This window comes from Spirosoma arcticum, from assembly GCF_054779955.1.
In genome coordinates, this window is sequence record NZ_BAAGXG010000003.1 from 57,672 (window position 1) to 115,342 (window position 57,671).

Sequence of the window (57,671 nt, forward strand, 5' to 3'; positions counted from 1 at the left end):
AACGGAAAGCTACCGTCTGGTAGGGCTGAGTACTGAATCTGATAGCGGGTCGGATTGGCAATTGCCGTACCACCGGCAATTGGTCGTTGAGTGGCGTTGCTGATGAACGCATCAACGCTGGCAAACTGGAACTGACCATTGTAGTTCGGCGCAAACCCATTTTTGAACGAATAGAATTCGTTGTACGTCCCGATGGTGAATGTGTTCTTACCGGCGAAAATGGTAAAGTTGTCCGAAATCTGGAATACGTTCGAATTTAGAATGTTGTTAGCTGTGAACGGCTCAAAGCCGAAAGCCGTCAACTGCTGACCTGATCCATTACCAATATCCACCAGAGGGAACGTTTGTGGCAAGTAAGGTGTCTCGCGTTCATCCCGGAAAGCCGAATAACCAACCTGAAGCGTGTTAGCAAATCGGCTACCAAACGTACTGTTCAATTCGCCGATAACCGACTGTAGGTTGTTGTTGATCCGATAGAACGAAGCTAAATAAGGTAGTGCTGTAGCGTTTGGCCCACGTCCCTGCGGTAAAGCGCCCGATGTTGACGGCACAATATCAGCGTAAGAGGTCAGAAAGTTATACTTAACGTTCAGCTTATGATTTTGGGAAATGTTCCAGTCGAGCCGGGCTGTTCCCTTGTCACTATTTGATGGTAGCGTGTATCCCTCGTATGGCCCCGGATCGAAGCCGTACTGCTGCTGGATGAACGTCGATAAACGATCAAGATCAGCGGCTGAAGCTCTCGACACGTTCGTTCCGGTCAGGCCGGGCCGCGCAGCAAGAAAGTTGCCTGGTACACCATCATTCCGGCGTTCACGCTCGTAGTTGACAAACAAGAACAGTTTGTTTTTGATAATCGGACCACCCAGCCGGAAACCAACGTTGTTCAGGTTGAAGGCATTAAGCGGTTGCTCAACCCCGTCTATCTTCTTACCCACGAAGGTTTGATCACGTACATAGTAGTAGACAGACCCTTGAACTTTGTTGGATCCACTACGGGTCACTGCGTTGATACCCGCGCCAGTAAAAGCACCTTGGCGAACATCGTAGGGAGCAATCGTCACCTGTATTTGGTCAATAGCATCAATCGAGATGGGCTGCGCGCCAGCCTGACCACCAACCGTTGATGACAGACCAAATGCATTGTTGAATAAGGCACCGTCTACCGTAAAGTTATTATACCCGCTATTTCGACCGGCAAAGCTCAAGCCATTAGCGCGAGCATCAAGGCGTGTGAAGTCAGCGAATGAGCGGTTCAACGTTGGCAGTGTTGTAATCTGCGTGTTACTGATACCAGTTGCAGCTCCTGTGCGGTTCGTGTTGATAACCGAACTCCGCGATGCCGTTATAAGAACCTCTTCTAATTGCTTGCCCGCTTCAGCCAGCCGGACATTGGCGTTGGCCGAAGTGCCGAGGTTAGCAAACAAATTCTCAACCTTTTGCTCCGTGTAACCAACGTAACTGATAGTCAATGTGTAGGGACCACCAATACGAACGGCGGGAAAATTGTACTGTCCCTCTACATTAGTGGTTGTTCCGTACTGCGTTCCCGACGGTGTGTGAATAGCCACAACCGTAGCACCGGGTAATCCTTGGTTTTTATCGTCGGCAACAACTCCGCTTATCGATGAAGTAGTTACCCCCTGCGCCATTGCCCCGCTCCCCATGAGCACGACCAATAGCAAACTGCCGAACAGCATTAGAGCCACCCGTACTTGCAGTAATTTTTTAGACATAGAAGTGTTTGATTTGGTTAGTATTCGTGATACGCGCATTCGGTTAAGCAAGCTTTCGATTCGGCCGCAAAGATGGGATAATTTTCTGGTGGTGACAACGGTGCTGATCTTTAAAAAGTACTACCATAGATTAGCTTATCGTCATTTTTCGCGGAATAGGTCAAATTCAGGCCCTTTCTGTTCTATTCCTCAATGTTATGTTTTTGTTAAGCCCGCAAAGAGGTTTGGGCACTGCTCAATCACCAGTCGAACCATTAACTGGGTTCGTGCGTAATTCTGCCAACGGTCTGCGCCAACCAATGACGTTAGCGCCTTAGTTTTGCCCCAATATGACAACCGAAACAACTGCCATCAAGCTTACGCAATACAGCCACGGAGCGGGTTGCGGCTGCAAAATCTCGCCCAAAATCTTAGATAAAATTCTGCATACGAATGCAACGGCGTTCCAGCCGCGCTACGAAAGCCTGCTCGTTGGCAACGACTCGCGCGACGATGCAGCCGTGATGGACCTTGGCAATGGTGAGGCCATTATCAGCACCACCGATTTTTTTATGCCCATCGTCGACGATGCCTTCGACTTTGGACGCATCGCGTCGGCCAATGCCATCAGCGACGTGTATGCGATGGGGGGCGAGCCCATTATGGCCATCGCCATTCTGGGCTGGCCATTGGATAAACTCTCCCCCGAAGTAGCCGGGCAGGTGCTCGAAGGGTCCCGCGCCATCTGCCGCGAAGCCGGAATCCCGCTCGCCGGGGGCCACAGTATTGACTCCCCTGAACCAATTTTTGGCTTAGCCGTGACGGGGCGCGTTCGGCTCGATCACCTGAAGCAGAACAACACCGCTACGGAAGGTTGTCGCCTATATCTGACCAAGCCGCTGGGTGTTGGCATTCTGACAACGGCCCAGAAAAAAGGGATCCTGAAACCCGAACACGCCGACATTGCTCCGGCGCAAATGGCACAACTGAACCGCTTTGGGACCGTTCTGGGCAAGTTGCCTTACGTCAAAGCGTTAACCGACGTAACGGGCTTCGGGCTGCTGGGTCACCTCACCGAAATGGCGGAGGGGTCGGGTCTGAGCGCCGTGATCTACTACGACGACGTGCCCAAACTATCCGTTGTCGATGAGTACTTAGCGCAGAAGAGTTTCCCCGGCGGCACGGTGCGCAACTGGGACAGCTACGGGCACAAAATCAGCGACCTGACCGAAACCCAGCGCTACGTGCTGGCCGATCCGCAAACGTCCGGCGGGCTGCTCATCGCCGTGGAGCCGCACGGCACCGCCGAATTTGAGCGGGTGGCTGGGGAAAATGGCTTCGCATTACAATCATTCGGCGAACTGGTTGAGCAGCGGCAAAAAGTAGTGTACGTAAATTAATGAGTGAAAGAGCGAATGAGTGCTACGTGATGCGTCAGCCGGGATGTCGGACCACACTCTTTCGCTCTTCCACCCTTCCACTCTATGAAATTATTCTTCCGCCAAACGGGCGATACCGGTCCCGCCATTATCATTCTACACGGTGTCTTCGGCTCCTCCGATAACTGGCTGACGACCAGCAAGACCATCGCGGCACGAGGTTACCGCGTTTTTGCGCTCGACCAGCGCAACCACGGGCAGTCGCCCCGCGCCGACGATCAGAGTTACACGAGCATGGCCGCTGACCTGCGCGAGTTTCTCGTTGACCAGCAGTTGGACAGCCCAATTCTGATTGGGCACTCGATGGGTGGCAAAACGGTCATGCAGTATGCGATTGACTACGCAAACACCTTTAGCAAACTCGTCGTGGTTGATATTGCCCCCCGATTTTACCCGGTTCATCATCGCGATATTATTCGGGGCCTGAACGCCATCGACCTGATGAACCTGGGCAGCCGCAACGAAGCCGATGCGGTTCTGAGCGGCTATGAACCGTTGGTAGCGGTCCGGCAGTTTCTGCTCAAAAACCTGTATCGTAATGAGCAGGGGCGGTTCGACTGGCGGCTCAACTTACCCGTGATCGAGCGTGAACTACACGGCATTGGCGATGAACTAACCAACTCCCGCATTGTTACCGAACCAACGCTGTTCATACGGGGCAGCGAATCGCCCTACATCACGGACGAGGACATTCCAACAATCAAACGCATCTTTCCAAACGCTCACATCGAGACCATTCAGGGCGCAGGTCACTGGGTGCAGGCCGAAAAGCCGGTGGAGTTTGTGGAAACGTTAATGAAGTTTTTAAATGTATAGTTTGTGGTTGGCTGACGCGAACTGTTCACGCGTCAGCCAACCACAAACTCAAAAACAACTCATGCCTACCCTTTACCTCATCCCCACCCTTCTCGCCGATGATACGGCCGCGCAGGTGCTGCCCCCCCACATTCGGGACGTTATCGAGAAAACCGACGCTTATTTTGTGGAGAATGTCCGCTCGGCCCGGCGGTTTATCAGCGGGCTGAAAACGGCCCGCGTCATCGACGAAACCACGTTTTTCGACCTCGACAAAGACACGCCCCCCGCCGACACGCGCCGACAGATTCAGGAACTTACGGAGCGCAAACGCAACGCGGGCGTGTTATCAGAAGCAGGTTGCCCCGGCGTGGCCGATCCCGGCGCAGTCATTGTCGGCATGGCCCACACGCTGGGCTGGCGGGTGGAGCCGCTGGTGGGACCGTCGTCTATTTTGCTGGCGCTGATGGCGTCGGGCCTGAATGGGCAGTCGTTTGTGTTTCACGGCTACCTGCCCATCGAGAAAGCCGAACGTGCCCGCGCCGTCCGGTTTTTGGAAAAAGAAGCGCAGGGACGACTACAGACGCAGATTTTCATGGAAACCCCTTACCGCAACGATGCGTTGTTTGCCGACGTGCTGGCCAATTGCGAACCCAACACGCGCCTGTGCGTCGCCTGCAACCTGACCGCCCCCGACGCCTTTGTGCGGACGCTGACGATCCGGGAATGGAAAAGCCAAACGCCCGACCTGCGCAAAAAACCAACGGTGTTTCTACTTTTGTAGCAATGATTCAAACCTTCGAGTTCTCACCCTTTCAGGAAAACACGTACGTCGTTACCGATGAAGCCACCCGTGAGGCTGTTATCATTGACCCCGGTTGTTACGAACAGGAGGAGAAAGAAGCGCTGGGTAAATTCATCGACGACCATAAGCTTACCGTCAAATACCTGTTGCTGACCCACGCTCACCTCGACCACGTTTTTGGGGTTGCCTACGTGAAGCGTAAATTTGGTGTCAAGGCTTACCTGCATCAGCAGGATGTGGTCATCTACGACGATGTGCCAACCCGTTGCTTGGTCTATGGCCTGCGGGGGTACGAACACAGCGAAATTGACGTATTCCTGAAAGAAGGCGACCGCTTCCGGTTTGGTAATACCGCGTTAGACGTCATATTTGTGCCCGGCCACGCACCGGGGCATATGGCGTTTGTTAATCATGCCGATCACTACGTTGTTGGGGGCGACGTACTGTTTCGGGGGAGCGTGGGCCGAACGGACTTTCCGTATTGCAACCACGCCGACCTGCTCAACAGCATCCAAACGCAGTTTTTCACCCTGCCCGACGATTACCTTGTTTACCCCGGCCACATGGAGCCAACGACCATCGGTCAGGAGAAGCGGACAAATCCTTTTGTTAAGATGTAGGAACGGACCTCCGGGTCCGTTCGGCCGTCAGGCCAGCTATATGCAGCTCACTCACTCATAAACTGGCCTTGCGGCCAAACGGACCCGGAGGTCCGTTTCTACATGAATCTACTCAAACACCTGCCTAACGCCATGACCTGCGGCAACCTGCTTTGCGGGTGTATTGGTTTAGTAATGGCCCTGCGTGGTCATCTGGAACTGGCCTCCTGGCTGATTGGGCTGGCGGCTGTGCTCGATTTCGGTGATGGCTTCGTGGCCCGAATGGTCAACGCGTCGGGACCGTTCGGTAAAGAGCTGGATTCGCTGGCCGACGTTGTCACGTTTGGCGTCCTGCCCGCTGCTATTGTGTTTCAGCTCTGCTGGTTTCAGGAGTTGGGGAACGTCTCCTACGGGGCCTTTCTGATTGCCATACTGTCGGCCCTTCGGTTAGCCAATTTTAACATCGACACCCGCCAGTCGGAGTCGTTCATTGGTTTACCCGTGCCAGCCAATGCCATGCTGATTGCTGCTTTCCCGCTCATGGGGCGCTATCAGCCGCAGTTCAACGGGCTGTGGGAGAATGACATTGCCCTCGGTATGATGGTCGCTTTTTCGTTCATGCTCGTCGCTGACGTACCGCTGTTTGCGCTCAAATTCAAATCGTTCGGCTGGGCTGCCAACCAGACAAAGTACCTATTTCTGATCGCATCGGCGCTGCTCCTCGTATTTTTGCACTACGCAGCCATCCCGTTTATTATTCTGCTGTATATTATTGTTTCACTAATATTTAATGAGCGAATAGCGAATGAGTGAATGAGCGAATAAATCCGCTACCAAACATTCACTCATTCACTCATTCACTCATTCGCCATTAAAAATGAAATACATCGCCGAAATTACGATCATGACCCGCCCCGAGATTCTGGATCCGCAGGGCAAAGCCGTTAAACTTGGGTTGCATAACCTCCAGATGGACACCATCGACAACGTTCGTATTGGTAAGCATATCCGGCTCGAAGTCGATGCCGATACGGAGGCCAACGCCCGCGAAACGGTCGATGCCGCCTGCCGACAGTTACTGGCCAACCTGATTATGGAGGAGTACTCGTTTGAATTGCAGCCAGCCACGTCAAACCTGTAAGTTTTTGAAACCGGAACGCGTAGTTCGGAACGCGTAGTTCTTGCAGGTTTAGTACCTTTGGCGACTATTTATGATCCGCCCGGACGGGTGAACTGATTACGGTCAACAACAAATGGCTCCGACATACTCAAAAATCTCAGGATTAGGCTTTTACGTACCCGAAACCATCGTAGCCAACGATGATTTGACCCAGTACATGGATACCAGCGACGCCTGGATTCAGGAACGCACAGGTATTAAACAGCGACGCTGGTTTACGTACGGCAAAGACACTAACGCGAGCATGGCTACGGCGGCTTCGCGCATGGCGCTCGAACGGGCGGGCGTTGACGCCAAATCCGTTGACTTAATCGTTTACGCGACGATCACGCCCGATTATTATTTTCCAGGCTCCGCTTTCCTGATGCAGCGCGAACTGGGTCTGGAAGGCATTGCCGTCATCGACATCCGGCAGCAGTGTTCGGGCTTTGTCTACGCGCTTTCTATTGCCGACCAGTTTATTAAGAGTGGGATGTACAAAACTGCCTTAGTCGTGGGGTCAGAGATTCAATCGTCACTGCTCAATAAAACGACCGAAGGCCGGGGTGTAGCCGTCATCTTCGGCGATGGCGCGGGCGCAGCCGTTGTACAGACGACCACCGACCCCGACCACCGGATTCTTTCCACGCACCTGCACGCCGACGGGCGCTTTGCCGAAGATCTCTACGTGAAAGACCCCGGCAGCAGCCGCGACGGCCGCTGGATTACCGAAGCCACCGTTGCCGAAGGAAACTACAACGTGACCATGAACGGCAGCGCCGTTTTTAAACACGCCGTCGTGCGGTTTGCCGAAGTCATCAATGAAAGCCTGACTGCCAACGGTTTCCAGCCCGATGACCTCTCGTTGCTGGTGCCCCATCAGGCCAACATCCGCATCTCCAACTACGTGCAGCAACAAATGAACCTGCCCGACGAGAAAATAGTCAACAACATTCAACAGTACGGCAACACCACGGCAGCCTCCATCCCCATTGCGCTGACAGAAGCCTTCGATCAAGAACGCATCAAACCAGGCGATCTGGTTTGCTTAGCTGCGTTCGGTAGCGGCTTCACCTGGGCCTCAGCACTGATCCGCTGGTAGATTATCCTTCATTTATCATGTCTACTAAATTTCTGATTGTTGGTCTCGGCAACATCGGGCCTGAGTACGCGCTCACGCGCCACAATGCGGGTTTTATGGTGCTCGACCGTCTGGCCGCGCAGTATGGTTTCGATTTTTCGATGACCCGGCTGGCTTACACCGCCCAATGGCAGCACAAAGGCAAGCAACTGTTCTTTGTGAAGCCCACGACGTTTATGAACCTCAGCGGCCGGGCGGTGCTGTATTATATGAAGCAGGAGGCCATTCCGATTGAGAACCTGCTGATCATCACTGACGATAAGGATCTGCCCTTCGGCAAGCTGCGGCTGAAGCCCAAAGGCTCGCCCGGTGGGCATAATGGCCTGCGCAGTATTGATGAGGTGCTGAATACACAGGAGTACGCCCGGCTACGAATTGGAATTGGCAGTGCCTTTTCGAGAGGTCGTCAGGTTGATTTTGTACTGGGGCAGTTTCCGGAGGATGAATTGATTCAATTGCCAGACTATCTGGACCGGGCTGGCGAAGCAGTGAAGGCGTTTTGTGTTTCGGGCATACAATTAGCTATGAATAATTACAATCAGTAATATAATTTTTAAAAGAATTTTTCTTTTAAACTGACAGTTACAAATGATAGATAAACAAACGTAATATAAAAATATTATTCTGATAATCACATCTAAATACCATATTAATCACTCTTTTCAGTTATAATCAACATTATATTCGGAATAATATTTCGACAAGGACCTATATACATTGTGATTTTACAGAACTTCCAGGAGCACCGGGGGGTTATGTATATGAAAACAAAATATAATAAAACAATGAAAACGCGTGTTATCTTTGCATCGTTGGTTCTTGGATTAGGGTTAACGATTTCTCAGGCAAACGCGGCTACCACCACCAACCATGATGATAGCCCGGCCGCCAAAAAGCCGGCAAGTGCGATGCTTGTCAACGGTTCCCAAATGCAGTTTGCTACGTACATGGGGTACAACCTTGCCAAGTTTTCGCAGACTACCAATTGGAAAAATTTTATGAGCGTTGTCTCGTTGTATAACCAAAGCCCGGCCGCTGTGCTGACCATCAGCCCCGCCGACCGCGCCCAGTTCAACGAAGCTGTTGCTCAGGTAAATACACAACTGGCTAAGCAGAAAAACGCCGAAGCCAGCCGTTGGATGAATCAGGCCGATTTGACGGCCCGGATGATCAACTTCCTCTGGAATGCGAATCAGCCCATCAGCGAAACACCTGACGTTCAGTAGTTTAAAATAAATACTGAATTGCCTGGAGTTTTGGAACAGAAAAGAGTAAAAGTTAGTTTTTCATGTAGAAAAGGTTAAGGGTTTAGGAATAGTCAGTATAGGGTTCTCCGCTCAGATCGGGGAACCTTATCTTTTTTTAGGGGTATTTTTGTTCCATGACTATCCAGAACCTCCATGACCGCAACCTAATCCTGTTTGAGTGCATTAGCGGTAGCCGCGCCTACGGTACTGACCTGCCCACGTCCGACACCGATATTCGGGGTGTTTTCGTACTGCCGCAAGCCGACCTGTACGGGCTGAATTACATAGAGCAGGTTAATGACGCCAAAAACGACGTGATCTTCTACGAACTACGTCGGTTTGTTGAACTGCTTGCCAAGAATAATCCGAACATTCTCGAATTGCTATGCGCTCCAGCCGACTGCATCCTTTATAAACACCCTCTATTCGATCAACTTCAACCCGCTGATTTTCTATCGACACTTTGCCGCGATACGTTTGCGGGCTATGCAGTCAGTCAGATCAAAAAGGCGCGGGGCCTCAACAAGAAAATACTGAACCCACTGCCGAAGGAGCGAAAATTGTTGCTCAATTTCTGCTACGTATTAACCGGGGCAGGCAGTTTACCAGTGACTGATTGGCTCGCTGCCAAACGGTGGGAACAAATTAAGTGTGGCTTGGTGAGCATTCCCCACGCCCGCGACGTGTACGCCCTTTTCTACGATGAGACGGCTACGCTGAATCTCCAGGGTATCACCAATAATGCCGATTCGGCGGAAGTTTCGCTCAGCAGCGTACCGAAAGAAATGCAACCGGTGGCGCACCTCTACGTCAACCACGACGGGTATTCGAGCTACTGCAAAGACTACCGCGAGTATTGGGAATGGGTCGAAAAGCGCAACGATGCCCGCTATCAGAATACGCTCGACCACGGCAAGAACTACGACGCCAAAAATATGATGCACACGTTCCGGCTGCTCGACATGGCGGCTGAGATTCTGACGACCGGACGCGTCATTGTCCGCCGACCGAATCGCGACGAACTGCTGAAAATCCGGGCGGGCGCGTTCGAGTATGACGAGTTGATTACCCAAGCCGAACAAAAAGTGGCGTTAGTCGATGCCGCTGCGGCCAACAGTTTGCTTCCGGCCCGTCCGAATCAGATCCAGATTGAGCAGCTTTTGGTAGAAATGCGGACTGCGTGGTATGAAAACCAATGACAGCAGTAGTCAGAGCCAGACTACTGCTGTCATTGGTTTTCACCGTGCTTATTTCACTTCCGGCATATCTGAAGGATCAATCAGCAGGTAGCCAGGGTTGATGCGGGCACCGTGCCAACGAGCGCCCAGGTGCATGTGCGGACCAGTAGTGCGGCCCGTTTCGCCGACAGCCCCAATTTTCTGTCCTTTAGTAACGGTTTGGTTCGGCTTCACGTCTAAGCTTTTCAGGTGAAAATACTCGCTGATTAGCCCACTACCGTGGTCGACGTAGACCGAGTTTCCACTAAAAAAATGATTGGCCGCCATCAGCACGCGTCCATTGCCAATGCTCAGGGCTGGTTCGCCACCCGTAACGGGGTAATCCTGACCGGTGTGGCGGTCGCGGGCCTTTCCGTTGAAGGTGCGGCACGTGCCGAAGTTGCCTTCTCCTTTAGGCAATGGACTGGCGGGTTTGCCCACTGGAAGGTCGAACACGGGCGGGCGTTCGGTGCTTTTATACCGCAGCAGGGGCAGCACGGAGGCCATTTCTTTGCGGTGACGCGCTAAATTCTGCGCCGACACGTCGATGTATTCTGTCTTGGCAAACTCGGTGATGTCCTCTGGAACGCAATGTTTTTCGACGACCCTGAGTTTAGCGCTTTCGAGCCGACCACCGGTTGTCCGGCGCGAAATGGTGTAGGTAGCCGCTTTCATTTCCATATCTACGGGATAGTAGCAGGTTCCGTTGACGGCGGCCCAGGCTTTATTGCCAAAGCTGCATCGAAGGCAATTGCCAGCCCAGCGTGCCACGGCTCCCTGAGCAGCACTAACTGATTTTGGTGCCGTAACTGCTGCATTCTGCCCATAACCGGGCGCAGTGAGGCAGCTAATCAGACTTAAGAGCAGGAATAGTGAGTTCGTTTTCATTTCTATCGTATAGTGAGATTTGTTCAATGGACTAACCCAATCAACTGGCAAATGTTCGGGCACAAAAAAGCCATTCCTCAAGATGGGAATGGCTTTTCAACTTTTCTTAACCTAAACTAAGTCCACTGAATGAATAATGCAGGATGGATAACATAAAATGATGGAAACGAAGCGGATTGCGTATTATCCATTCTACATTATTCATTCCTTAATTATTTCCGCCAACCCGGCGCTGTTCGGCGGAGGTGGCTGAGTTGCGCTGGCGTTCGCCTTTTACGTTCTGATTACCGAAGCGGTAGGTGAACGTGAGGTTTACCCGGCGGCTCTCCCACCGCGACCCAACGTAGAAATTTATATCCTGCACGACGGCCCGGCCCCGGAATTGATTCAGCCAGAACGGATCGTTGACGTTCAATTTCACGTTGCCTTTGCCATCCATGACCTTCTTCTGCACACCGAGCGAAAACCCGCCCTGCGGCCGTGACTGGTAGAAGCCATACTGCGACGCCGAGTTATACCACCCCGACAGCTCGGCCGAAAGCGTTTTGCTGAACGTGAAGTTGTTAGACGTGTACAGATTGTAGGCCACCAGTTTCACTTCGTAAGGCGCTCCCGAGTAAACCGTCTGGTAATGCTGATAGTAGGTGCTGACGTTGTTCTGCATCCGCCACCACTTGGCCACCGTCACCGGGAAGCTGACCGTTAGGTTCACGTTGTCCAGATGGCCGAGGTTCTCAGGTGTTACATACGTAGTATTGCGCTCCGGAATCTGCCGGGGTGTTTCGCGGTTAATAAAATCCGTTGTGCGGCTAAAACCGAGCGTTGTCGAAACGGCACTTTTGAACACGTGCGTCAGCTCAACCGAGTTTGTGTACTGAGGCCGTAAAAACGGGTTGCCCTGCTGGTAGGTATACGGGTCCAAGAAGTACACGAATGGATTAAGGTTTTGGTAATCAGGACGGTCGATCCGGCGACTGTATGATAGATTCAGCACGTTGTTGGTATCCAGTTGCCGCGACAGAAATAGCGTCGGGAATAGATTCAGGTAATTGCGGTCAACGCGTTGATTGAGCGTGACCGACGTACCCACCGAGTGCGTGTGTTCAACCCGCAGCCCCGCCTGTACTTTCAGCTTTTTGCTCCGCGTGGATTTGCCAAGCGTACCGGCAAAGTTCACGTAGCCCGCGTTGATGTTCTCCTCGTATTTGAACTGGTTAGACCGGCTATCATCGAACAGCCACTGCTTCGTTTCCTGTTGCAGTGTATCGAAAATTGAGTTGTTGTCGGCGTTGACAAAACTGCTTTTCAGACCCACTTCCAGTTTAGCACCCTTTTTTAACGGATGCACGTAATCCGTTTTGAACGCCAGAATACCAATCGTCGATGGCATACCATTGCGCACGTCTTGCTGGGGGCGAATCAGGCCACCGGCAGGGCCGTAGAAAACCGTGCTGAGGTTGTTGCTATTCTGACCCATGTATCGAACGTAGTCAGCATCGGCGGTCCACTCGCGCCCATTCGCGTCAAATTCATACTTGTAGTTCAGGTTTGCCGTCACGTTTTGCAGCCGATTACCCATGTTAGTTTGGGTTACCGGGTTGCTGGTGAGCTGGCGGCTTTCGTTACTGATGAGCGTGCTGTTCGTACCAGCCGACCGCCAGTCGTTCGAGAAACCGTTGACGACAACGCCAACCGTGCTTTTTTGGTTGATGAAATAATCCAGCCCGCCTTTGTACGAATGCCCAACGAACTGATTCGGACGGAACGACACCTGATCGAAGTAAGTCGTGCGGCCATTGAACGGAATGGTGCGGTTGAGAACATTGCTTTGCGCACTTTCGCGGTTTACGTAGCTGTAGTTGCCGAACAAATTCACCTTACTGCTCCGATTATTCAGGTTCAGCGACGTGTTGAACTTAGGCAGGTCGTCGCGTTGGCCACGCAGGTTGTTAAACCAGCCATAACCCGTACCAATAATGAATGTACCATTCGTGCCGAGGTTCTGGTTCTTTTTCATTTTGATATTGATAATCCCCGAATTACCGGCCGCGTCGTATTTGGAGCCGGGGTTGGTGATAATCTCGATGGTGGCGATATTATCCGAGGGTGTGTTTTTGAGCAGGTTCGCCACCTCCTGCTGCGACAGATATGTCTGTTTACCGTCGATATAGATGATTACGCCCGATTTTCCTTTCAACTGAATCTGGTCGTTCTGGCGGTCAATGGTGACGCCGGGGGCTTTTTCGAGCACTTCCAGAGCCGTGTTGCCACTGGCCACGATGCTGTTTTCGACGTTAACAACCGTTCGGTCAACCTGCTGCTCAATGAACGGCTTTTTGGCAATCACGGCTACCTCCGTCAAGTTTTTCGACTCATCGACCAATGTCAGCGCGGGCAATGCGATGGCGGGATGAGCCTCATCAACCGCGAACGGTGCACTATACGTTTTGCGAAAACCCATCTGTTGCGCCATGACCAAATAGCGCCCCGCTCCCACATTATCAAATACATACTTTCCGGCCTCATCGCTAATGGCTCCTTTTACGAGCGTCGAGTCAGTTGCTTTGAGCAACATCATGGTTGTAAATTCCAGCGGTTTTCCGACCGCGCTACCTACCTGCCCGCTTACGGCCCCTCGTGTAATCACCTGCCCAAAACTCGTTGTCGAGGTGATCAGAATACCAATCAGAAAGTGTAGAGTCGTTTTCATTATCGTGACTTTTTCAGAAGGTTGTGGCGTACTGTGTGCCTTTAGTACATGGCAAAAGTAGGTAGTGGGCATCACAAAGTACCTTATCTTACACAAGCGGTCTGAACGGCGGTATAAGCGGATTTGAGTGGATGATTAGTGCATTTGATACCTATGGTAACAGAAAGATGCAGACGGCGTAATCAACGTTGCATTGCCTGAATAATAATTGCGTTGCCATTTGTCAGGCCCGCTTCACACAGCCACCCAGTCGGGCCTCAGCACAAACACCCACAGCCATAACCAGGCCGGATCGGAAGATGACTGTAGCAACGCGGGTAGCCGGGGTTGCGTTGTACTACTTGCTGTACTGGCTAACCGCTCGTCCATGAACCCGTTCCGGCTTACAGTTGAAGAATCAGTTAGCAGTATTTTATTGGAGCCATTCCCCGTAATGGTCGTTTGGGGGAGCAAAACGGCTGAGGTAGTAATCAGCGCTTTGGCCAGGAGCTGGTTAAGCGCTTTCATGGCTGGTACTCGTTCAGCGTGTAGACGGTCACGTTGGGCATCGTCCGCAGGATGTCGACCATTATCTTCCGGTGATTGGCCCCGACCCCGACAACCACTCGGTTAGCACCCGCCAACCGGGCACGGCTCACGAGGTTGCGGCACATGCCTTCGTTGCGCAACTGCCAGAAATGGAGCATGGCCGACAACTCTTTTTCGGGGAAGTTAGCTGCTCCGAACAGACGCTCGGCACCGTAGAAATTAGCTATATTGAGAAACGCATCGCCCTCTGGTCCGTTCATGAACTGAGTCTGAGTTCCGTCTTTTTCAGCCTGTTTTTCCTGCTTCGTTAATTCGTTCATCCGGTTCATCAGGGTAGCGTACCGCCGGGCATCGACCGAATTGGTATCGGCTTCAAAGCCCGTTTCCCACCGGCGATAGAGGGAGTCTGCACTATTCCAGGCCGCCTGCCACTGTAAATCATACTGCTGACAGTCCATGGGTAGAATCCGGTCCTGATTCAGCTTATCCATCAGCGGGAAGAAGATGTTGTGGTACTCGCTGGACCGGGAGCGGTACAGTGAATCAGGTTCGCCAAGGATGGTTCGGTAAGCCGCGCGTTCTTCAGAACCAAAGGCGGGTTGGACCTGATTGAGCCGGTAAAGCTGGTAGCGGTCGTTGCCAAAATCATGCTGCAGAAAGAGCGCACGGGCCAGCTTCATGCGGTCCTGATGCTGGTTTGGGTGCTCCCGCAGAAGCTGGTAGGTCTGCTGAATAAACTTATCTGGATTTTTGGGCGCTGGATACGCGTGACGCTTAATGTAAGCAATTCGTTTTTCCACGGCCTTTTTGTTCCAGTAGTCGGCCAGAGCGTCGTAGTCTTCGGGCGAGAGATCTTCGCTGAACACCGCGTCGGGCCGGAATGCGAGGGCTTTACCGAGCGGGTAATCGAACTGCTCAACGGGCGCTTTGCCGTAGTCGTGCGATGCGCCGATCAGTAGTATGTCGAGTGGCTGACCGGTGGTTTTGGTCTGAGCAGGACTGGTGAACGGGATGGTTAACAGCAGTAGGGAAGCGAGGAGCGTTTTCATGATTGCAGGGGTTTTTGCGTGATTGATGGGTCAAAAGTGTCCCTCGCTCCTGCCCTCGCCAACCCTATTCGACCAACCCGCCCAACACCTCGGCTAACCCGATTTCAGGCCGACCAACGCCGATGCCTGACCACCGACCCGTTCGTCGGCTGAAACGGGGCGTTGGTCGAACCGATTTGCCATCCGGCTCATCAACTTTGTTTCTTTGATCCATGAAAAATCGCACCCGTACTCTGCTGTACCTCGGCGGCCTGCTGCTATACCTAACCCTCGACGTAGCCCGCCACCGGGACTCGGGCCAGATCTATTGGCAGTTTGGCCTGCTGAACATCATCTACCAGTGGCTGACAATCTACCTGACGCACGTTATTGTGCTAAACCCGTTGTTCGCCCGGAAAAAATACGGCTGGGCCATTCTGGGCGGGCTGGGTTGCGTGGCTTTCTACATCGGCCTCCGCTACTTAGTTGACGAAATATTGATGCTCCACTTCTTCGGTATTCACAATTACTTCGACGGAACACCATTTTCCTTCTTTGTGAAGGATAACCTCTACTTTGCCATTCCACTCGTGCTGATTGGACTAATTTTCAAAATCATTGAAGACTGGTTCGTACATCAGCAGGAACGCATGGCCCTCGTTAGCGAACGCAACACGGCCGAACTGGCCTTTCTGAAGTCGCAGGTGAATCCCCATTTCCTGTTCAACACACTCAACAACATCTACGCGCTGGCCTACACTAAGTCCGACGCGGCACCGGGGGCCATTCTGAAACTGTCGGAACTGATGCGCTACATGCTCTACGATAGTAACAGCACCGAGCAGTCCGGCGCTGCGGGTAGCCCAGCCCGTGTGCCGCTCTCGAAGGAGGTGACGTACTTGGAAAATTTTGTCGAGTTAGAAAAGCTGCGGGTAGTCAATGCCCACGTTCAATTCAGCGTCGAGGGCAATACCGATTTGTTTCGCATTGAACCCCTGCTACTCGTATCCTTCGTGGAAAACGCCTTCAAACACGGCGACCTGACCGATGCCAGCCAGCCATTAGTGATTGACCTGAGCGTGCGGAATGGCAGCCTGCGTTTCGATACGCTGAACAAGAAAACGAGCCGCCACACCGACGCTGTTGGTGGTATTGGGTTAGCCAACGTTCGTCGTCGGCTGGCGTTGCTTTATCCAAACCGGCACACCCTGCGAATTACCGATGAGCCGGACAGCTACGCCTGTTCGCTGGAATTGAGTTTGTAACCCACCACTCTCCTACGTCCATGCGCTGCCTGATTGTTGACGATGAACCTCTGGCCCACGCCATCCTGAGCGATTACATTCGCAAGGTGCCGTTTCTCGAACTCGTCGGTGCCACCACCAGCCCCATCGACGCCCTCACGCGGGTGCAGCGGGGCGAGGTAGATCTGGTATTTCTGGATATTCAAATGCCCGAACTGACCGGCATGCAATTCATGAGTTTAGCCCGGCGGGGTGTGGGCGGTTCTCAATGCCGGGTTATTCTGACAACGGCGTATTCCGAATACGCGCTGGAGGGCTATGAACACGATGTGGTCGACTATCTGCTCAAACCCGTCTCGTTCGAGCGGTTTTACAAAGCGGTGCAAAAGTTATTTCCCCTCAGCCAGGCCGGTGACCCGCCACCGGCACCGACTACAGAACCGACAGTTGGCCTTTCGGCAATGCCGCCCCCCGACGCACCGAAGGATTTTATTTTTGTCAAGACCGAGTATCGCCTGCAACGCGTTGGCTTGACCGATTTTCTATACTGCGAAGGCCTGAAGGATTACGTATCCATTTATACACCGACGGACCGGATCCTGGCCCTGCAAACGATGAAAACGATGGAGGAGAAGCTACCGGCTAACCAGTTTGTGCGGGTTCATAAGTCGTACATCGTGGCACTGAGCCGCATCGAATCCATCGAGCGTAACCGAATTTACATCGGCAAAGCCGTTATCCCCATCGGTGATACCCACCGGGAATCCTTTTACCGGCTTATCGAAGGCTGAACCAGTGAGAGGCCGCAATCGATAAGCCGGTTTTTTCAAAACAAGACTTACAGTTTCAGTCCCACGGCCCACACACTGGCGTCCGGCCCCTGCCCCGCCCGAAAAGGACTGCCCGGTTCATAGCGGCCAAACAGCTTGGCACTGCCCCGGAAGCCAAGTTCGGTGGTCAGGCCCCAGCGAATTGGGCTCAGGTTATATGATCCGTGCGTCCGAACGGCCCGGCCCCCTTCGGGTTTCTCTTTTGTGTAGCTGTCTAACCGCATTCCGGCGTAGGCTCCCACGCCCAGTGTCAAACCCGATTTGAACGCCACGTTCAGGATCACCGGCAGGTTGAATTGGGTTGTCACCAATTTGGATTTGCGCAGATCGACGTCAGCCGCTTCAACAACGAGCTGATTATTCTGCTCGGTTAATTTGTTCCGGTCCGTAAACATGAAATTATTCCAGGCAATCTCGGGACCAGTTGTCAACCGCAATTTGGTGGCTCCGCTCACGGACAGCGGAATGCGTTTCTGCCAGGCCAGCGCCACAAACCGGGAGCCGATGGGCCGGAAGTCGTAGCTGCTGGGCAAAGACCCACCGAAATTGGTGAACCCAACGTAGATACTAAAGTCGCTGACAACACGCTCGATGGCTTTACTGGGTTGAACAGTGCGGGTCGTGGAATCCTGCGTGATGGTGATGGTCGTTTGAGCAAACGAAACGGCCGACGCAACGATCAGGGCCGAGGTAAGAAGGTGTTGTATAGCTTTCATGACGGTTGTCAAATTTATGATGTGTGAAATTTGAAGGTGTCGATCAGCGCTAATCGTTTCCCTGCGTTGTTTGACAGGAAGATGTCAGAACGCCCGGCGGAGGTTGCACGGGTTACCAGAATTTTTCGGCAACAATTTTTCGAGCACAAAAAACCGCGTTTGGGCGGGCACTTGTTGAGTCAAGAGATTTAAGTTGAAACCGTAAATGAGAGTCGTGGAAGTCTCGTTTGCACGCTTATACCTCCACTGGTTAAATTTTACAGCTGCTATCGTATTAGTGGGAAAGAGTCATAAATGAAGTTATAGTTTCTGGCAATGGTAACTATTTTTAGTCCTATTAGGGGAAATTTTTAAACCATTTCTACGCGACGAAATAATACACAACAAGCGCTACACTGGCTACCGACCACAAGCCGTAAAATAGCTTTATGTTCCAAAAGGATATAAGACCAATTACGGCGTAAGGAAAGATCAATAACCCTTTGTTTGGGAGGTCCTTACCCAATGGGTTGATAATATATAACCCTACCAAAATCACATAAAGCAGAATTTTGAGAAGCACCGGGATCGACTTCCTGTAATTATGCATAATTGATAGAGCTGATTTGCTATATAAATACACTTGCATTAAACCGACAACCGTATGACACGGTCCTTGCCCATACCTACTTCACCTACGCATCAGGGCCGTTCGGCGGGAGTCGAGTTTGAGGAAAATAAACAGCAGGATCGAAAAGGACCAGAGCGACGAGCCGCCGTAGGAGAAAAAGGGCAGCGGAATCCCGATCACGGGCATCAGGCCAATGGTCATGCCGATGTTGACCATAACGTGGAAAAAGATGATTCCGGCCACGCAGTAGCCATATATTCTGGCAAACTTGCTGCGCTGCTTTTCGGCCAGAATCACAATGCGCGACAACAGACCGATGAACAGCCCAATAACGACAAAGCTGCCGATGAAGCCGTGCTCCTCGCCAATGGTGCAGAAAATGAAGTCGGTGCTTTGCTCCGGCACGAAGTCGAACTTCGTTTGGGTGCCTTCCAGAAAACCCTTTCCCTGGAGCCGCCCCGACCCAATGGCGATTTTGGCCTGGGTTACGTTCCAGCCCACGCCCAGCGGGTCGATGGTGGGATCGACGAGGACTTTGATGCGGTTGCGCTGGTGCTTTTGGAGGACGTTGTTTACGAAAAAATCGACCCCCGCCACAATTACCATCATGCCCACCCCAATCAGACCCATCGACACAAGGTTGCTGGTAGTGCGGTTGTAGCGCGGCATCAGCAGTACGACAATGCCGAATAGCATAACAACCCCCGCAAAGATGTACAAGATAGGAAAAACCAGCGCCAGAATGAGTAATGCCGCCATGGTGATGCCCACCGCCGGAATCCAGCCGGGCAGTCCTTCGCGGTAAAGCATGATTACGAACGAAGCAAACACCAGCGTTGAACCGGTTTCGTTGGAGGCCAGAATAAGAATACAGGGCAGCAGAATGATACCCCCAATGCGGAGCAGGTCTTTTTGTTTGATGAGGTTCATGCCCGGCACATCCAGATATTTGGCTAAGGCCAGCGCCGTGGCAACTTTGGCAAACTCGGCGGGCTGAATGGATAGTCCACCGAACTTAAACCAGGATCGCGACCCATTGATGTTGGTACCCAAAAACAACACTAAAATCAGCATCAGGATCATGAACGCGTAAATGAGGTAGGCGAACGAATCGAAAAACTTATGGTTGATGACTAAGATACAGATAACTAAGATCACGGTTGTGCCAATCCACATCATCTGCTTCCCGGCATTGGTGGTCATGTCGAACAGGCTGGTGTGGTCTTCGGGGCTGTAGACGGCGGCATACACGTTGAGCCAGCCCATGGTAATACAGCCAAAATAGAGCACCAGCGTGAGCCAGTCAATGTCTTGAGAAAAGGGGTCGTTACGGGACATCAAACGTAGTTTGTGGTTCGTGGTTTGTAGTTTGTAGTTGGCTGACGCCTGAAGGCTTACGCGTCAGCCAATTACAAACTACAAACCACGAACTGGTTATCAGTTTCCGCTCACGCCGGGCACCACAATGGGCTTCGGCTTAGTGGCGGTCATGAGTGGCTTAAGAACGGAGTCTTTTTTGGGAGACTCTTTTCGGGGCTGAACGCGGGACTTTAGCCGGGCCTGCATACCCACCGGCGGCAAGTAGTTGGCCGCTTTTATTTTTGCATCTAAGCGGGCAGCTTCGGTTTTCCGCTTCAGGTAGCGCTCAACCACCAGTGCAGCCACTGATGCAGCCGCGTTGCCACCCCAGCCCGCGTTTTCTACGAACACGGCAATGGCAATTTTGGGGTTGTTCATCGGCGCGAACCCAACGAAAATCGAGTGATCGAACTTGTGGCCCCGCTTGGCGTTCTGCGAGGTTCCCGTTTTGCCACAAAGTTCCGTTCCCGCAATATTGGCCAAGGGCGTCACCGTACCGTGCACAACGGCCCCGCGCATTCCGTCGATCACCGGCAGGTAATACTGCCGGTCAATGCCGGTTTCGTGCCGCTGAAGGTACTGAGCCGGGACGCCTGCGCCCGGTTTGCCAAATCCCCGGATGTAGTGGGGCGTGATGTAGTACCCCCGGTTGGCAATCGTAGCGGCTAAGTTGACTAACTTCAGCGGACTAATGAGCAGTTCGCCCTCGCCAATGCTCAACGAATAAACATTTGAAAACTTCCAGCGATACTGCCCCCGGTACATTCTGTCGTAATCATCGACAGTGGGCAAATTACCCTTCAGTTCGCTGGGCAAATCGACACCGAGCCGCTGTCCAATGCCAAACTTCTCGACCATTTCGTGCCACCGGCGCATCCCAATCGCCGATGCTTTGAACGTGTTGGGTTCGCCATTGTAGTAGATAAACCGGCGGAACACGCTGTAGAAATACGGGTTGCAGGAGTACTGCACCGCGCCCCGCAGATTTTGTCCGCCGTGGCAGTGGCACCGCACGGGCGTTCCACCGTGCCCGTACACCATGCCCGGATGCAGGGAACCTTCCTGCTGCGCAATCAATGCCTGAATCAGTTTAAACGTGGAGCCGGGGCGATAGCTGGCCATAATGGGCCGGTTGATGAGCGGCTTGTAGGGATTCTTAATCAGCGCCCGGTAGTTCTTGGAGAAAAATCGGCTCGACAGCAGGTTCGGGTCATAGGTTGGAGCCGAAACCGACACCAGTATCTCACCCGTTTCCGGCTCTACCGCCACCACCGAGCCAACCTTGTTGATCATCAGGCTGTCGGCGTACTGCTGTATCTCCACGTCGATACCCGTAATGAGGTTTTGACCCGCCACGGCCAGCGTATCGAAGGCGCCGTTTTTCCACGAGCCTTTGTTCACGCCCCGCACGTTCTGCATCATGAACTTCACCCCGCGCTTGCCGCGCAGTTGATCCTCGTACTGCTCCTCCAGTCCATTATGACCCACGTAGTCGCCCTGCCGGTAATAGGGAAGATCCTGATTTTCGAGTTGCTTTTTGCTGATTTCGCTGACGTAACCCAGGGCGTTGGCCATGGTGTGGGCCGGGTAGGTGCGCATGGCACTAATTACCGGTTCAAAGCCCCGGTAGTCGACCAGCGCATCCTGAATCCGGGCGAAATCTTCTTTGGACAACTGCCGCAGAAACAGCGAGGGCTTAAGGGCTGAATAATTTTTGGCCAGCCCCATGATGCTGTCAAACTCCGATTGAGTGATGTTCATCATTCGGCAAAAAGCCGTCGTATCGGGAATTTTGACTTGTTTCGGCGTTACGTACAGATCGTAGACGGGCGTATTGTAAACGAGGAGTTTGTTGTTCCGGTCGTAAATCTGCCCCCGGTACGGTATCTCCACGACCCGCTTGATTGAATTCTTCGACGCACCCAGTGAGTACGTATCGTCGAGCACCTGCAAATAAAACAACCGGGTCAGGTATGCTACTCCGACGAGGCAAAAAACACCAATGATAACCCACTTCCGATTCTCTAACATGATGAGAATAACCCCCTAAACCAAGCTCCGATTAGTAAATCAACCCAAAGATAAGCAAAGGGAATGATGAATTATGAATGATAAATGCCGCTCAGTTATGGTCCATTTATCATTCATAATTCATCATTAAATATCACCACCCCCGTGCCGTTGTCTTCACCCGGCAGAGGTACATATCGGCCGTGATGTAGAGCGTGGAGCCATCGTCGCCCCAAGCGCAATTGGCTGTAGCGACGCCGGTTTTCAGGTGGCCCAGGAACTCACCCGTTGGCGAGAGCACCAGTACGCCATTAGCTCCGGTAACCCACAAGTTGCCATTGCGGTCCACCTTCATACCATCGAAGCCGCCGGTCAAGCTTTGTTTCTTCATTCCCTCAGGACCAAAAACAACGCGCCCCTTGCCCGCCGAGCCATCGGCTTGAAGTGAGTAGGCCATAACAACCGGATTGGCCCCGTCCGACTGGGCGACATATAAGACTTTCTCATCGGGCGAAAGGGCAACACCATTCGGGCGGGTCAACTCGTTAGTGATGACAGATACAGTGCCATTGGGAGCGATGCGATAGACGCCGAACCCGTCGATTTCGCGGGTGGGATCGGTCTCTTTTTTGGGCAGACCGTACGGTGGATCAGTGAAGTAATAGCTGCCATCCGAATGCACTACCACATCGTTGGGGCTGTTGAACCGCTTACCATTGTAATTATCGGCGAGGGTTTTCTTGCCGCCACCATTCCCACTCAGGGGCATGGCCGTTACGCGCCGGTCGCCGTGTTCGCAGGCAATCAGTCGCCCCTGCCGGTCGATGGTCAGGCCGTTGGAACCAGGCTCGTCGCCGTAGGGTGCCACCCCCGTGTAGCCCGACGGTTTCAGAAAGGGGGAAAGCCCGTCTTTCTCCGTCCACCGAAAAATGGTGTTCTGGGGCACGTCGGAAAACAGGAGGTAGTTCCCCTGCTTCACCCAAACCGGCCCTTCGGACCAAGTGAACCCGCTGGCCAGTACCTCAATTTGGGCGTCTTTGGGAACGAGCTTATCCAAACGCGGATCAACGCGCACAATCTGGCCAATGGTGGGGTACGTCGGCTGGGCCAGGACTGGGACGAGCGCCGTAGCGACCAAGCCCGTCAGCAGTAAAAGGGAAATTTTCATCGTATCGCGTTGAAAAGTAAGTACTGTATAAGTACGGGTCTGGAATACTACCGGATCATCAACATTGCATTAGTCTACGCCCACCATCTGCCGCCCCACACCCGGCATACCCGTCGCGGTAGCGCCTTCAGCCTGAATACGCAACGTGGTTTTAGCATCGGAGGTAAAAAACGACACCGTCGCTTTGCCATCGGCCCCGGTTCGGATCATTGGCGACCAGAACAGCGTAGCCCGGTAGTCGGGGCGACGGTCGGCCACTTCATTCTTTACATCGTAACGTGGGGCGTAAAATTCGCGCAGCGGTGCGTAGCCGGGCAGTTTAGCAATCAGCGTACCGGGGGCGGCTTCCTTAGCCAGATCATAGTTTGGCGAACCCCGCTTGGTCAGCACGGAGATAACGCCCCCACCCCCGCGCGACCCGTAGATGGCCGCCGACGCCCCTTTGAGCACATCGACCCGATCCACGTCCTGCACTGATATTCCCATAACCCCCTGCAAGTCCATGGGCATTCCATCCACAACGAACAGGGGTTCAATAGCGCCCGAGAAGTTAGCAGCGCCCCGAATCTGCACCCGTGCGCTCATTCCCGAACCGGTCACCTGCACCCCCGCTACACGCCCCTGAATCACGTCCAGAACGGTCATCCGTCCGACGGTGCTGTTCTGGTCGAACTTGACCGTGGCATCGGGCTGGCCATAAATCACGCGCGAGTCCCGCTCCGGGGTTCGTTTTGCCCGCACCGTCACACTTTGCAGCAGCACCTCCCCATTGCGCCGGATTTGCCGCTCAATCTCTAAGTACTCATTCGTCCGCCGGATAAACTCGGCTAATTCGTCGCGCCGGAACTCGAATGGATTATACGGAACCCGCGCGATGGTGACGGTTGGGGTCAGCAACTGATCGAGGGTGACGACCAGATCGCGGTTCGCCTTGCCCTTCGTACCCTGAATCAGGACGGTCGTGGTGTCGGTGAAGTCAAGGTCATAGGCTGCATAATTGCCGCGTTCATCGGTTTCGCCAGCCAGAAAATCACGCCCAGCGTCCTTTCCGGCACTGTCGCGCCGGGCCAGCACAAACGTTAGCTTCACCTTGCCGCCAATGTCTTTCTGGTTGGGACGCACCACCCGGCCCGTCAGCGAAAGGCCCTGTTCGAGGGGATATTTAATGGGCGGAATCGTCCCCGCCAGTACGTCGGCCCAGGCAAACCGTCGCCAGCCCTGGGTCATCAGGAGCAGATCGAGGTGCTGAACGCGGTTTTTGCGGGCAGGGTCGAAGTAATAACCCGGCTGCTCGATGGTGCCGGTCAGGTCCGAGGAGAGCAGCAGATGCGAGGTGATGGTTGCCCCGTTCGAGTCGGCTTCGGGGGTTAGTCGCGCATCCACCGCCGACAGCGACAGGTTAGCGGGAACGGGCTTACCGGCCGCGTCGGTCGTTGTGACTGTCAGATCGACTTTCTCCCGGTTTTTATACGTCGTTTCGGTGGATGAGAGCGCGATGTTGAGCTGCTCATTTTTGTTGACGAACACCAGCCGCTCACAAATCGGCTTAGCCGTTTCGTCGAACAGGGTCAGTTGAGCAACACCCTCCGGAAACTGGGCCTTTGGCAGTTGTACCACGGCCGAATTTTTGGTCAGCGGCACTTTGGCAGCCTCCACCAGCACGCCCCGTGTATGAGCCACGAGGGTCATGGTCGCGACCGGCGCTCCGGAGGTTGGAGAAACCGGTTTGTTATGACGCAGGTATACCCGGAGATTGTCTTTGTTGCTCAAATTGTCCACCTGCATCACCACGCCCTGCGCCTGCACGGTGGGCATTGGGTATGGGGCCACGCCACCACCAGCGAGCCGCACAAAAGCCGTGTAGGTTTGCCCAGCTTCGGGTTTGAAGGCAAAATAACCCATGCCTGCGTGCAGACTGGCGAAACCAGAAACCGTATCTTTCTTAGCATCCAGCACAAAACCGGATACATCAACAGATCGGCCCGATGAACTTACCGCTTTGAACGCCACGCGCCCATCCAGCCCTTCAACTAACTGACCACCTTCGGGTAAAAACTGTACGTCGGGCTGGCGGGGGGCAGTCTGGGCTGCGCTGCCGGTCGGCTCGGTACCCGCCGGGCGCAGCACCGTCAGTGTTTTCGTGAAGAAATAAGTCTCCGGTTCATTACGCATGAAGTTGGTATAAGCCCGAAGCTGGTAGGTTCCGGCGGGCACCGAATCCGGCAAAATCAACTGGCCGGGCGCATAACTGTCCGTTGCCCGGAACTGCGCCCGAAGCCGGACCCGGCGGGCAACCGGGTCGACCAGATCCACGTACACCACCCGGCTAACGGTGTCAGCGGCATGGCTGCTCCCATTGAACAGGTAGCCTTTCATCCAGATTGTTTCACCGGTGAGGTACGTCTCCCGGTCAGTATGCAGGTACACTTTTTCGGTTGGCCGCTGCTCGTTATACGCCTGTAACCGGTCGATTAACTGCTTGACAAATTCATCGTCGTGTGACTGGAAAGAAGCTAAAAATCCGGCACCGACGACTAAAAACAGGCCCGTGATCCACTGAGATGCCCAACGCATAGAATAGAATTTGAGGTAGAGGTCCTTCGGTTATAAACGGAGCGACTAAATTAGCGAAAATACCCACTTGGCTATGACTGCATCTACCCATAAAACAGCGTTAGTTCTTGGCGCAACGGGTCTCATCGGCGATTTACTCACTCGTCAACTCATAGCGTCTTCACACTATGCGAATGTTAAAGTATTGGTACGCAATCCCTTGACCTGGCAGCACCCTCGTTTGCAGGAAGTAGTGTTTGACTTCGACCGACCAAACGGATTGATTGCGCAGGCCGACGACATTTTTTGCTGCCTCGGCACAACGATGAAAAAAGCGGGATCGAAGGAAGCTTTCCGAAAAGTGGATTACCAGTACCCGATGGACATCGCGCGGTTGGGTCTGGACAATGGGGTCACTCAATTCGCTATCGTCACGGCGATGGGTGCCGACCCGGAATCGTCGTTTTTCTACAACCGGGTAAAAGGCGAAGTCGAACGTGACCTGATGGCGATGGGATTTCCAACGCTGCTCATTTTTCGCCCTTCACTACTGCTGGGTAACCGGAACGAGAACCGGCTCGGCGAGCGGTTGGCCGAGGGCGCCATGCGGTTATTCAGTCCGCTTATCCCGGCAAAGTACAAAGGCATTGAAGCGGCTAAGGTCGCCAGCGCCATGCTGACAACTGCGCAGCAGGGGCTTACGGGCAGGCACGTGTATGAATCAGATGCCTTGCAGGGGTTTTGATATTGGGTTCCCAACGCTAAAGCGGTGGGCTGATAATGGGCTTGCGAATGCCGGACTATCAGCCCACCGCTTTAGCGTTGGGAACACGACGAACGCTATTTCCTCAATTTCTTCTCCAGCATTTTGATATAATACCCACCTACTACCGAACGGGCCTGAAAGCCAACCTTCCGGCCGTCGGTCGTTTCGTGCCAGTCGTTGAGCGGCACCCGGTCGGGGCTTTCGTTGACGTACTTCAGGACGGGCGCAATCAGGGCCTCAAAGTCGGCCGGACGGTCAGCTAAGGTCGCCGTCCACACGATCCAATCCGATTTGGTATACGTCTTGCGGCTGTCTAAGGGCAAACCAAATGGCTGCTGTTTGGTCAGGTAATAGGCGATTTCGGTTTGGGCTACTTCAACCGGAAAAATGTTCAATCCCAGCAGTTTATCCCAGACTAAGTTGTACTTCTGGCTCCAGGTGCCGGGGTTTTCAAAAGTCAGCGTGTAATGACGACCTTCTCCGGCCGACTTGTCCTCGGCTAATTTCATCCATTTGCGGGCCAGGTCGCGGGCCATCTCGGTGTACTCTTTCTCCCGGACCTTGTCGCCCATCCGACCCGCTAAGTAGCCGTAGCTGGCAATACCCATAATTGCTTTGATAGACAGATTGGCATTGCGGGCAATGTGACCGGCAAAATCGTCGGTACAGAGTTGGTTGGTTGGGTCGAATCCGTTTTTGATCAGGTAATCCGTCCAGATCGTCAGTGTTGGCCAGTGCTGTTTGGCGTAGTTGGCGTTGCCCTCCACGGCCGCAATGGCAGCCGTTAAAATCAGCATATTACCAGACTCTTCCACGGGCATATCCTCGCCGTAGGTTTGCCCATTGGCAATTGGGTACGTGCCAACGTCGTGCGCGGCAAAGGGCTTGGTCCACCGGCCGCTTTCGGAATACTGAAAAATCGGCTCCATCATCCCTTTCAGCAACAGCGGATTATACAGCAGAAACAGCGGAGCCGATGGGTAGGTAATGTCGACCGTGCCGATGGAACCGTTCGAGAAATTCTCCTTCGAGAAAAAGAAGATGGGTAAAGCCGACTGATCCGCGCTCTGAGGTTGTGACGTCCGCTCCGATGCAGCAGGTTTGCTGATAACGAGTTTGTGGGCGGCAATGGCTTGCCGATAGCTCAGCACGCACAAATTAGCATAATCGGCTCCACCAGCCGCAAGCGCATCGGCATACAGTTTTTTGTCGAAGGCGTCGCAGTCAATTTTGAGTTTGGCATAATCCGTTTCGGCATCCTGCAGCGCCTGTTCAATACTCACCAGCGTACCGGGCTGTTTGCCGTTCGCGGCACCGCCAGCCTGACGCCACCAGGCATTGAGCGGCTGACCAAAATACTCAACCGATTTCACGTCGTCGTAGCCAATCAGCAGGTGCCGCTCAACCGCGTTGCCCGTTATCTTGCCCAGTTCCATACTGGTAGCCAGCACGGGCAAACTATCACTCACCATTCGGGGCATTCGGGCGTGCAGGTCGGTTACGCGGCCTTCCCGTTCGAACTGATTTCGGGCACTCAGCAGCGAACCAATCCGTCGGCTGGTGCCTGCTTCTACCGCTGACGCTACGTACAACTGGCCCCAGTCGATTCGAACGTCGTCCCCTTTTCGGCCCAGTACTTTCTGCTCCACCGTGCCCACCCGCATGTAGTCAAGTTTCGGTCCCGCCGACGAGCCGGTGCGGGCCGGTTCGGTTCGGCCGCGTTGCCACGTCACCAACTGGTCGGGTGAGTTAACGGCCAGTTCGGCGGATACGTCCGTGTAGAGTTGCACGTCATGGGCTTTGCCATCCGTAGCCCGAACGCGGTAGCTGATGTACTGCACCGGCCGCGACAAGGCCGTCAGGTTGTCCATTAATAACGGAGCCATGAATGTAACCGTCAGGTCAACGCCCCCGGCGGCAAACGTATACGTCGACTGGGTAGCGGTCATCTGCCGCCCGGTTTGAACGGCAACCGTCTCGTTCAGCAACTGCTCTTCAACCAAACCCAGATCGACAAAACCTGGCCCTGAGAGATTTTGGCTGTGAAAAGCAATTATGTTTTTACCTTTTCGGAGCAAATCGGACGCACTGCGGTGCGTTGGCGTTAGCCGATACGTGGGCGACACCCCTGCAGCGTTAGCCACCAGTTCGCCATTGATAAACAGTTCGTAGTTGTCGTTTTGGATAGCATTCACCAGCAACGACCCCTGGGGCACCCGGTCGAGCATAACGGTTCTTCTGACGTAAATATCAGGGGTAGTCCATTTAGTGTGATCGCCGGTTCGGCTCCCGAACGTTCCTTCGCCAACGGTCCATTGGCTATCGTCGAAGGCAGGGCTGGTCCACGCGTCAGACGTGGGTTTATCGGTCACGAAGCGGGCCTGATACGCCTGTCGCTCCGCCGTGGGAACAATGGTTTCGCCCATGATCGACGGCTTTCCCATAAATCGAAACGGTTTTCCGTCTACCCGAATCAGACCATTCAACTGCTGGGCCTGTCCCGTCCAGTGGCGCGTGGCATCGCCGTTGAGCTGGTCGCCGAACGACCAGACGCTCGTGTACGGATCGACGGTCAGCAAGGGCGTTGCCGGGGGATTGAAAACGCGCTTTGTGACCGATGCCGGTTGGGCCAGCCCGTTAAATGCGGTTATGAATAAGCTAAAAATCACGGCTAAGCAGCTACGCTCAACGGCGGAATGAGGGGCATACCAGTTGCATTTGTAGACCATATTTTCACATTATTTTTATGGGAGTTGACAAAAATTTTTGTTGTCTATTCAATCGACAACATCGGTTAGAAAGCCATCCGTCTCCTGAACAAGCCCTTGCCGGATCAATTGAGCAATGTAATTTTCGATACTCCGGTCTCCCAAACCGTAAATATGGTCATTGGCCAGCCACTCAGTCACTACCTGCTGCGTCGTTTTGGGGGACGTTTGAATAAGGGTAAGAAGCTGGTTTTCGATCAGTGGCAAGCCGTTAGTTCCAATCTGTAGACGGGCTACGTGCGCCAGCAGAGCCACCCGCAGATAGCGTAACCGGCCAAAGTTTTCAGTAAGCAGTTCAGTCAGCGCTGCTGCGTCCGGGGTGGCGTAGGCTTTCCACACCCGAACTACCAACGTCAGTTCATAAACCGTTAACGGTTCAGCCTGTGGATAGAGCGTGGCTAACTGAACACCCGTCAACTGCCCTAACCCTTTGAAATTGCTGATACCGGCAAACTGATTGATGGAGACTTGTTTCAACACCGTTTGGCCCAAATCGACGCGGGCAAAGCAGGCCAGCAGAAAAACCAGATTAATTTGACAGAACAGGTCATGTTCAAACCAGAAAATGACTTCATCATACTCGGCGTAGCGGCAAATTCGGGCGAACTCAGCGACTACTTTTTCTTCGTACGTGTCCTCTTGCAGGCGATCACCGAACTGTGCCATCAACCAGTTTCGGCGCAGTGTCCACAGTTCCTCGTCATTTTGGGGCGAAGCCAGCAACGGACCCTCGGACAGCATTTCGCGCCAGATTACCACGTCACCGGGTAAGCCAGCGCCTGTAAATTGGTGAGCCGTTGCCTCTCCATTGAGTACGTGTAAAGTCTTCATACGGGAAAGTGATTATATTCGGGACCCGCTACGGGTTGCCGGTTTGCATCGACGCCTGTTTCGCTTATCCGTCCGCTAAATCCTTACCAGAACCACCGTGGCCCCTCAATCTACTCCATCAGTACTTGTTCGACCCGCCCGCCAAGGTGACGTAGACGTGGTTTACGGATTCCTGTGCGACCTCGAAAAGACCATGTTAGATCGTAGCTGCTTCCGGGCCATTTTCCGGAAGAATGTAACAAATCCAATGATTCATTACCTCGTTGCCGAACGGGACGAGAGGGTTGTTGGGTTTGTGAGCTATCATATTCAGTACCTGCTGCACCATACCGGCAAAGTCGGCGAAATTCAGGAGTTATACATCAGGCCAGATCTTCGCAACCAGCGCATTGGCTCCCAGCTCATTGCCACTCTCGACGCACTGGCCCATCGGGAGGACCTCGTGCAGTTGGAAGTTACCACCAACCAAATCCGTACTGACACCGTCCGATTCTACGAACGGGAGCATTTTTCCCGCACTCATGTCAAATTAGTCAAATCCTGTCAATTCTGATGCGCTTCCTTATCTGCCTGTTCATTTGTGTTCATTGCGTACTATCTTATGGTCAATCGACAAAAATTGATCGTAAACTTGACCGTCAGCTTCGGGCGACACTGGCGGGGTTCCGGGGTGATGTGGGAATTTATGTCCGTAACCTGCGCACCGGCAAAACCGTTGCCATCAACGCCGACACGCTTTTTCCAACGGCCAGCACCATCAAGATTCCAATTCAATGCAGGCTGTTCGACAGAATCAACCGGGGCGAACTGACGTACGGTCAGGAGTTGGTATATAACGACTCGCTGCATTACGACGACGGCATTGTCGGCTCCCTGAAGAACGGGGCTAAAATTCCACTCAGCGAAGTGGTTATGCTCATGGAAACCGTCAGCGACAACACGGGTAGTTTATGGTGTCAGGCGCTGGCCGGGGGTGGCGCGGCCATTAATCAGTGGCTCGACGTGAACGGCTTCCACCAGACGCGGGTAAACTCCCGGACGCCGGGCCGCGCGGTTAACCAGAAACAATATGGCTGGGGACAAACGACGCCCCGCGAACTGACCGACCTGCTGACCTACATCCGGCAGGGCCGCGCCGTCAGCCCCGGTGCCAGCGACGAAATGTACCGGAACCTGGGGCGTCAATATTGGGATAACGACGGTTTGTCGCAGTTGCCGCCCGATGTGAAAACAGCCTCTAAAAATGGAGCCGTTAACCGGTCGCGGTCGGAGGTGGTACTGATTCACGCGCCCCACGGTGAGTACGTGTACTGCGTGATGACCAAAAACCAGCAAGACGAGAGTTGGGAACGTACCAATGAAGGATTCACGCTGCTGCGAAACGTGTCAGCAATTTTATGGCGTCATTTTGAGCCAAAGTCAACCTGGAAACCGGCCACAGGATATGAAAAGTGGTGGTAGCGGTTGAGTTTATTCGGTTTTTTGAAGACCGCAAATTTGATCTTCCACAATTAGACATGACGTTGTCGATGGATGCCATTTATGAAGGCATTACACTCCTGTCTGATTAGCTTAACTATAATTCACAAGAAGAGCCACCCTTAGCTAAGAGCGGCTCTTCTTGTGAGTCTATGATTTTTAGATTAATTCAGAAACTGTAGGCGAATTTCGTTTAGCTGACTGCGAATTGAGCCGTCGATCTGCTGATCACCAACGCGCAGAATATAACCGCCAACCAGTTTCGGATCGATCTTCTCGTCCAGCTCAACCGATTTGCCGTTCGTATTTTTCATAACGATGGCTTTAAACTGCTCACGCAGTGCATCGGTCAGCGGCATGGTCGTGATGATCGTTGCCCGTTCAACGCCTTTCAGACGCTCGTACTGAATGACAAACTGTTCGGCAACGGCGTCGATGATGGCTTCGCGATTCTTGTTGGCGATGATCTGGAAAAACGACATCGTCAGTTTGTTCAACCGGCTGGCGAAAACGGCTTTCATCACCGCATTCTTCTTCTCGGCTCGCACAATAGGATTCTTCAAAATCAGCGCAAACTGCCGGTTTTGAGCCAGCGTCTGCTTCACAAACTTCATGTCGGTGTACATCGTCTCGGCGATACCCTGCTCCTTGGCCAGATCCAGCAATGATTTGGCATACCGACCGGCTACTGTTGCAATTGCCATAATCGGTTAGTTTAAGCGTGAGTTCGACACCAGGTCAGAAACTAATTTTTCCTGGGCTGATTTGTCACTGAGTTCTTTACGCAGCACCTTCTCGGCAATCTCCAGCGAGAGTGTAACGACCTCTTTTTTCATTTGGGCAACCAGTGCCTGCCGCTCGTTCTGCATCGATTCGCGAGCCTGCTCCAGCATCCGCTGCCCTTCGGCTGCGGCTTTGTCGCGTGAATCGGCCACCATTTTATCGGCTATTTCTTTGGCACCGCGCAGAATGGTGTCCCGCTCAGAACGGGCCTGAACCAGCAGCTTTTCGTTATCGGCCTTCAGCGCGGTCATTTCGACGCGCGTCTTTTCGGCCAGATCAAGCGCACTTTGAATATTATTTTCGCGTTCGTGCAAACTGTTTGCAATGGGTTTCCAGGCAAACGCGCGAAGAATCAGGAACAGGCCGAGGAACACCACCACCTGCCAGAACAACAGACCAAGATCGGGAGTAAGTAAGTCCATGCGTATAAATTAGTAAGTATTTGAGTGCGTTAGTGTTTCATTGTTTGTGCTTGTTGCTCTAAACACGGACACACTCACAAACATAAACACAAGTTTTTGTCAATCTTTTGTTTGAAAATGCCCACCCGTCGGCAACCCCTAACCGGGTGGGCATTTTCCTGATACATCAGCGAGTAGTGGAGCCGACACCTATTGTAGTCAGCCTACTCAACATTGGCGCTGCTGATACAGCTACGGCAATTAAGCCGTAGCAACCAGCAGACAGATAACGGCTGCGAACAACGCAACGGCCTCGATGAGAGCCGCAATAATCAGCATGGCGGTTTGAATACGACCAGCGGCTTCGGGCTGACGGGCGATACCTTCCATCGCGCTGCCACCAATCCGACCAATACCCAAACCAGCACCGATAGCGGCTAAACCAGCGCCAATAGCGGCACCCATGACAGCTACACTACCCGTAGCTTCCAGCAACAAAGCAAACAACATTGCGAACATAAACTTCAAACAGATTTATTAGTGAAACGAAACAAAAGATTGCAAAGTGATTATCAGTCAGTCAGTTAACGGGTCGATTAGTTAGTGAGTAACTTTTACGTCAGCACCTGACTAACTCACCAACTGCCCTACCCTAACTCGGAGGTCGTTTCGTGACCGCCAATGCCATGATCGGCTTCGTGGTTGTCTTCTACGGCACTACCGATGTACATGGCCGTTAGCAGCGTGAAAATGAACGCCTGCAAGAACGCCACCAGCAGTTCGATAAGATTTAAAAACAGGGTGAAAAACAGCACTACGGGACTGATGGCTACGCTCGTCATGGCACCACCCATGTTGTTGGCCATGAATATCAGACCCAGCAGACTCAGAATGATGATGTGGCCCGCCGTGATGTTGGCGAATAATCGAATCATCAGCGACAGCGGCTTCATGAACACGCCCACAATCTCAACTGGAATCATGATTGGCAGCAACAAAAGTGGCACCCCCGTCGGCTTAACGATGTGCATCCAGTAATGCTTGTTACCGCTGAACGATACAATGAAAAACGTAATGACAGCAAGCACCAGCGTTACGGTGATGTTGCCCGTCAGGTTGGCCGCCCCCGGCAACAGGCCCAGCAAGTTGTTGACTAAAATAAAGAAGAACAACGTCAACAAATAGGGCAGATACTTAACGTACTTGGGACCAATGCTGGGTTTGGCGATTTCGTCGCGCACGAACAGGATAATCGGCTCCAGAAATGATTGAATACCGGTGGGCGCTTTGCCTTTGTTACGAGCGTAACCCCGGCTAACGGCGGGAAACAGCGTCAGCAGGATAATAGCGCTCAACAGCAGTGAAGCCACGTTTTTGGTAATGGAAAAGTCATACACTTTAGCGCCTTCCACTTCCTTCCCAGCCGCATCGACCCGGTGAATTTTGCCGTGTTCCTGCTTATAGCCGTTGTAAATTTGATCGTGCGCCAGCCGCGACGATGAGAACAGTTCCAGCCCCCGGTCGGCTGAGTACAGAATCACCGGAAGGGGGATCGTGACGCCATGCGCCAACTCCCAGCCATGCTCATCTTTAATGTGGTGCATGATCATTTCGCCCACATTGAACTTACCTTTTTTGCCCGGAACTTCGCCCTCGTGACCGGGTTCCTGCGCCTGACTAAACGTTAATGCACTCAGAACGAGTGCTGTAGCCAACAAAAATTTACTAATAACCGAACGTATCATATGAAGTGACAGATCGTTTTTACGAATCGCGTCGCAAGTTACGGCTAAGCGCCCAAATCTCAAAACCAGTGTAACATATATATAGTACAAGAAAGTCGAAAACGAAGGTTCGGCGCTGCTCAATGTGGCGGAACAGAAAAAACCCAACGAAGGCTAACCCCAGCACTAAGCGGGCAACCGTCGCGGCTAAGTAGAGAGGCACAAAACGTTCCTGATTGCCCTGTAAACCAGTTGATACCAGCCGGTGTGTGAGAAACGAAACGCTCAGAAAAAAGACCAGTATAATTTCCCAATTCGGGTGCAGCCAAGGCGCGATGTAATATCGGTCAACTACGAAAAATGCAATTGCAAGCAGGGCAGTGAAGATAGTTGCTCGGAGCATAATTAGCTATGTAGATACAGCACTGGCGGTGGTCGGCCTTCCGACCGGCAACCCTTTGCGTCTTACGAACGAATGTTCTCATAACCGGGTAATATTGCTGACGCATGAGGAGACGCAACGTATTCCGTCTCTACTTTTTCGTCAACTGCTTTATAAACAAATACAGCGATGCGCCGATGGCCGTCAGCGAGAGGATAATCGTCCAGATGGGACGGCGGTTGTCCTGCCACTCGTCAATTTTCAACCCAACCCAAACGCCCAGCCCAATAGTCCCCAGCATCTGAAAGGCAATGCCGCTGAACTGCACAAACGAAGTCGTTTTTTCGGTCGTACGCTTCAGTGGGTCGGGTTTGTCAGGCTGGTATGAACGATTCTCTTCGGATTGGTCGGGTGGGTTTTCCATAGATTTCGGCGCGTTAATAGCAGGTGAAGCGCAAAATTCGTTAATTTGGTTTAACGTTCCATACGGCCAGTCCATTGTTGAGCGTTTTGAGTACGAGTATCCACGTGCTATCGTCGAATGTTCCGCTATTTCCCTCACCGCTCATCCCTGTTACTGACGGTCCTTGTTTCACTGACTGGAGGGTTAATTTCGTGTTCGCAGTACAGCACAAGGCCCATCAGTAAGGGATATCATAACCTCACAGCCCACTACAACGCCTACATTATTGCCCGCGATCAGATCGACGAAGCTGAGCAAATCCTGTTCAAAACTCGCCGGGAAAATTACAACCAACTGTTGCCTATTCTCCTGCCGGTCGATTCAATGCTCGCTCAGCCGGTGAAGCCTCAGTTGGACGATGCCATCAAAAAAGCGTCGCTTGTTCCCGAACGGCATCAGAACAGCAAATGGCTCGATAATTCCTATAACCTGATTGGCCGGGCGCGGCTCCTGAAACAGGATTTGCCCAATGCCATCGAGGTGTTCAAGTACGTAAACACCAAGGGCACCGACGAGAACGACAAGCATGAAGCGTTAGTGGGCCTGATGCGTGCTTATGTTGAAGCGGGCGATTATCCAAACGCGCTGAATGTAGCGGAGTATCTGCGTACCCAGCCGCTTAACCGGGCCAACACCCGCGATTTTTACCTGACCAAAGCGTATCTGCACCAGCGGAAGGGCGAGTTTGTCACGGCCGTCGGCATCCTCGACGCTACGTTTCCGGTGCTCAAAAAAGGGGAATCGACCGCCCGGCTACACCTCATTGCGGGCCAGCTCTACGACCTGATCGAGCAGCCCGCCAAAGCTGTTGAGCAGTATCGGCAGGTGTTAAAGGCCCGGCCAACCTACGATCAGTCGTTCTACGCAAACCTGTATGCGATTCAAAGCAACGGACTTACGGGCGACCAGAAGCGGGTGGCGCAGTCGGCCGCTACGTTTACAAGCCTGCTCAACGACCGCAAGAATGCTGATTTGAAAGACAAGATCTATTTTACAATGGGGCTGCTCGAAGCGCGGAGCGGACGAATCGATCAGGCAATCAAGTTCTATAGTCAGTCGATTCAGGCGGCTGGAGCAAACACGACGCAGGTGCCTCACACGTACCAGGAAATCGGTCGGTTGTATTTTGAGAAGAAAGCCGATTATGGCCGGGCGAAAGTTTACTATGATAGTGCCATGACGTTGTTGCCAAAGCAGTCGCCCGATTACGCAGCCGCTGTGGTTCGCAAGAAAACGCTCGATGAATTTGTGCAGTACCAAACCACGATCCGTACCGATGATAGCCTGTTGACGTTGGCCCGAATGGACCCGGCCGCTTTGGATAAAGTACTCGACAAAGTGATTTCGGACCGCGAAAAAGCCGACAAAGCGCAGGCCGCACTGGCACAGCAGATTGTGGAGCGGGCAATGGGCGGTAATTTCAACGCCGTGGCGGGGGCAACCAACTCCGGCCTCCCACCCAACGAACGCTGGGTGTTGTATAATCCCGTGGCGCTCAGCCAGGGTCGGCAGGAATTTTCGGTGCGGTGGGGCAACCGGCCGCTCGAAGACAACTGGCGACGCAGCAGCAAAGAATCGTCGGAAGCGGTAGCGGCTACCAATAGTCCGCTCAATGGTGGTTCGGCCGCCAACGGCATCAACCCAAACGCCCCCTTGTCATCGTCCGGCCTTGGTGGTACGCCACCGGCAGGCCCGGCATCGGTACGAAACGCTCAGAAAGAGGCCTTGCTCAGCCAGATACCCGTTGCCAAAGAAGCCCAGGTGCTGGCGAATCAGCGGATTGAAAACGCCCTGTATAAATTGGGCAAGCTGTACAAATTTCAACTGGACAAACCCGCCGATGCCATACCGACGTTTGAGCAACTACTGACCCGCTACCCCAACACGCTGCCCAAGCCGGAGGTGTACTATCTGCTTCACCTCTCGAATGAGCAGTTAGGGAAGGCGTCGAACTGGAAAGATAAACTGTTGACTGAGTATCCCAACACGTCGTATGCCCGGCTGACGGGACGTACGGCCACGCAATCGACCGACTCTGAAGCACAGGCGCAACGGGTTTACACGGACATATACGAACTGTACAAAGCCAGCAATACGACCGAGGCCCTGGCCCGCGCCGAGAACGCGCTGGGTACTTTTGCGGGTACACAACTGGAAGACAAACTGGCGCTGCTGCGGGTTATGATGATTGGCCGGGTGAAGGGCATCGACGCCTACCGGCTGGCCCTGAACGAGTTTGTACGCGATTATCCCGCCAGTAAGCTATTGCCCCGTGCGCAGGAAATGCAGGCCGCTGCCGACCAGCCAACGGCGAACAGAAAGTAGATTTTAAATTTAATGATGAATGATAGATGATAAATGATAAATGCCTGCCGGTGTAAATCGTTTATCATTTGTCATTCATCATTCATCATTCCAAAATTGATGATTGACTTTGCTCCCGGTACTTACAGGACTGTAATAAAAAAGCTCTGGCGGTATTCACTGATTGGCATTGCGTTGCTGGTTTTTTACGTGCTGGCCGTTAGCTACAACTTCTTCTGGCTCTTTGGCGGGATGCCTAATTTAAAGGCGCTCGAAAATCCGAAGAGTGAAGAAGCCTCGGAAGTGTACACGGCCGACAATCAACTACTGGGTAAGTACTACGTCGAGAACCGTACACCCGTCGAAATATCGCAGGTGTCGCCCAACGTCGTATCGGCGCTGCTGGCGACGGAAGATGCCCGGTTCGTGAAGCACTCCGGCATTGATCCACGAGCGCTTTTTCGGGCAGTAATTGGGGTGCTTTCCTTTCAGGATCTGTCGAGTTCGGGAGGAGGCAGCACGCTGACGCAACAAACGGCTAAGAACCTGTTCGACACCCGGCAGGAGGAGTTGCGCGGTGTGCTGGGGAACGTACCGATTTTGAAAACGATCATCTCGAAAACGAAAGAGTGGATTCTGGCGGTTCGGCTGGAACGTAACTACACGAAGCAGGAGGTGATGATGATGTACCTCAATACGGTTTCGTTCGGCAATAATACCTACGGCATTAAAACGGCGGCCAAGACGTATTTTGGTAAAGAACCCTGGCAACTGAACGTGGAGGAATCAGCCCTGCTGGTGGGAATGCTGAAAAACCCCACTTTCTATAACCCGCGTCTGTTTGAAGAGCGAACCATCAGTCGGCGGAACGTGGTGCTGGGGCAGATGAAAAAATATAAATTCTTGGACGATGTGCAGTTTGCGACCTACAAACGCAAGCCCCTGAAACTGGATTTCAGCATCGAAAACCAGAACACGGGCATGGCGGCTTATTTCCGGTCGGTGATCCGCGACGACATCAAGCGGTGGATCAGGCAGTACAACGAAGAAAACAACGCCGAACTCGACCTATACACGAGCGGGCTGAAAATTTACACGACCATCGACTCGCGGATGCAGGCCTACGCGGAGGAAGCCGTCATGAACAACATGCGCGACCAGCAGAAGAAGTTTTACGAACACTGGCGTGGTCGGAATCCGTGGGTGCAGAAAAATCCGCGAACCAAAAAGTACCAGGAGATTCCGGGTTTTATTGAAGCAAGGGCCAAACAAACCGCCCGCTACAAGCAACTCAAAGCCGAATATGGCAAAGACGAGGACGCGATCTGGCGCGAGATGCGGAAACCGTCGAAGATGAAAGTGTTCGTGTACGGTGGCACTCGCAATGAAAAGGACACCACAATGAGTCCGCTGGATTCCATCAAATATTACAAGCGGCTGCTCAATACAGGGTTTATGTCGATGGACCCGCGTTCGGGCTACGTAAAAGCCTGGGTGGGGGGTATCAATTTCAAGCACATGAAGTTCGACCACGTCCGCCAGAGCCGACGCCAGCCGGGGTCGACCTTCAAACCGTTCGTGTACCTGACGGCGATGGATCAGGGCTTCGTGACGCCGTGCAGCCACGTTACCGACCGACCAACGGTATTTGCCCACGGGGAAGACAACAATAATGGCCCGCCGTGGATGCCAAAAAATTCGACGGGGCGCTACAGCGGACAGGATTTATCGCTGCGGGAAGCGCTGGGGCAGTCGATCAATTCAGTTAGCGCTCAGTTGATTAAAAAAACCCGCGCGGCTGCCGTTATCAAATACGCCAACGACATGGGCATTTTGAGCAAAGATTTGCCCAATAATCCAACGCTTTGTCTCGGCACGGGCGACGTGTCGGTCTACGAAATGGTGGCGGCCTACTGCGCATTTGCCAACGGCGGCACCCGCGTCCGGCCCATGATGCTCGTCCGCATCACCGATAAGGATGGCAACGTACTCAAGAACTTCACCCCCGACGCCAACCAGGTAATCAGCGCCAACCGGGCCTACGAGATGTTGCACCTCATGCGCGGAGCCGTTGAAGAACCCAACGGCACGGCGCAGCGGCTCAGAACGCAGTACAAACTGCTGGAAGGCGGCAACGAAATTGCGGCTAAAACCGGCACTACTTCCAACTACTCCGATGCCTGGTTCATGGGCATGACGCAGCATTTGGTGTCGGGTCTGTGGGTGGGTGGCGACGACCGACCCATTCACTTCCGCACGATTGAGCTGGGGCAGGGCGGACGACAGGCGATGCCCGCCTGGGCGATGTACATGCAGAAGATTTACAAAGACCCAACCCTGACGCAGTATCGCCCGGAGCCGTTCCGCAAGCCCAACAATTTCAAGATCGACTGTGGCGGCTACCACATCGACTCGTCGCAGCGGTATATTCCGCCCAAGGTGGTACCGGAAGACGAGGAAGAGATTTTGCAGTAGAGATAACTGTAAGACGAATTTTTAGGACAGGATTATAGGATTGAATAGGATTTGTTTTACTACCATCCTCCAATCCTGTAATCCTGTCCTGTATTTATACCAAGCCTATGCGCATTCTTCTCGCTCCCGATAAGTTTCGCGGTTCGCTCACAGCCCAGCAAGTGACCAATGCGATGGCGGAGGGCGTTCGTTTAGCCCGTCCTGAAGCCGAAACCATCGCGCTGCCCCTCGCCGACGGGGGCGAAGGAACCGCACAGGTCCTCACTGAAGCCATCAACGGCACCTGGCATATCGCTACGGTCAGCGACCCGCTTGGTCGGCCGGTTGAAGCAGGTTTTGGGCTGTCGGGCGATGGGCAAACGGCGTTTATCGAAATGGCGGCAGCTTCGGGGCTGGTGCTTTTGTCCCGCAATGAACAGAGCATTGTCCGCACGGGCACCTTCGGAACGGGCGAACTGATTCAAAAAGCCATTGACCAGGGCGTTGGGCACGTGGTGCTGGCCATTGGCGGGAGCGCTACGACCGACGCGGGCATCGGGATGGCCAGTGCACTCGGCTGGCAGTTTCTCGATAAACACGGGGAGCCGCTACGTGCCATCGGGATGAGCCTGCCCCGCATCAGCCGCATCGTCCCTCCTACTGCGTCACGCATTGGCGACACTCGATTTGCGGTCGCCTGCGACGTGACGAACCCATTGCACGGACGAAACGGAGCGGCTTATGTCTATGGTCCTCAGAAAGGCGGGACACCGCTCGAAATCCTTTGGACCGATACGGGATTGCGCCGGTTCGCCCGTGTCGTGCAGGAGCAGTTTGGCATCGACATAGCGGACGTGCCAGGAGCTGGAGCGGCTGGCGGACTCGGCGCGGGGGCCTTGTTTTTCCTGAACGCAACGCTCCAGCCAGGTGTCGACGTGGTGCTCGACGCCGTTGACTTCGACCGGCACCTCCAAAACGCCAACTTCGTGCTGACGGGTGAAGGCAAACTCGACAAACAGACTATGCAGGGTAAAGTACTAAAAGGCGTTGCTGACCGGGCTGGTCGTGCGCATGTGCCGGTTGTTGCGCTGTGCGGTACGCTCGATCTTGACACAACCGACATCAACGTCCTGGGTATAACGGCTGCATTTTCGGTGTTGAATCGTCCTCAGTTGCTCGATGAAGCCATTTTGACTGCTTATGACGACGTTCGCCGGGCAACCTTTAGCGTGTGTCGATTGTTACCATAGACAGCGTTTACCTTGCTAATTATGCCCGAATTCGACTACAAGAAAGAACTTGCTAAAGTACCGCACGAGCCGGGCGTTTATCGTTATTTCGACGCGTCGGGCGAGGTTATTTACGTCGGTAAGGCCAAAGATCTTAAAAACCGCGTCAGTAGCTACTTTACTAATTCCAAAGGGCACGACCGCAAAACACTGCGCTTGGTGAGCCAGATTCGTAAGATCGAATTCACCATCGTCAACACGGAATTTGACGCGCTGTTGCTTGAGAATCAACTCATCAAGCGCTATCTGCCGAAGTTTAACATCCTGCTACGCGACGACAAAACATACCCCTTCGTCTGCGTCACCAACGAGCATTTTCCGCGCGTGATCACAACCCGGCGCATCGACCGGAAGCAGGGCACATTTTACGGACCGTTTGCCAACCTGAAGCCCATGTACACAGTGTTGGACATGTTCAGTCAACTCTTCACGATCCGCACCTGCAACTACAACCTTGCTCCGGAGAACATTCAGGCGGGTAAATACAAAGTGTGTCTGGAGTATCACATCGGCAATTGCAAAGGCCCTTGCGAAGGCAAACAGGCCGAGGGTGATTATGACAAAGACATTGAGCAGGTTCACCACATTCTGAAAGGCAACCTGAAGCCAGCGCAGGATTATTTCCGGGGGCGCATGGTTGAAGCAGCCGGAGAAATGGCGTTTGAGCAGGCCCAGAAGTACAAGGACAAGATGGACGTGTTGCAGCGGTTTCAAAGTAAATCGACGGTAGTAAACCCAAAAATTGCCGATGCCGACGTGTTCTCTATTGCCTCCGACGAAACGGCTGCGTACGTCAATTTTATGAAGGTTGTCAACGGCACTATCGTACAGGCGCATACGGTCGAGATCAAAAAAAAATTAGAAGAATCCAACCCGGATCTGCTGGCGATGATGATCGTTGAGTTTCGAGGACAGTACGGCAGCAACGCCAAAGAGATTATCACGAATATTCCGTTGGATGTCGATTTACAGGCGGAAGTAACGATTCCGCAGATTGGCGATAAGAAGAAACTGCTGGATATGTCGCTGAAAAACGTGCTGTATTTCCGGCGCGAACGACAGGAACGAGCAGCCGCCGAAGCCACAGCCAACGCCAGCCGGAACGACCGGGTACTGATTCGACTGAAGCAGGATTTACAGTTAAAAACGCTGCCCGTTCGCATCGAGTGCTTCGACAACTCGAATATTCAGGGCACAAATCCCGTATCGGCGATGGTGTGCTTTGTAGGCGGCAAACCAGCAAATAAAGAGTATCGGCACTACTCGATCAAAACCGTCGTGGGTCCTAACGACTTCGCCAGCATGTATGAGGTGGTTACGCGCCGGTATAGCCGTGTGCTCGAAGAAGATACCGGCCTGCCTGATCTAATTGTGATTGACGGAGGCAAGGGGCAGCTCAGTGCGGCCTGCGATGCGTTGAAGAACCTCGACCTATATGGCAAAGTACCGATCATTGGTATCGCCAAACGGCTGGAAGAAATCTATTTCCCGGAGGATAATCTGCCGCTGTACATCGACAAGAAATCCGAATCGCTCAAACTCATTCAGCGCATCCGTGACGAAGCGCACCGGTTTGCCATTACCTACCACCGCGACAAACGTAGCCGCAACAGCCTGATTAGTGAGTTAGAAAGCGTTGAAGGAGTTGGTAAGAAAACGGCGGAGAAGCTACTGAAACATTTCAAAGGTGTTACCAAAATTAAGGAAGCCACCATCGAAGAAGTCGCAGAGATCGTTGGTAAAGACCGGGCGGTTAAACTGAAGCAGTATTTCGAGACAATGGAGCAATGATGGTATTACGGGCTTCAGTCCGTTTTTATTAGTCAAAACGGACTGAAGTCCGTGATACCCCAACAAAAAAGGAGCCGCTTGGCTCCTTTTTTGTTTTACTTTAAAACTCTTAGTATTCCCAGAGACCATGCTCTGTTTCCATCAACTCATACTCGGTTTGGTACGATTTCATCAAGCCCTCTTTGTCACCATACATGCCAAGCAAGTCGGTGTCGTTGGGGTTTGCTACTTTCGTAATCCGACCATAGAACAAGCGCAGATCAAACGCATCGGCTAAGTTTTTGTGCTGAGCCTGGTTCTGTGGGTTATACCAGATAAATTTCTTCGGGTCGCTGCGGAACAACTTATCAAGGTCTTTGTATTTGAACGTTCCCAGTGGTACTTCCAGACCGGCCGTGTTTTTGTCGGATGGCAAGTAAATAGTCACCGTTTGAATGTCGTAGTACAACCGGGAGCGCTTGCGGTCAAAAATCCAGTCTTCTTTGATTTCCATGATGTTGAACTCCTTAGCGAAGTACTCATCACCCTGAATAGTGGGCGCAACGGCTACTGCGGTATCAATCTTGGGCGCTTCTACAACCGCAGCTTTCGCTCCTTTCTTGCCTTTTGTGGTTTTTGCAGTTGCCTTTTTAGGGGCAGGTCCCCAGCCATCATCAGCCGGTTTAGCGGCTGCTTTCTTAGGAGCACCCCAACCGTCATCAACTGGCTGAGCCACTTTTTTCTTCGGATCAGGTTTCTTGGCATCGCCCCAGCCGTCGTTAGCGCCACCAGCAGCCGTCTCGTTACCGAAGCCAGCCGCGATTTCCTCGGCTGATAGACCACCACCCGTGTTAGGCTGGATCAACCGATCCTGAAACTTCTGGGGTGTCAGTTTCGTAGCTACTGAGTCGTTTGCGTACACATCGATCAAGCCCGCTTTAGCGGCATCAATGAGGTACTTGGAAATCTCGTTGTTTTTCGAGAACATCGACTGATTCTGTTTTTCCTTTAGGTCGATCCGACGCCAAAGGGTCTTCTTCATCATGATGTCGTTCTCGTTGATACCCCGAACCGACAGCGAGTTGGTGCCGGTACTCGGTTTCTCCTGCGCCACCGCTCCTCCGGCTATGGCCAGAAATGTAGCGGCTACCGCTGCCGTTTTAAACTGGTTCATGTCTAACAACTTTTGTGTTTATCTATATGTACTAAACGGCGCTGATACCGGTTTAGTGCTTTTAATTCAGAGGAATAACGAACGTAGGACGGCCCATAGGCACATCGCTGGTTTTACCCTGGAAGTTACGGCGTTCAACACCTTCAACTTCCACTACATACCGGTCACCAGGTTGTGCTTCAGCAGCCAATGACCCAATTGAACCACCACCCGGACCAAGGGCTATTGGGCTACCAACCCGGCGGCTACCCCGAGCCAAAGAAATTGTGATTCCAGAAACCCGGAAGTTCGCGTCATCCGGCGAGTAGTTGCGAAAGCTTTCATCCGCAATGGCATTAACCCGAACACTACGAACAGCCGATGCTGACATACCCCGACGCTCGTCTACTTTCGATCCACCAGCGTATATTTCCAATGTCGGCTTCGGTACCCGATTTACTTTGAAATCGTTTTTACCCAGCAAACTCCCCGCATTGCTTACGTTCAGCACGACGCGGGCAGCACTCGGCACAATTGTAATTTTGCCTTTCTCGCCAGAAGAGAGCACTTGAGCACCATCGGCGGAGAAACTCGGGTTCCACAAGGCACCCAACTGTGGGCTTTGAACGCTCAGCTTATTAGCACAACCTAAGTATAAGGGCGGAAACGACCCCGACTCAATTTCGTAAGATGGTTTCGCCACAAAGTATTCCTGATTGAAGCTAACCGTTTTGTTTTCGCCATTTGGCTGCTGATACGAGATCGAGCCGTTCAGCGTCCGGCGGGCTAATCCGTTTTTGTCATACGCACCGCCCTGCGCCGTAAATTCGATGATACCCTGACCATCCTGAATTCGCACCGGTCCACCGTTCAAGCTCATGCGCGGCTGAATACCCGACGACGAAGCAGCCAAAAACATCTGACCTTTAAATTTCGTACCGGCAACCACCACTTTCGACTCCATGCTCAGCATCGCGAGGATTTTGTCGAACTTCACGTCCTGTGCGCCTACTTTGCTGGCCAGCAGATTCAGCACTTCGCCCTCGATTCGCCGAACATCGGACTGACGCTGAGTGAGCACGGCCAACGCAGCAGGAACGGGCGTCTGCGCAAAGTTCAATTCACCGAAGTCTTTGGTACGTTGATCCGGCGAACGGCTCATAACAGGGTCGTCTTTACCGTCTAATGCCAGCGAGCTATATTTAGCCGGTGAGTATTTTGACAGGCCGGTGATATAATTGTCCAGCTTGCCTTTTAATGAATAAGCCTGCCCGTTACGAGCGCTTCCAATCATGATTTGAGCAACCTTCTCTTCTTCACTCAAATTACGAATAGCCCCGGCCTCGTCGAGACCGCCCCCTGCTTCGGCAATGATGCGTTGCTTGAGGCCGTCTATTTCGCCAATGATGTCAGCCGTTTGCTTGCGTACGTCATCGGCTTGTTTTACAATCGCCAGATCGTTTGCCCGGTTGCCGGATTTGGCTACCGTTTCCCGGATATTGTCGAGCGTGGATTGGTTAACCCGGTTAGCCGACCCCGTTGATTGCTCCAAGCTATTATTTAACAAAACGAATTTTTCCAGAATGGCCGACGTGACCTGCAAGGCCAATAGTGCGGTCAATACCAGATACATCATCCCGATCATTTTCTGACGGGGTGTCTCTTTTGTGCCTGCCATGAAATTATGGTAGTATTTTAAAGGGATTAATTTTAGTTGCCGCGCATGGCGGTAAGCATGCTGCCGTAGACACCGTTGAGCGATGCCAGATTGCCGGTCAGTTTGGCCATTTCGCTCTTAAACTGCTGCGTGTCGCGGGTGGCGTCGGCCATGTTCTCCATTGCCGATGTAAGGCTACCATAGAAAGCGTTCATCGCCTTCAGGTGCTTGTTGGTATCCTGCAATTCCAGTTCGTAAACCGCATTCAGGGCACCCATATTCTTGGTCACTTTCTGAAATTGATCGCGGTAGTCTTTCGTATCGGCGGTAGCATCGGCCATTGAGTTCATCGCCGTGATGGCCGTACCGTATGATTTGTTCATTTCGCTGATCGAACCCGATGCCGACTTCACATTGCGGGCGTAATCATTGGTTGCCACAGTAGCATCCGTCAGGTCGCTCAGTTTCGATACGGTGTCGTTCAAATTGCGAAATCCAGAGCCAAGCCGTTCAAATACGTCCGGTGTTACTTTAGCCTGCGCCAGCATCTGATCCATATTACCGGTCAGGCCATTAGCCTGGGGCGTTGCCTTACGGGCTTCACCTTTGAAATCGTCGGCCAGCTCAGGATAAACTTTCTCCCAGGCGTAATCTGTTCCGCCCGGAACGGGCAACGTAAAGCTCTGCACGGCGTACAAGGCAAAAATAACTACTTCGGTAAGCAGGCCGAGTGTAAGCATCCAGCCAAATTGTTCGTTGTGCGTAATTTTGGCCCAGGCACCGAAGATAACGACGGCGGCCCCGGCACTATAAATGGTTGGTACTAAACGATCCCAAAAGAAATTAGTGGACTTTGTGGTTGCCATAATAGCGATTATTGATTGGAATAGGTAACTGACTTTATGTAGTTATCAGGCTTTTGCCGTCTTAGACGACTTCTTGCTGCTCTTAGTGCTTTTACTCTTGCTGCTACCACCAACTCGTCCACCCCGAGCCGACGCTGTGCGACCTTCCAGATTGTCCATTACGCAACGGAAGCCAATGTACGAACGCTTCTGATCTTCGATCTCATAATAACGCGTTCCGGTTTCGAGGTAGTAGGCAATATCTTTCCACGAACCACCCCGAACCACCTTACGCGGCTCGTCGGCATTTTGGTTATCGGGGTTCATATCCCAGACAATGGCGTTGGAGTTGTCGGCGTAGGCATCGCGGCACCATTCGGCCACGTTACCCGACATGTTGTACAGGCCGTAATCGTTCGGGCTGTAAGCCGTCGCGGGCGCGGTGTACGGGTAACCATCGGCATCGAAATTACCCCGTTGCGGCTTGAAGTTCGCTAAGTAGCATCCTTTACCGTTAGCCACGTACGGATTACCCCAGGGGTATTTAGCTCCGTTTTTACCGCCCCGTGCTGCCCACTCCCACTCGGCTTCGGACGGTAGCCGGAACCGGGGCGAGTTAAACTCCCCTTCTTTGGTGCGGTAATCATTATACGTATTGGTGCGCCACTGGCTAAAGTGCTGAGCGGCTTTCCAGCTAACACCCACAACTGGGTACGTATCGAACGCCGGGTGCGCGAAGTAATACTCCAGCATCGGGTCACCGTTGTGGTAGGTAAAGTCATTTTTCCAGACCGTAGTGTCCGGGTAGAAGTTGGCAATTATCTCTTCTTCGCCCAGCACCGAGACCGAGTCAGCCATGAGCGCATTTACATATTGCCGGTATTCGTGGTTCGATATTTCAGCATCGTCCATGTAAAACGAGCTGATCGTCACCTGGCGGTTCATGTTAATTTGTGTCGCGGCCACGTCTTCGTCGGCCTGACCCATAATAAACGAACCCGATGGTACGAGCACCATTCCGTAGGGTGTGGTTTGTTTGTAACCCTTACGCCCGGTAGCGGTAATCTCCCCGTTTGTGATGCCGACATCACCCCCCTTGCCTCCTTTTCCACCAAACTTCGATTTCACAAACCCGCAACCCTGCATCAGCAGAATCACTGTCGCGACCATCATCACCCGGGTTGCGTTGACTGTAAACCAGTTGTACTTCATCATTGTAGACTATTTTGCCTTCTTGTGCGAGACCAGACTAAAAACGAAAATCTGTTTGGTTATTGTATGTAACGAATAGTTCAACCTGAAATTCTTTGACTGATGTTTCAGGCCAATCAAAATAGTACTATACTGCGCTATTACAGCTTCTTATCCAAAAATACAGCATTCACCGCAGAAAGCCTAACAAGAATGCTGCCATCCTACTACCTGCTTTAAACAGTATCACGAAATTGTGCAACTTTATACGCGTTCAATACCGAAATCGAGGGGTTCGGATAATTGGTTTTCTGCGGGCGTCGGGTGCGGGCAAGGCATAAGCCACCAGGATTTCGTGCGATGTCAGACTTTTAATCTGCGTTCCGCCAGCAACGAGATCCAAGGCGTAGCCAACCCGCAACGCGTTGTTGCGCATCAGGTTTATACCTCCTGTGATCATGACTGCGTCGCCCAGCCGGTAGCCCGCCCCTGCCCAGATTCGATTGTCATACGTACCAATCAGGTTAGCGGTTATTGACGAGGATCCTATTCCTCCAGCAGTGGTGTACTGTACTAAAACCGATGGCTGCACCTCAATCGCGTAACCAAGGCCAAGCCGATAGCCCGCTGTCAGGTTAACGGTACGGTCGAGCGGCTCAGTCGAACGGTCGGTGATGAACGAATATTTGGCCGCGTTCAGGTGAGTTACGCTCACGCCAAGCCAGTAGTCGGTTGTGTTGTAATAAACACCGGCCGAAAAATCGGGCTTTGCCTGACTAACCAGACCCGTTGGTATACCCGGATCTCCGGGTTCGCCGGGTCGGAATAGTTCGCCGTAGTTGATGCCCCGGTTGTACAATCCCGCCTGAACGCCCAGCGCCAGTGTTCCGCTTTTCAGCGCCATCCGGTATGCGTATGACACCTGAACGGCCTGATTAATGTTTGCGCCCAGCTTATCGTTCAACGCGTAAATACCGATGCCCCCTTTTAACTTAGCTAACGGCATATTAAAGGATAATAGCTGCGTACTCTGCGCTCCTCCATCGCTGGCAATAGTTGGCTGATAACCTAAATACTGCGTACGGTGCGTTAGCTGTAGCCTCGACACGCCCTCCGAGCCAGCAGCCGCCGGGTTGTAATAGAGCGGGTTGTACATGTACAGACTAAACTGAGGGTCCTGCTGCGCCAGCGCAGCCGGAGTGATCCAGCCTGGAACTGAAGCAGTCAACAGCAACAGCGTACTAAGAATGTAGACAGTGCGAATCATACTATCTGAGAAAGAATACAGGAACTACTAACCACTGAATTTACGTAAATGCCACAGACGAGACGACCCAACTCCGTGTCTCTACCTTAAACGCCGACGTGCCCAAAATATTGAGCTAAAAAAGAAGGTTAGACGCCTTAAACAGGTACACATACCCATTCAAGGCGTCCAACCTTCTCCCAACAACGCTTGTCGGCTACTTGTTGACTTTTCTGATGTAAAGTTCAAGGGCACCCGTCATTGAGGGGGCGTTGGGCAGTGGCGCTTCAATATCGAGCATCAGGCCTGCCTCGGCAACCGCTTTTGCCGTTGTCGGACCAAAAGCGGCCATGCGGGTACCCTTCTGCTTGAAGTCTGGAAAGTTGCTCATGAGCGAATTAACCCCGGACGGGCTGAAAAACGCAATGATGTCGTAGCTCTCGATTGCCAGATCAGAGAGGTCGGTCGGCACGGTTTCGTACATGACGGCCTCCGTAAAGTGAAGGCTGCTCGTATCCATGAACTCAGGAATATCGTTGCGCCGGATGTTAGAACACGGAAACAGGAATTTCTCCGTCTTGTGTTTCTTAATCAGATCGAACAGTTCCGTGGCGGTTTTGGTCCCGTTGAAGATCTTACGCTTCCGAATAACGATGTACTTCTGTAGGTAGTTAGCCGTTTGCTCTGATATGCAGAAGTACTTCATGTCGGCCGGAACCTCCAGGCGACCTTCCTGACAAATTCGGAAAAAGTGGTCGATGGCATTTCGGCTGGTGAAGATAATGGCCGTATGCGCTAAGATGTTGATTTTCTGACGGCGAAAATCCTTGAACGAAACGCCTTCGATCTGAATAAACGGCCGAAAGTCGATTTGAAGGTTGTACTTACTGACTAAATCGAAGTAAGGAGACTTTTCGTCGGCAGGGCGGGATTGAGTTATTAACAGTCGGTTGACCTTTGTCAGCCGGTCTTCGGCCGATTGTATGCTTGTGTCGTTCATTGAATCTACACTCGTTTCAATGGTCAATTTATTGGCTGCACGTGTCGCTTTGTTTTGGCAGGAAAACCGGAATGGAACTCCTCAACAGCAACGCTGTACAGAAACACTCATCAAAGCGCAAACCGCAGACCAATGATAAGTGGAATCAATTCAACGATACAAAGGTACGAAAATAAATAAAGATTCTTGATAGGCTCCGTGCTTCGGATGACCAAATAGAGCAGCGCTAAACGGGCCGTATAGAACGCGATCAATGGCACCAGCAGGACACTTTGCGACCACGCCAGTGCCGACGCGTTGTAAGCGACAATGGCCAGCAACACGGTCATTCCCGTGAAAAAAAGTAATGACGACTGGAGAGCCTTAAAAAAGTGAATTTTGATACTATCCTTTAGTTCATATAGTCCACCCAGTACTTCCAGTAGCACATACTTGCCCATCAGGGCCAGAAACGCCAGCCCACTCAACAACAGGAACTCACCCGCCAACGCCCCAAACTTCGGTTCGCCCAGCAGCAACCACCGCGATGAAAATAAGGCTACGTTGCGACTCTGCACAAACAAAATCAGGTAAGCCAGCACGAAACTCAGGTTGATTGTGAAAAGTATGTTGGTGCTGCTCAGTGGCCGGTTAATCAGGAAAGACTCTTCCTGCGCCCGCAACGACAGCAAATCGCGCAGGCTATAGAACCGCAGAAAGGCCCGGTGATACAGGCTGAACAGCAGGGCATGAGTTGCCAGCAGAAAAAACAGGCCAATGCCCAAAAAATTCCCATACGCTGAAACTACCCGTGGGCGCAGGCTCAGGTTATCGTCGCGCAGGGCTACGGTTTGTTGAACTGCCGATTTTGGATAACCAATGAAAAGCTGACGGTCGTTGAGGCCGGGAGCACCGTAGAGGGTCACAAAAAGCTCGGGTTGCCGGTAGACGCGGAATAAACTATCAATGCTCAGCACCTGCCACGTACCGGCCCGAAGTTTGCGTTTCAAAGCCGCGTTTATAAATAAATAGCCATCCTGCCGGGTCGAAATAAGCAGTTGATAATGACGGTTACTCTCCAGATCGACGTATGCACTCAGGGCCGTTTTGCTGGCATGCTGCTCGTCGATATACGGTACGTAAGCGCTGACAGGCTCATCGTACACCAGAAAATCGTCGTGGAAATCGTGAACGGGATAATACCGGTTTTCGGGTCCTGTTCCAGTGGTGCGGGGTTGAGCGAAGGCAACGACGCAAAAGAGTGCCGCAATGGATGTTGAAAGAGCGAAAGAGCGAATGAGTGAATGAGTGAAAACCATCCGGTACACAACCACCCAAGTTTTTCGCTCATTCGCTCTTTCTCTCATTCGCTCTTTCACCCATTCACTCATTCACCCTTTATTTACCTAATGCCTTCAGCATGGTATCACCAATGAGCGCGGGCGACTCAACGACGTGGATGCCGCATTCCCGCATGATGGCCATTTTGGCGGCTGCGGTGTCGTCGGCTCCACCTACAATGGCACCGGCATGGCCCATCCGGCGGCCTTTGGGAGCGGTTTGACCGGCAATAAAGCCCACAACGGGCTTGCGATTACCGTCGGCTTTGATCCAGTTGGCGGCTTCGGCTTCCATACCCCCACCAATTTCGCCAATCATCACGATGGCCTCCGTATCGGGGTCGTTCATCAGCAGTTCAACGGCTTGCTTGGTCGTGGTGCCAATGATTGGGTCGCCCCCAATGCCGATAGCGGTGCTTTGGCCCAGCCCGGCTTTAGTGAGCTGATCGACCGCTTCGTAGGTCAGCGTACCCGATTTCGATACGATGCCGATGGTGCCTTTCTTGAAGATGAAGCCCGGCATGATGCCCACTTTACACTCCTCGGCCGTCATAACACCGGGGCAGTTGGGCCCAATCAGCCGCACGTCTTTGTCGCTGAGGTAGTTTTTGACGGCAATCATGTCGCCGGTTGGGATACCTTCCGTAATGCAGATAATGACGGCAATACCAGCCTGAGCCGCTTCCATAATGGCATCGGCAGCAAACGCGGGCGGAACAAATATGATTGATACGTTGGCCCCGGCTTCGTCAACGGCCTCCTGAACGGTGTTGAACACGGGTCGGTCGAGGTGCGTTTGTCCCCCTTTTCCGGGTGTTACGCCCCCAACAACGCTGGTGCCGTATTCGATCATCTGCTGGGCGTGAAAACTGCCCTCCGAGCCAGTGAAACCCTGGACGATAACTTTGGAGTCTTTGTTTACTAAAACAGACATGACGGTTGGTAAATCGTTGGCAATGCGGTTAGTTTTGGGAATGCGGAACGTCGAATGAAGACCATTAGCTGTTGATTATGCAACACGGGATGCAGTCGTAAGCTTCCCCATTTTCTTAGTAAATGGCCAGGGCCTTTGGGTGGCAAAAGTAGCCGAATCTTCGTAAATTACGTGATGATTTTTTCGCACATTCTATCCGGTTCTATTCTGGCAGGGGCGGGCATTGGGGTATTCTGGCATTATTTTGGTCGCATTTCGTTGTTCAACCGGCTGCTGTGGGGCTTCTTTCTGCTAATTACGTCAATGACAGCGCTGATTGGTGTGTTGCAGTACGCTGGCAACGACCTGCTCAAGCCGCTGCACCGATCAATGATCGTTTTGTCCAATAGTTTAGGCGTTGTCTGCGTCGTAACGGCGGTTTATGCCCTGCTCAATCAGCGCATACTTTCCCTGCTTAGCTTTGTTTCAGCGGTTATTTTCGGCCTGTTCCTGTTTATCAGCCTGCTGTTGCCCAACGTTCGAGTTTTCACACCAATCGTTCCTTCCTTGGGCATTCTTGTTTTGATGCTGCTGGCGGTTTTTTCGCTGCTCCAACGTAATAAACGGGGCTTATGGATAGTGCTGGCGGCTATGATGATGGGTTTGGCCACCAAAGCCGATGCCTTCGATGGGTTCATTCATCCCACCGACTTTTATCATTACATCAGCGCCCTGGCTTTGTGGTTTTTTGGGAAAGCAGCCGAGCGTGATAACCAACGGGCGGCACGGCGAGTTTGATACATCAAACCTAACAAAAGTGGATTTATTAGCATTAGCACAAGACCCGGTGCAAACGGCCAAAGCAGCTAAGTTGCGCTACATGACCGATACTATGCCCGGCATCGGCCGCCAGCGCACCAGCGACCAGTTCACGTACGTCGATCCGAAGGGTGACTTAATCGACGACGAGACGACCTTGGTCCGCATTCGTAGCATGGCTCTACCGCCCGCCTGGGAGCGCGTTTGGATCAGTCCCGATCAAAACGGGCACTTACAGGCTACCGGCATCGACACCAAAAATCGCAAACAGTACCGCTACCACGCCAACTGGAATGCTATTCGGAGCGAAACCAAGTTTTTCCGCATGGTAGCATTCGGTGAAGCCCTGCCGCTGCTACGGGCGCGGTTAGCGAAGGACTTGACGCAGCCAGAACTGACCCGCGAGAAGGTAATTGCCGTTGCTCTGAGCGTGATGGAGCAAACACTGATTCGGGTGGGCAACGCGGCTTATGAGAAGGAGTACGGTTCTTATGGCCTGACTACGCTTAAAGACCGGCACGTGAAAGCGGAAGGGGGCGAAGTGCGGTTTAGCTTCAAAGGCAAAAAAGGGATTTTTCACGATATAACCCTACACGACCGCCGATTGGCCAAGCTGGTGAAAGCCTGCCGCGACATTCCGGGCAAAGAGCTGTTTCAGTACTTCGACGAAGCCGGTAACCGAAGCTCAATTGACTCGGGCATGGTGAACGACTACCTGAAAGAAACCATGGGTGACGACTTTTCGGCGAAGGATTTCCGCACCTGGGCCGGCACCGTCAATGCATTGCGGTTGCTGGTGGAGTTGGAGCCGTGTGAGTCGGAGAAGGAACTAAAGAAAAATGTAAATACGGTGCTGGACGACGTGTCACACCGGCTGGGCAACACCCGCACCGTTTGCCGCAAACATTACGTGCATCCGCAAATTCTGGAGGCTTATGAGTGCCAGGATCTGAATCCATACATTAAACAAAAGGCTCGTTTTCGGCAAACCAGTCCGCACGGTTTGGACGGTGTCGAAAAACTGCTGCTGAAGTTCCTGAGCGATCAGGTCAAAAAGGCAGTTAAGGAGCCATCGGTCAAAAAGGAACTGGCGTGAGACCGGCTGCGCTTAGCCAATTGCCCTGACCCAAACCGGCTGGCTGCAACGCGGGCAGACTGAACGGATGGCAGGCTCCTCGAACGATTGCACGTTCCCGCAGTTGCAGCAGGCATAGCGGCCCGGACCGTTAATTTGTTCGGTGTGTCGACTGATTTCTCTGGGTAGAATCGGCAATCCTGGTCGTACCTCGTCCGGAGAAAACTCGAAGATGCTGAATTGACCATCCGCTTCCAAAATAGCGATCCGTACTTGTCCCAGTTGCTCAATGCCTGCGGCCCGCAAGTCGGCAAACATCTCGTCGCGCCCTATATCTTCACGGTCGAAATTCTCGGTCAGGATACAGCCGTTTTCAATGACATAAACGGCCTTACCTTCGAGTACTTCCCGTATGGGTTTATTCCGGTCGCTAATGTAAGTCGCCAATTTGTAGCAGCCCATCATCACCACAAATACGACCACTGCCGAACTCAGTGGTACATCGTGGTAGAACATGGGATCGCCCGCAGCCGACCCCAGGCCAATCAGCAACACCAGTTCATAAATGGACAACTGCCGCACTTCGCGCTTACCCGATATGGTCAGGGCCGTCAGCAGCACCAGAAACATAAACACCGTCCGAAACGCTATTTCGCCGAGATACGTCCACGGGAACTGGTCGATGAGCATTCGTTCCCAATCGAAGGGCTGAACAGGATCGGGCATAGGTGAAAAGAGATTCTACTTTTTATTCTCCGGCGCGTTGTCTTTGCGCACCTTAATACTTCGTTTCAACGCCCACTCTTCGGCTTTGGCCGTAGCGATGGCAATGGCTTTGCCCTCATCGTTACCCTCGGCCAGCAGCGCATTGGCAATGTCGATGGCTTTGTTGCGAACCGGAGCCATAAAATACCGGAGCGAATCAGGGTATTCTTTTTTTGTGTAAGGCATAACGTAATTAGTCGTAAGTCAGTAAATCGTAAAAGTCGTAAGTGGCTTATACAATACTGTCTTTCGCGTCAGCCACTTACGACTTTTACGACTTACTAACTGACCAACTGTTTCACTGAACAAGTTCCTGCGTGATGGTGCTGCTAAGCCGGAGCAGTTCGATTTCGGCCGCTTTGGCGTTGTACTCAGCTTCGATCAGACGAATCTGCGCGTTGATGGCGTTGCGCTGCACATCGCGAAATTCCACAAATGTTGAGTTGCCAATTCGGTAGCGATCATAGGCAATGTCTACGTTCTGGTTGGCTAATTTATTATTCTGAATTTCCAGATTGAGCAGGGCCAAACTGTTTTGATACAACTGATACGTCTGCGTAAGCGCCGACTGAAGTTGCAGCCGCTGGTCGGCCTCCTGATTTTGAGCAATCAGCGTGTTCACACGGGCGTTTTGAATTTGACGCTTCAGGTTATAGCCGTTGAAGATGGGAATTGACGCCTGCACGTTGTAGGTAGGTCCCCAGGCACGACCCGTCCGTACACCGAACCCTCCCTGGTTGTTGATCCACTGATGATTGTAGCCCGCCTGCGCCGTGATGAGTGGTAATTGTTGAGCATTGGCTAAGCGTACACTCACATCAGCTAATGTACGGTTGAGCACGGCCGCCACCAACTGCGGATTGTTGGCCGTTAGTGACTGTTGCAACGAGGGAAGTTGCAAATCGGGTCGGACCAGGATGGTATCGCGAACGGCAAATTCAGTAACTACATCGCGCACCAAAAGCGTATTGAGCAATATTTTGACGTTGCGAAGCGACTGCTGTTGCGACAGCAGGGCCGCACTGTCGGTGTTGTAATCGACCTGGGCGCTCAGAAAATCGACCCGTGAGCGAGTGCCAACTTCAAACGTGGCGCGGGCCAGTTCGAGCCGTTCGCGGGAAATATCGAGCGCCTGTGTAAACGCAATCAGCCGCTGCAACTGCCGGACCACGTCGAAATAGCCCGTAGCTACGTCGGCTACGGTTGTTTCGATGTTGGCGCGTGTCGAGATAGTGCTGATTTGTACCAATTGCCGCAATTGATAATACGTAGCTGACCGGGCATACCCATTAAATACGATGTAGTTCAGGTTAAGACCTGCATTGGACGTTCGGTTAAAGGCGCCATTAATGGCTAATGGAGAACGTAACGCGTCAAGAAACGTCTGGCGAAGGTTTTGTATACTTCCGTTAGAGGTAGCGTTACCCGTCAGCACGGGCAGGTAACCCGCGTTGCCTTTCACGTAATTATTGCGGGCAATCTGCTCCTGCGACCGGTTGATCTGAACCTGGTAATTTTTTTCAGTAGCCTGCGTAATCGCCTGTTGGAGCGTCAGCACCTCGCCCGGTTGCGGGATAGTAGCAATGGTAAACGTTCGCTGCTGAACGCGTTGAATGGCATTTTGAGGTTGTTGGGCAAGGGCCGGAAAGGAGAGTAGACTGAAAAGAAGATAAGTGTTGAGTTTCATTGATCAGACATTAACGACGACTACTGGGTCAAATTTACGAGAATATGCCATTGTTCGGCGGGCATGGCAACTTTCGCTTAACTTGCGGACTTACTTTGCCCATCACCTATGAAATACGTTTTCCTGTTCATTTCTACCCTGGCTATTACGCTATCGGCCTGCTCATCGAAGAAAAAGGCCGATCTTCTCGTTACCAATGCCCGCATCTACACGGCCGATTCGAGTTTTTCTACTGCCGACGCTTTTGTTATCAAAGATGGTGCGTTCCTGGCCGTTGGCTCAGCCAGTAGCCTCACCAGCGAGTACGACGCCGACAGCACCGCAGATTTGGGTGGGCAACCCGTTTATCCCGGTTTCTACGACCCCCACGCCCACTTTCTGGGATTGGGCCAAGTGCTTAGCCAGGCCGATCTGGTTGGGGCCGAATCCTACGACGACGTCATTGCACGACTGCAAACGTTTTATCGAAAGAATCCGCAGGTAACGTGGCTCACGGGCCGGGGGTGGGATCAGAATGATTGGATTGACCAGGAATTTCCAACGAAAGAAAAATTAGACGCGGCCTTCCCGAACGTACCCGTTGCCCTGACGCGGGTCGATGGGCACGCGCTTTTGGTCAATTCAAAAGCGCTCCGGCTGGCGCAGGTAACGGCCACCTCAAAAGTAGCCGGGGGTGAAGTGGTGCTGGCGAATGCCCAACCAACCGGTGTGCTGGTCGACAATGCCATGCAACTCGTTAAGCGGGTGCTGCCCCGGCCCGACAACGCCGACAAAACCCGGATGCTGCTGGCGGCTCAGCAAGCCTGTGTTTCGCTGGGCCTGACAA

At 52.8% G+C, this 57,671-nt stretch carries 52 protein-coding genes (2 of these 52 cut by a window edge); 22 read left to right on the top strand and 30 right to left on the bottom strand.

The features are described 5' to 3' along the window. Positions 1–1,736 carry the 5' portion of a TonB-dependent receptor gene (locus ACYVHB_RS07500; RefSeq protein ID WP_461051082.1) on the bottom strand. It extends 1,678 nt beyond the left edge of the window, so 1,736 of the gene's 3,414 nt are visible here — the first part of the coding sequence; the start codon lies at positions 1,734–1,736; its stop codon lies off the left edge, out of view. Between the two features lie 329 nt (positions 1,737–2,065). Between ACYVHB_RS07500 and selD the strand changes: the two genes are divergently transcribed. From selD to ACYVHB_RS07550, 10 genes are all read left to right on the top strand, one after another. Then, on the top strand, positions 2,066–3,115 hold the full coding sequence (selD, locus tag ACYVHB_RS07505) for a selenide, water dikinase SelD (protein WP_461051083.1): 1,050 nt from the start codon (positions 2,066–2,068) through the stop codon (positions 3,113–3,115). 84 nt (positions 3,116–3,199) lie between these two features. Then, on the top strand, positions 3,200–3,970 hold the full coding sequence (locus ACYVHB_RS07510) for an alpha/beta fold hydrolase (protein WP_461051084.1): 771 nt from the start codon (positions 3,200–3,202) through the stop codon (positions 3,968–3,970). A 61-nt stretch (positions 3,971–4,031) separates the two neighbouring features. Continuing rightward, complete coding sequence (locus tag ACYVHB_RS07515; RefSeq protein ID WP_461051085.1) at positions 4,032–4,733, top strand: SAM-dependent methyltransferase; 702 nt, start codon at positions 4,032–4,034, stop codon at positions 4,731–4,733. 2 nt (positions 4,734–4,735) lie between these two features. After that, positions 4,736–5,374: an MBL fold metallo-hydrolase gene (locus ACYVHB_RS07520; protein WP_461051086.1), complete on the top strand. Its 639-nt coding sequence runs from the start codon at positions 4,736–4,738 to the stop codon at positions 5,372–5,374. 102 nt (positions 5,375–5,476) lie between these two features. Continuing rightward, complete coding sequence (gene pssA / locus ACYVHB_RS07525; protein ID WP_461051087.1) at positions 5,477–6,166, top strand: CDP-diacylglycerol--serine O-phosphatidyltransferase; 690 nt, start codon at positions 5,477–5,479, stop codon at positions 6,164–6,166. Positions 6,167–6,230: 64 nt separating this feature from the next. Continuing rightward, positions 6,231–6,494, top strand: coding sequence for a phosphoribosylformylglycinamidine synthase subunit PurS (gene purS / locus ACYVHB_RS07530; protein WP_461051088.1), 264 nt, complete (start codon positions 6,231–6,233; stop codon positions 6,492–6,494). A gap of 112 nt (positions 6,495–6,606) precedes the next feature. Next, on the top strand, positions 6,607–7,614 hold the full coding sequence (locus ACYVHB_RS07535) for a 3-oxoacyl-ACP synthase III family protein (RefSeq protein ID WP_461051089.1): 1,008 nt from the start codon (positions 6,607–6,609) through the stop codon (positions 7,612–7,614). A gap of 17 nt (positions 7,615–7,631) precedes the next feature. Beyond that, the gene (pth, locus tag ACYVHB_RS07540; RefSeq protein WP_461051090.1) at positions 7,632–8,198 is read left to right on the top strand and encodes an aminoacyl-tRNA hydrolase; all 567 of its coding nucleotides are present in this window, start codon (positions 7,632–7,634) and stop codon (positions 8,196–8,198) included. A 240-nt stretch (positions 8,199–8,438) separates the two neighbouring features. Next, on the top strand, positions 8,439–8,879 hold the full coding sequence (locus ACYVHB_RS07545; RefSeq protein WP_461051091.1) for a hypothetical protein: 441 nt from the start codon (positions 8,439–8,441) through the stop codon (positions 8,877–8,879). Positions 8,880–9,034: 155 nt separating this feature from the next. After that, a complete protein-coding gene (locus ACYVHB_RS07550; RefSeq protein WP_461051092.1) occupies positions 9,035–10,099 on the top strand; it encodes a nucleotidyltransferase domain-containing protein in 1,065 nt (354 codons plus the stop codon). A 48-nt stretch (positions 10,100–10,147) separates the two neighbouring features. Here the strand turns inward: ACYVHB_RS07550 and ACYVHB_RS07555 are convergent, their stop codons facing one another. The 5 genes from ACYVHB_RS07555 to ACYVHB_RS07575 form a co-directional block, all read right to left on the bottom strand. Continuing rightward, positions 10,148–11,005, bottom strand: a complete 858-nt coding sequence (locus tag ACYVHB_RS07555) for a M23 family metallopeptidase (RefSeq protein ID WP_461051093.1) — start codon at positions 11,003–11,005, stop codon at positions 10,148–10,150. Between the two features lie 208 nt (positions 11,006–11,213). Continuing rightward, complete coding sequence (locus tag ACYVHB_RS07560; RefSeq protein ID WP_461051094.1) at positions 11,214–13,715, bottom strand: outer membrane beta-barrel protein; 2,502 nt, start codon at positions 13,713–13,715, stop codon at positions 11,214–11,216. A gap of 234 nt (positions 13,716–13,949) precedes the next feature. After that, positions 13,950–14,222: a hypothetical protein gene (locus ACYVHB_RS07565; RefSeq protein WP_461051095.1), complete on the bottom strand. Its 273-nt coding sequence runs from the start codon at positions 14,220–14,222 to the stop codon at positions 13,950–13,952. Next, a complete protein-coding gene (locus ACYVHB_RS07570) occupies positions 14,219–15,292 on the bottom strand; it encodes a DUF5694 domain-containing protein (RefSeq protein WP_461051096.1) in 1,074 nt (357 codons plus the stop codon). Before ACYVHB_RS07570 ends, ACYVHB_RS07565 begins: the two co-directional genes overlap by 4 nt. Positions 15,293–15,356: 64 nt before the next feature. Next, positions 15,357–15,506 carry a hypothetical protein gene (locus tag ACYVHB_RS07575; RefSeq protein WP_461051097.1) on the bottom strand — a complete coding sequence of 50 codons (150 nt, stop codon included), beginning with the start codon at positions 15,504–15,506 and terminating at the stop codon, positions 15,357–15,359. On the opposite strand from ACYVHB_RS07575, the gene ACYVHB_RS07580 reads away from it, so the two are divergent. Beyond that, positions 15,505–16,536, top strand: a complete 1,032-nt coding sequence (locus ACYVHB_RS07580; RefSeq protein WP_461051098.1) for a sensor histidine kinase — start codon at positions 15,505–15,507, stop codon at positions 16,534–16,536. The two genes, ACYVHB_RS07575 and ACYVHB_RS07580, sit on opposite strands and share 2 nt — an antisense overlap. Positions 16,537–16,556: 20 nt before the next feature. Continuing rightward, positions 16,557–17,306, top strand: a complete 750-nt coding sequence (locus tag ACYVHB_RS07585; protein ID WP_461051099.1) for a LytR/AlgR family response regulator transcription factor — start codon at positions 16,557–16,559, stop codon at positions 17,304–17,306. Between the two features lie 47 nt (positions 17,307–17,353). Here the strand turns inward: ACYVHB_RS07585 and ACYVHB_RS07590 are convergent, their stop codons facing one another. The 5 genes from ACYVHB_RS07590 to ACYVHB_RS07610 all read right to left on the bottom strand — a co-directional run bounded on the left by ACYVHB_RS07590 (position 17,354) and on the right by ACYVHB_RS07610 (position 25,782). Beyond that, positions 17,354–18,061: a porin family protein gene (locus ACYVHB_RS07590; protein WP_461051100.1), complete on the bottom strand. Its 708-nt coding sequence runs from the start codon at positions 18,059–18,061 to the stop codon at positions 17,354–17,356. 670 nt (positions 18,062–18,731) lie between these two features. Further along, entirely contained in the window at positions 18,732–20,009 is a 1,278-nt protein-coding gene (gene rodA, locus ACYVHB_RS07595; protein ID WP_461051101.1) for a rod shape-determining protein RodA, read from the bottom strand. 99 nt (positions 20,010–20,108) lie between these two features. Beyond that, entirely contained in the window at positions 20,109–22,061 is a 1,953-nt protein-coding gene (locus ACYVHB_RS07600; protein ID WP_461051102.1) for a peptidoglycan D,D-transpeptidase FtsI family protein, read from the bottom strand. Positions 22,062–22,194: 133 nt separating this feature from the next. Further along, positions 22,195–23,208, bottom strand: coding sequence for an SMP-30/gluconolactonase/LRE family protein (locus tag ACYVHB_RS07605; RefSeq protein WP_461051103.1), 1,014 nt, complete (start codon positions 23,206–23,208; stop codon positions 22,195–22,197). A 69-nt stretch (positions 23,209–23,277) separates the two neighbouring features. Then, a complete protein-coding gene (locus tag ACYVHB_RS07610) occupies positions 23,278–25,782 on the bottom strand; it encodes a TonB-dependent receptor plug domain-containing protein (protein WP_461051104.1) in 2,505 nt (834 codons plus the stop codon). A 73-nt stretch (positions 25,783–25,855) separates the two neighbouring features. Here ACYVHB_RS07610 and ACYVHB_RS07615 point away from each other — a divergent pair, with 73 nt between their 5' ends. Beyond that, positions 25,856–26,506, top strand: a complete 651-nt coding sequence (locus tag ACYVHB_RS07615; protein ID WP_461051105.1) for an oxidoreductase — start codon at positions 25,856–25,858, stop codon at positions 26,504–26,506. A 95-nt stretch (positions 26,507–26,601) separates the two neighbouring features. On the opposite strand, the gene ACYVHB_RS07620 is transcribed toward ACYVHB_RS07615, so the two are convergent. Together ACYVHB_RS07620 and ACYVHB_RS07625 are read right to left on the bottom strand one after the other, a co-directional pair. Beyond that, complete coding sequence (locus tag ACYVHB_RS07620; RefSeq protein WP_461051106.1) at positions 26,602–29,256, bottom strand: glutaminase family protein; 2,655 nt, start codon at positions 29,254–29,256, stop codon at positions 26,602–26,604. Between the two features lie 48 nt (positions 29,257–29,304). Continuing rightward, positions 29,305–30,126 carry a DUF1835 domain-containing protein gene (locus ACYVHB_RS07625; RefSeq protein WP_461051107.1) on the bottom strand — a complete coding sequence of 274 codons (822 nt, stop codon included), beginning with the start codon at positions 30,124–30,126 and terminating at the stop codon, positions 29,305–29,307. Between the two features lie 97 nt (positions 30,127–30,223). On the opposite strand from ACYVHB_RS07625, the gene ACYVHB_RS07630 reads away from it, so the two are divergent. After that, complete coding sequence (locus ACYVHB_RS07630) at positions 30,224–30,679, top strand: GNAT family N-acetyltransferase (protein WP_461051108.1); 456 nt, start codon at positions 30,224–30,226, stop codon at positions 30,677–30,679. Then, positions 30,679–31,587, top strand: coding sequence for a serine hydrolase (locus ACYVHB_RS07635; protein ID WP_461051109.1), 909 nt, complete (start codon positions 30,679–30,681; stop codon positions 31,585–31,587). Before ACYVHB_RS07630 ends, ACYVHB_RS07635 begins: the two co-directional genes overlap by 1 nt. A gap of 182 nt (positions 31,588–31,769) precedes the next feature. Here the strand turns inward: ACYVHB_RS07635 and atpH are convergent, their stop codons facing one another. The 6 genes from atpH to ACYVHB_RS07665 form a co-directional block, all read right to left on the bottom strand. Beyond that, positions 31,770–32,309, bottom strand: a complete 540-nt coding sequence (gene atpH, locus ACYVHB_RS07640) for an ATP synthase F1 subunit delta (protein ID WP_461051110.1) — start codon at positions 32,307–32,309, stop codon at positions 31,770–31,772. Positions 32,310–32,315: 6 nt separating this feature from the next. Next, on the bottom strand, positions 32,316–32,810 hold the full coding sequence (locus ACYVHB_RS07645; protein WP_461051111.1) for a F0F1 ATP synthase subunit B: 495 nt from the start codon (positions 32,808–32,810) through the stop codon (positions 32,316–32,318). A 240-nt stretch (positions 32,811–33,050) separates the two neighbouring features. Continuing rightward, positions 33,051–33,299, bottom strand: coding sequence for an ATP synthase F0 subunit C (atpE, locus tag ACYVHB_RS07650; protein ID WP_461051535.1), 249 nt, complete (start codon positions 33,297–33,299; stop codon positions 33,051–33,053). A 137-nt stretch (positions 33,300–33,436) separates the two neighbouring features. Next, positions 33,437–34,534, bottom strand: a complete 1,098-nt coding sequence (atpB, locus tag ACYVHB_RS07655) for a F0F1 ATP synthase subunit A (RefSeq protein ID WP_461051112.1) — start codon at positions 34,532–34,534, stop codon at positions 33,437–33,439. Positions 34,535–34,553: 19 nt separating this feature from the next. Further along, on the bottom strand, positions 34,554–34,916 hold the full coding sequence (locus tag ACYVHB_RS07660; RefSeq protein WP_461051113.1) for a hypothetical protein: 363 nt from the start codon (positions 34,914–34,916) through the stop codon (positions 34,554–34,556). Between the two features lie 130 nt (positions 34,917–35,046). Further along, entirely contained in the window at positions 35,047–35,319 is a 273-nt protein-coding gene (locus ACYVHB_RS07665; RefSeq protein ID WP_461051114.1) for an AtpZ/AtpI family protein, read from the bottom strand. Positions 35,320–35,436: 117 nt separating this feature from the next. Here ACYVHB_RS07665 and porW point away from each other — a divergent pair, with 117 nt between their 5' ends. The 4 genes from porW (at position 35,437) to uvrC (ending at position 43,196) form a co-directional block, all read left to right on the top strand. Beyond that, a complete protein-coding gene (gene porW / locus ACYVHB_RS07670) occupies positions 35,437–37,683 on the top strand; it encodes a type IX secretion system periplasmic lipoprotein PorW/SprE (RefSeq protein ID WP_461051115.1) in 2,247 nt (748 codons plus the stop codon). Positions 37,684–37,782: 99 nt separating this feature from the next. Continuing rightward, a complete protein-coding gene (locus ACYVHB_RS07675) occupies positions 37,783–40,137 on the top strand; it encodes a penicillin-binding protein 1A (protein ID WP_461051116.1) in 2,355 nt (784 codons plus the stop codon). 107 nt (positions 40,138–40,244) lie between these two features. Continuing rightward, positions 40,245–41,366: a glycerate kinase gene (locus tag ACYVHB_RS07680; RefSeq protein WP_461051117.1), complete on the top strand. Its 1,122-nt coding sequence runs from the start codon at positions 40,245–40,247 to the stop codon at positions 41,364–41,366. Positions 41,367–41,387: 21 nt separating this feature from the next. Next, complete coding sequence (uvrC, locus tag ACYVHB_RS07685) at positions 41,388–43,196, top strand: excinuclease ABC subunit UvrC (RefSeq protein ID WP_461051118.1); 1,809 nt, start codon at positions 41,388–41,390, stop codon at positions 43,194–43,196. Positions 43,197–43,305: 109 nt separating this feature from the next. Here uvrC and porN read toward each other — a convergent pair whose 3' ends face one another. The 8 genes from porN to sucD all read right to left on the bottom strand — a co-directional run bounded on the left by porN (position 43,306) and on the right by sucD (position 52,520). After that, entirely contained in the window at positions 43,306–44,349 is a 1,044-nt protein-coding gene (gene porN / locus ACYVHB_RS07690; protein ID WP_461051119.1) for a type IX secretion system ring subunit PorN/GldN, read from the bottom strand. A 61-nt stretch (positions 44,350–44,410) separates the two neighbouring features. Beyond that, a complete protein-coding gene (gene porM, locus ACYVHB_RS07695; RefSeq protein WP_461051120.1) occupies positions 44,411–46,006 on the bottom strand; it encodes a type IX secretion system motor protein PorM/GldM in 1,596 nt (531 codons plus the stop codon). A gap of 32 nt (positions 46,007–46,038) precedes the next feature. Further along, a complete protein-coding gene (gene porL, locus ACYVHB_RS07700) occupies positions 46,039–46,851 on the bottom strand; it encodes a type IX secretion system motor protein PorL/GldL (RefSeq protein WP_461051121.1) in 813 nt (270 codons plus the stop codon). Positions 46,852–46,896: 45 nt separating this feature from the next. After that, positions 46,897–48,045 (bottom strand): T9SS ring complex lipoprotein PorK/GldK, encoded by a 1,149-nt coding sequence (porK, locus tag ACYVHB_RS07705; protein ID WP_461051122.1) that lies wholly within the window; start codon positions 48,043–48,045, stop codon positions 46,897–46,899. Positions 48,046–48,295: 250 nt separating this feature from the next. Beyond that, positions 48,296–49,288 (bottom strand): PorP/SprF family type IX secretion system membrane protein, encoded by a 993-nt coding sequence (locus ACYVHB_RS07710; protein ID WP_461051123.1) that lies wholly within the window; start codon positions 49,286–49,288, stop codon positions 48,296–48,298. Between the two features lie 196 nt (positions 49,289–49,484). Further along, complete coding sequence (locus tag ACYVHB_RS07715; protein ID WP_461051124.1) at positions 49,485–50,267, bottom strand: uroporphyrinogen-III synthase; 783 nt, start codon at positions 50,265–50,267, stop codon at positions 49,485–49,487. A 110-nt stretch (positions 50,268–50,377) separates the two neighbouring features. Next, positions 50,378–51,613 carry a DUF4271 domain-containing protein gene (locus tag ACYVHB_RS07720; protein ID WP_461051125.1) on the bottom strand — a complete coding sequence of 412 codons (1,236 nt, stop codon included), beginning with the start codon at positions 51,611–51,613 and terminating at the stop codon, positions 50,378–50,380. A gap of 31 nt (positions 51,614–51,644) precedes the next feature. After that, positions 51,645–52,520 carry a succinate--CoA ligase subunit alpha gene (gene sucD, locus ACYVHB_RS07725; protein ID WP_461051126.1) on the bottom strand — a complete coding sequence of 292 codons (876 nt, stop codon included), beginning with the start codon at positions 52,518–52,520 and terminating at the stop codon, positions 51,645–51,647. Between the two features lie 174 nt (positions 52,521–52,694). Here sucD and ACYVHB_RS07730 point away from each other — a divergent pair, with 174 nt between their 5' ends. Continuing rightward, a complete protein-coding gene (locus tag ACYVHB_RS07730) occupies positions 52,695–53,297 on the top strand; it encodes a DUF6962 family protein (RefSeq protein ID WP_461051127.1) in 603 nt (200 codons plus the stop codon). Between the two features lie 19 nt (positions 53,298–53,316). Next, positions 53,317–54,414, top strand: a complete 1,098-nt coding sequence (locus ACYVHB_RS07735) for a DNA topoisomerase IB (RefSeq protein ID WP_461051128.1) — start codon at positions 53,317–53,319, stop codon at positions 54,412–54,414. Between the two features lie 12 nt (positions 54,415–54,426). On the opposite strand, the gene ACYVHB_RS07740 is transcribed toward ACYVHB_RS07735, so the two are convergent. From ACYVHB_RS07740 to ACYVHB_RS07750, 3 genes are all read right to left on the bottom strand, one after another. After that, positions 54,427–55,119, bottom strand: a complete 693-nt coding sequence (locus ACYVHB_RS07740) for a DUF421 domain-containing protein (RefSeq protein ID WP_461051129.1) — start codon at positions 55,117–55,119, stop codon at positions 54,427–54,429. A gap of 15 nt (positions 55,120–55,134) precedes the next feature. After that, positions 55,135–55,344 carry a DUF2188 domain-containing protein gene (locus ACYVHB_RS07745; protein ID WP_461051130.1) on the bottom strand — a complete coding sequence of 70 codons (210 nt, stop codon included), beginning with the start codon at positions 55,342–55,344 and terminating at the stop codon, positions 55,135–55,137. A gap of 112 nt (positions 55,345–55,456) precedes the next feature. Next, the gene (locus ACYVHB_RS07750; RefSeq protein WP_461051131.1) at positions 55,457–56,845 is read right to left on the bottom strand and encodes a TolC family protein; all 1,389 of its coding nucleotides are present in this window, start codon (positions 56,843–56,845) and stop codon (positions 55,457–55,459) included. Between the two features lie 108 nt (positions 56,846–56,953). Here ACYVHB_RS07750 and ACYVHB_RS07755 point away from each other — a divergent pair, with 108 nt between their 5' ends. After that, positions 56,954–57,671: the 5' portion of an amidohydrolase gene (locus ACYVHB_RS07755; RefSeq protein WP_461051132.1), read on the top strand. It continues 914 nt past the right edge of the window; the window shows 718 of its 1,632 coding nt (coding positions 1–718); it begins with the start codon at positions 56,954–56,956; its stop codon lies off the right edge, out of view.

Bases quoted from the DNA above. Each gene is read 5' to 3' on its own strand.
- selD (WP_461051083.1), top strand. From the start codon at position 2,066: ATGACAACCGAAACAACTGCCATCAAGCTTACGCAATACAGCCACGGA.
- ACYVHB_RS07510 (WP_461051084.1), top strand. From the start codon at position 3,200: ATGAAATTATTCTTCCGCCAAACGGGCGATACCGGTCCCGCCATTATC.
- ACYVHB_RS07515 (WP_461051085.1), top strand. From the start codon at position 4,032: ATGCCTACCCTTTACCTCATCCCCACCCTTCTCGCCGATGATACGGCC.
- ACYVHB_RS07520 (WP_461051086.1), top strand. From the start codon at position 4,736: ATGATTCAAACCTTCGAGTTCTCACCCTTTCAGGAAAACACGTACGTC.
- pssA (WP_461051087.1), top strand. From the start codon at position 5,477: ATGAATCTACTCAAACACCTGCCTAACGCCATGACCTGCGGCAACCTG.
- purS (WP_461051088.1), top strand. From the start codon at position 6,231: ATGAAATACATCGCCGAAATTACGATCATGACCCGCCCCGAGATTCTG.
- ACYVHB_RS07535 (WP_461051089.1), top strand. From the start codon at position 6,607: ATGGCTCCGACATACTCAAAAATCTCAGGATTAGGCTTTTACGTACCC.
- pth (WP_461051090.1), top strand. From the start codon at position 7,632: ATGTCTACTAAATTTCTGATTGTTGGTCTCGGCAACATCGGGCCTGAG.
- ACYVHB_RS07545 (WP_461051091.1), top strand. From the start codon at position 8,439: ATGAAAACGCGTGTTATCTTTGCATCGTTGGTTCTTGGATTAGGGTTA.
- ACYVHB_RS07550 (WP_461051092.1), top strand. From the start codon at position 9,035: ATGACTATCCAGAACCTCCATGACCGCAACCTAATCCTGTTTGAGTGC.
- ACYVHB_RS07555 (WP_461051093.1), bottom strand. From the start codon at position 11,005: ATGAAAACGAACTCACTATTCCTGCTCTTAAGTCTGATTAGCTGCCTC.
- ACYVHB_RS07560 (WP_461051094.1), bottom strand. From the start codon at position 13,715: ATGAAAACGACTCTACACTTTCTGATTGGTATTCTGATCACCTCGACA.
- ACYVHB_RS07565 (WP_461051095.1), bottom strand. From the start codon at position 14,222: ATGAAAGCGCTTAACCAGCTCCTGGCCAAAGCGCTGATTACTACCTCA.
- ACYVHB_RS07570 (WP_461051096.1), bottom strand. From the start codon at position 15,292: ATGAAAACGCTCCTCGCTTCCCTACTGCTGTTAACCATCCCGTTCACC.
- ACYVHB_RS07580 (WP_461051098.1), top strand. From the start codon at position 15,505: ATGAAAAATCGCACCCGTACTCTGCTGTACCTCGGCGGCCTGCTGCTA.
- ACYVHB_RS07575 (WP_461051097.1), bottom strand. From the start codon at position 15,506: ATGGATCAAAGAAACAAAGTTGATGAGCCGGATGGCAAATCGGTTCGA.
- ACYVHB_RS07585 (WP_461051099.1), top strand. From the start codon at position 16,557: ATGCGCTGCCTGATTGTTGACGATGAACCTCTGGCCCACGCCATCCTG.
- ACYVHB_RS07590 (WP_461051100.1), bottom strand. From the start codon at position 18,061: ATGAAAGCTATACAACACCTTCTTACCTCGGCCCTGATCGTTGCGTCG.
- rodA (WP_461051101.1), bottom strand. From the start codon at position 20,009: ATGTCCCGTAACGACCCCTTTTCTCAAGACATTGACTGGCTCACGCTG.
- ACYVHB_RS07600 (WP_461051102.1), bottom strand. From the start codon at position 22,061: ATGTTAGAGAATCGGAAGTGGGTTATCATTGGTGTTTTTTGCCTCGTC.
- ACYVHB_RS07605 (WP_461051103.1), bottom strand. From the start codon at position 23,208: ATGAAAATTTCCCTTTTACTGCTGACGGGCTTGGTCGCTACGGCGCTC.
- ACYVHB_RS07610 (WP_461051104.1), bottom strand. From the start codon at position 25,782: ATGCGTTGGGCATCTCAGTGGATCACGGGCCTGTTTTTAGTCGTCGGT.
- ACYVHB_RS07615 (WP_461051105.1), top strand. From the start codon at position 25,856: ATGACTGCATCTACCCATAAAACAGCGTTAGTTCTTGGCGCAACGGGT.
- ACYVHB_RS07620 (WP_461051106.1), bottom strand. From the start codon at position 29,256: ATGGTCTACAAATGCAACTGGTATGCCCCTCATTCCGCCGTTGAGCGT.
- ACYVHB_RS07625 (WP_461051107.1), bottom strand. From the start codon at position 30,126: ATGAAGACTTTACACGTACTCAATGGAGAGGCAACGGCTCACCAATTT.
- ACYVHB_RS07635 (WP_461051109.1), top strand. From the start codon at position 30,679: ATGCGCTTCCTTATCTGCCTGTTCATTTGTGTTCATTGCGTACTATCT.
- atpH (WP_461051110.1), bottom strand. From the start codon at position 32,309: ATGGCAATTGCAACAGTAGCCGGTCGGTATGCCAAATCATTGCTGGAT.
- ACYVHB_RS07645 (WP_461051111.1), bottom strand. From the start codon at position 32,810: ATGGACTTACTTACTCCCGATCTTGGTCTGTTGTTCTGGCAGGTGGTG.
- atpE (WP_461051535.1), bottom strand. From the start codon at position 33,299: ATGTTGTTTGCTTTGTTGCTGGAAGCTACGGGTAGTGTAGCTGTCATG.
- atpB (WP_461051112.1), bottom strand. From the start codon at position 34,534: ATGATACGTTCGGTTATTAGTAAATTTTTGTTGGCTACAGCACTCGTT.
- ACYVHB_RS07660 (WP_461051113.1), bottom strand. From the start codon at position 34,916: ATGCTCCGAGCAACTATCTTCACTGCCCTGCTTGCAATTGCATTTTTC.
- ACYVHB_RS07665 (WP_461051114.1), bottom strand. From the start codon at position 35,319: ATGGAAAACCCACCCGACCAATCCGAAGAGAATCGTTCATACCAGCCT.
- porW (WP_461051115.1), top strand. From the start codon at position 35,437: ATGTTCCGCTATTTCCCTCACCGCTCATCCCTGTTACTGACGGTCCTT.
- ACYVHB_RS07675 (WP_461051116.1), top strand. From the start codon at position 37,783: ATGATTGACTTTGCTCCCGGTACTTACAGGACTGTAATAAAAAAGCTC.
- ACYVHB_RS07680 (WP_461051117.1), top strand. From the start codon at position 40,245: ATGCGCATTCTTCTCGCTCCCGATAAGTTTCGCGGTTCGCTCACAGCC.
- uvrC (WP_461051118.1), top strand. From the start codon at position 41,388: ATGCCCGAATTCGACTACAAGAAAGAACTTGCTAAAGTACCGCACGAG.
- porN (WP_461051119.1), bottom strand. From the start codon at position 44,349: ATGAACCAGTTTAAAACGGCAGCGGTAGCCGCTACATTTCTGGCCATA.
- porM (WP_461051120.1), bottom strand. From the start codon at position 46,006: ATGGCAGGCACAAAAGAGACACCCCGTCAGAAAATGATCGGGATGATG.
- porL (WP_461051121.1), bottom strand. From the start codon at position 46,851: ATGGCAACCACAAAGTCCACTAATTTCTTTTGGGATCGTTTAGTACCA.
- porK (WP_461051122.1), bottom strand. From the start codon at position 48,045: ATGATGAAGTACAACTGGTTTACAGTCAACGCAACCCGGGTGATGATG.
- ACYVHB_RS07710 (WP_461051123.1), bottom strand. From the start codon at position 49,288: ATGATTCGCACTGTCTACATTCTTAGTACGCTGTTGCTGTTGACTGCT.
- ACYVHB_RS07715 (WP_461051124.1), bottom strand. From the start codon at position 50,267: ATGAACGACACAAGCATACAATCGGCCGAAGACCGGCTGACAAAGGTC.
- ACYVHB_RS07720 (WP_461051125.1), bottom strand. From the start codon at position 51,613: ATGAGAGAAAGAGCGAATGAGCGAAAAACTTGGGTGGTTGTGTACCGG.
- sucD (WP_461051126.1), bottom strand. From the start codon at position 52,520: ATGTCTGTTTTAGTAAACAAAGACTCCAAAGTTATCGTCCAGGGTTTC.
- ACYVHB_RS07730 (WP_461051127.1), top strand. From the start codon at position 52,695: ATGATTTTTTCGCACATTCTATCCGGTTCTATTCTGGCAGGGGCGGGC.
- ACYVHB_RS07740 (WP_461051129.1), bottom strand. From the start codon at position 55,119: ATGCCCGATCCTGTTCAGCCCTTCGATTGGGAACGAATGCTCATCGAC.
- ACYVHB_RS07745 (WP_461051130.1), bottom strand. From the start codon at position 55,344: ATGCCTTACACAAAAAAAGAATACCCTGATTCGCTCCGGTATTTTATG.
- ACYVHB_RS07750 (WP_461051131.1), bottom strand. From the start codon at position 56,845: ATGAAACTCAACACTTATCTTCTTTTCAGTCTACTCTCCTTTCCGGCC.